General features: G+C 54.3%; 53 protein-coding genes (1 of these 53 running past the window's edge). 12 read left to right on the forward strand and 41 right to left on the reverse strand.

Going from position 1 to position 57,671, the window contains the following annotated elements; genetic code table 11:
• Window positions 1-194: 194 nt before the first annotated feature.
• From pssA to RKA07_RS10695, 4 genes are all read right to left on the reverse strand, one after another.
• Window positions 195-1,046: a CDP-diacylglycerol--serine O-phosphatidyltransferase gene (gene pssA, locus RKA07_RS10680; RefSeq protein ID WP_310966311.1), complete on the reverse strand. Its 852-nt coding sequence runs from the start codon at window positions 1,044-1,046 to the stop codon at window positions 195-197.
• 89 nt (window positions 1,047-1,135) lie between these two features.
• Window positions 1,136-2,152 (reverse strand): ketol-acid reductoisomerase, encoded by a 1,017-nt coding sequence (gene ilvC, locus RKA07_RS10685; RefSeq protein WP_310966312.1) that lies wholly within the window; start codon window positions 2,150-2,152, stop codon window positions 1,136-1,138.
• A gap of 67 nt (window positions 2,153-2,219) precedes the next feature.
• A complete protein-coding gene (ilvN, locus tag RKA07_RS10690) occupies window positions 2,220-2,711 on the reverse strand; it encodes an acetolactate synthase small subunit (protein WP_200204794.1) in 492 nt (163 codons plus the stop codon).
• 2 nt (window positions 2,712-2,713) lie between these two features.
• The gene (locus RKA07_RS10695) at window positions 2,714-4,432 is read right to left on the reverse strand and encodes an acetolactate synthase 3 large subunit (RefSeq protein ID WP_200371737.1); all 1,719 of its coding nucleotides are present in this window, start codon (window positions 4,430-4,432) and stop codon (window positions 2,714-2,716) included.
• 461 nt (window positions 4,433-4,893) lie between these two features.
• Here RKA07_RS10695 and RKA07_RS10700 point away from each other — a divergent pair, with 461 nt between their 5' ends.
• Complete coding sequence (locus tag RKA07_RS10700; protein WP_310966313.1) at window positions 4,894-5,358, forward strand: DUF4124 domain-containing protein; 465 nt, start codon at window positions 4,894-4,896, stop codon at window positions 5,356-5,358.
• 74 nt (window positions 5,359-5,432) lie between these two features.
• Here RKA07_RS10700 and clpB read toward each other — a convergent pair whose 3' ends face one another.
• The 3 genes from clpB to rluD form a co-directional block, all read right to left on the reverse strand.
• On the reverse strand, window positions 5,433-8,009 hold the full coding sequence (clpB, locus tag RKA07_RS10705; RefSeq protein WP_200204797.1) for an ATP-dependent chaperone ClpB: 2,577 nt from the start codon (window positions 8,007-8,009) through the stop codon (window positions 5,433-5,435).
• 134 nt (window positions 8,010-8,143) lie between these two features.
• Window positions 8,144-8,911 carry a peptidoglycan editing factor PgeF gene (gene pgeF / locus RKA07_RS10710; protein ID WP_200204798.1) on the reverse strand — a complete coding sequence of 256 codons (768 nt, stop codon included), beginning with the start codon at window positions 8,909-8,911 and terminating at the stop codon, window positions 8,144-8,146.
• Window positions 8,901-9,878, reverse strand: coding sequence for a 23S rRNA pseudouridine(1911/1915/1917) synthase RluD (gene rluD / locus RKA07_RS10715; protein ID WP_200204799.1), 978 nt, complete (start codon window positions 9,876-9,878; stop codon window positions 8,901-8,903). The genes pgeF and rluD overlap by 11 nt, the downstream gene beginning before the upstream one ends.
• A gap of 165 nt (window positions 9,879-10,043) precedes the next feature.
• Here rluD and RKA07_RS10720 point away from each other — a divergent pair, with 165 nt between their 5' ends.
• Window positions 10,044-10,877 carry an outer membrane protein assembly factor BamD gene (locus tag RKA07_RS10720; protein WP_310966314.1) on the forward strand — a complete coding sequence of 278 codons (834 nt, stop codon included), beginning with the start codon at window positions 10,044-10,046 and terminating at the stop codon, window positions 10,875-10,877.
• 12 nt (window positions 10,878-10,889) lie between these two features.
• Here the strand turns inward: RKA07_RS10720 and RKA07_RS10725 are convergent, their stop codons facing one another.
• Complete coding sequence (locus RKA07_RS10725) at window positions 10,890-12,554, reverse strand: NAD+ synthase (RefSeq protein WP_310966315.1); 1,665 nt, start codon at window positions 12,552-12,554, stop codon at window positions 10,890-10,892.
• A 93-nt stretch (window positions 12,555-12,647) separates the two neighbouring features.
• Here RKA07_RS10725 and RKA07_RS10730 point away from each other — a divergent pair, with 93 nt between their 5' ends.
• From RKA07_RS10730 to RKA07_RS17970, 3 genes are all read left to right on the forward strand, one after another.
• Complete coding sequence (locus tag RKA07_RS10730; RefSeq protein WP_310966316.1) at window positions 12,648-14,288, forward strand: sensor histidine kinase; 1,641 nt, start codon at window positions 12,648-12,650, stop codon at window positions 14,286-14,288.
• Between the two features lie 20 nt (window positions 14,289-14,308).
• Window positions 14,309-15,691 (forward strand): sigma-54-dependent transcriptional regulator, encoded by a 1,383-nt coding sequence (locus RKA07_RS10735; RefSeq protein ID WP_310966317.1) that lies wholly within the window; start codon window positions 14,309-14,311, stop codon window positions 15,689-15,691.
• A gap of 85 nt (window positions 15,692-15,776) precedes the next feature.
• Entirely contained in the window at window positions 15,777-16,334 is a 558-nt protein-coding gene (locus RKA07_RS17970) for a GspH/FimT family pseudopilin (protein WP_227715014.1), read from the forward strand.
• A gap of 3 nt (window positions 16,335-16,337) precedes the next feature.
• Here the strand turns inward: RKA07_RS17970 and RKA07_RS10740 are convergent, their stop codons facing one another.
• From RKA07_RS10740 to murJ, 13 genes are all read right to left on the reverse strand, one after another.
• A complete protein-coding gene (locus tag RKA07_RS10740; protein ID WP_310966368.1) occupies window positions 16,338-16,757 on the reverse strand; it encodes a type IV pilin protein in 420 nt (139 codons plus the stop codon).
• A gap of 2 nt (window positions 16,758-16,759) precedes the next feature.
• Window positions 16,760-17,155 carry a hypothetical protein gene (locus RKA07_RS10745; RefSeq protein WP_310966318.1) on the reverse strand — a complete coding sequence of 132 codons (396 nt, stop codon included), beginning with the start codon at window positions 17,153-17,155 and terminating at the stop codon, window positions 16,760-16,762.
• Window positions 17,148-20,510: a pilus assembly protein gene (locus RKA07_RS10750; protein ID WP_310966319.1), complete on the reverse strand. Its 3,363-nt coding sequence runs from the start codon at window positions 20,508-20,510 to the stop codon at window positions 17,148-17,150. Before RKA07_RS10750 ends, RKA07_RS10745 begins: the two co-directional genes overlap by 8 nt.
• Complete coding sequence (locus RKA07_RS10755; protein ID WP_310966320.1) at window positions 20,507-21,076, reverse strand: pilus assembly PilX family protein; 570 nt, start codon at window positions 21,074-21,076, stop codon at window positions 20,507-20,509. Before RKA07_RS10755 ends, RKA07_RS10750 begins: the two co-directional genes overlap by 4 nt.
• A 15-nt stretch (window positions 21,077-21,091) precedes the next feature.
• Window positions 21,092-22,165: a PilW family protein gene (locus RKA07_RS10760; protein WP_200371746.1), complete on the reverse strand. Its 1,074-nt coding sequence runs from the start codon at window positions 22,163-22,165 to the stop codon at window positions 21,092-21,094.
• Window positions 22,166-22,570: a type IV pilus modification protein PilV gene (gene pilV / locus RKA07_RS10765; RefSeq protein ID WP_200371747.1), complete on the reverse strand. Its 405-nt coding sequence runs from the start codon at window positions 22,568-22,570 to the stop codon at window positions 22,166-22,168. It abuts the gene before it with no gap.
• A gap of 13 nt (window positions 22,571-22,583) precedes the next feature.
• Window positions 22,584-23,069 carry a GspH/FimT family pseudopilin gene (locus RKA07_RS17975; RefSeq protein WP_353962142.1) on the reverse strand — a complete coding sequence of 162 codons (486 nt, stop codon included), beginning with the start codon at window positions 23,067-23,069 and terminating at the stop codon, window positions 22,584-22,586.
• A gap of 101 nt (window positions 23,070-23,170) precedes the next feature.
• On the reverse strand, window positions 23,171-24,121 hold the full coding sequence (ispH, locus tag RKA07_RS10770; protein ID WP_310966321.1) for a 4-hydroxy-3-methylbut-2-enyl diphosphate reductase: 951 nt from the start codon (window positions 24,119-24,121) through the stop codon (window positions 23,171-23,173).
• 2 nt (window positions 24,122-24,123) lie between these two features.
• Window positions 24,124-24,576, reverse strand: coding sequence for an FKBP-type peptidyl-prolyl cis-trans isomerase (gene fkpB / locus RKA07_RS10775; protein WP_200204812.1), 453 nt, complete (start codon window positions 24,574-24,576; stop codon window positions 24,124-24,126).
• A 5-nt stretch (window positions 24,577-24,581) separates the two neighbouring features.
• Window positions 24,582-25,106 carry a signal peptidase II gene (gene lspA, locus RKA07_RS10780; protein ID WP_200204813.1) on the reverse strand — a complete coding sequence of 175 codons (525 nt, stop codon included), beginning with the start codon at window positions 25,104-25,106 and terminating at the stop codon, window positions 24,582-24,584.
• A complete protein-coding gene (ileS, locus tag RKA07_RS10785) occupies window positions 25,106-27,925 on the reverse strand; it encodes an isoleucine--tRNA ligase (RefSeq protein ID WP_200204814.1) in 2,820 nt (939 codons plus the stop codon). The genes lspA and ileS overlap by 1 nt, the downstream gene beginning before the upstream one ends.
• Before the next feature lie 49 nt (window positions 27,926-27,974).
• Window positions 27,975-28,952 (reverse strand): bifunctional riboflavin kinase/FAD synthetase, encoded by a 978-nt coding sequence (gene ribF / locus RKA07_RS10790; RefSeq protein WP_310966322.1) that lies wholly within the window; start codon window positions 28,950-28,952, stop codon window positions 27,975-27,977.
• Window positions 28,953-29,035: 83 nt separating this feature from the next.
• Window positions 29,036-30,616, reverse strand: a complete 1,581-nt coding sequence (gene murJ, locus RKA07_RS10795; RefSeq protein ID WP_310966369.1) for a murein biosynthesis integral membrane protein MurJ — start codon at window positions 30,614-30,616, stop codon at window positions 29,036-29,038.
• A gap of 310 nt (window positions 30,617-30,926) precedes the next feature.
• Here murJ and rpsT point away from each other — a divergent pair, with 310 nt between their 5' ends.
• Complete coding sequence (rpsT, locus tag RKA07_RS10800) at window positions 30,927-31,196, forward strand: 30S ribosomal protein S20 (RefSeq protein WP_200204816.1); 270 nt, start codon at window positions 30,927-30,929, stop codon at window positions 31,194-31,196.
• An 83-nt stretch (window positions 31,197-31,279) separates the two neighbouring features.
• Here rpsT and proB read toward each other — a convergent pair whose 3' ends face one another.
• From proB to rplU, 4 genes are all read right to left on the reverse strand, one after another.
• On the reverse strand, window positions 31,280-32,404 hold the full coding sequence (gene proB, locus RKA07_RS10805; RefSeq protein WP_200204817.1) for a glutamate 5-kinase: 1,125 nt from the start codon (window positions 32,402-32,404) through the stop codon (window positions 31,280-31,282).
• A gap of 58 nt (window positions 32,405-32,462) precedes the next feature.
• Window positions 32,463-33,656 carry an Obg family GTPase CgtA gene (gene cgtA / locus RKA07_RS10810; RefSeq protein ID WP_310966323.1) on the reverse strand — a complete coding sequence of 398 codons (1,194 nt, stop codon included), beginning with the start codon at window positions 33,654-33,656 and terminating at the stop codon, window positions 32,463-32,465.
• A gap of 89 nt (window positions 33,657-33,745) precedes the next feature.
• Window positions 33,746-34,009 (reverse strand): 50S ribosomal protein L27, encoded by a 264-nt coding sequence (rpmA, locus tag RKA07_RS10815; protein WP_200204819.1) that lies wholly within the window; start codon window positions 34,007-34,009, stop codon window positions 33,746-33,748.
• 35 nt (window positions 34,010-34,044) lie between these two features.
• Entirely contained in the window at window positions 34,045-34,356 is a 312-nt protein-coding gene (gene rplU, locus RKA07_RS10820; protein WP_071265462.1) for a 50S ribosomal protein L21, read from the reverse strand.
• Between the two features lie 250 nt (window positions 34,357-34,606).
• On the opposite strand from rplU, the gene ispB reads away from it, so the two are divergent.
• Window positions 34,607-35,575, forward strand: a complete 969-nt coding sequence (ispB, locus tag RKA07_RS10825; protein WP_310966324.1) for an octaprenyl diphosphate synthase — start codon at window positions 34,607-34,609, stop codon at window positions 35,573-35,575.
• A 7-nt stretch (window positions 35,576-35,582) separates the two neighbouring features.
• Here the strand turns inward: ispB and RKA07_RS10830 are convergent, their stop codons facing one another.
• Entirely contained in the window at window positions 35,583-36,566 is a 984-nt protein-coding gene (locus RKA07_RS10830) for a glutathione S-transferase family protein (RefSeq protein WP_310966325.1), read from the reverse strand.
• 118 nt (window positions 36,567-36,684) lie between these two features.
• On the opposite strand from RKA07_RS10830, the gene RKA07_RS10835 reads away from it, so the two are divergent.
• Entirely contained in the window at window positions 36,685-37,596 is a 912-nt protein-coding gene (locus RKA07_RS10835; RefSeq protein ID WP_310966326.1) for a LysR substrate-binding domain-containing protein, read from the forward strand.
• Between the two features lie 125 nt (window positions 37,597-37,721).
• Window positions 37,722-39,251, forward strand: a complete 1,530-nt coding sequence (locus RKA07_RS10840) for a WS/DGAT/MGAT family O-acyltransferase (protein WP_200204823.1) — start codon at window positions 37,722-37,724, stop codon at window positions 39,249-39,251.
• A 23-nt stretch (window positions 39,252-39,274) separates the two neighbouring features.
• Here RKA07_RS10840 and RKA07_RS10845 read toward each other — a convergent pair whose 3' ends face one another.
• On the reverse strand, window positions 39,275-39,967 hold the full coding sequence (locus tag RKA07_RS10845) for a DUF2057 family protein (protein WP_200204824.1): 693 nt from the start codon (window positions 39,965-39,967) through the stop codon (window positions 39,275-39,277).
• A gap of 249 nt (window positions 39,968-40,216) precedes the next feature.
• Between RKA07_RS10845 and RKA07_RS10850 the strand changes: the two genes are divergently transcribed.
• A complete protein-coding gene (locus tag RKA07_RS10850; protein ID WP_200371757.1) occupies window positions 40,217-40,420 on the forward strand; it encodes a DUF6316 family protein in 204 nt (67 codons plus the stop codon).
• A 45-nt stretch (window positions 40,421-40,465) separates the two neighbouring features.
• Here the strand turns inward: RKA07_RS10850 and RKA07_RS10855 are convergent, their stop codons facing one another.
• The 8 genes from RKA07_RS10855 to glyA form a co-directional block, all read right to left on the reverse strand.
• A complete protein-coding gene (locus RKA07_RS10855; RefSeq protein ID WP_310966327.1) occupies window positions 40,466-40,993 on the reverse strand; it encodes a phosphatidylglycerophosphatase A family protein in 528 nt (175 codons plus the stop codon).
• A complete protein-coding gene (thiL, locus tag RKA07_RS10860; RefSeq protein ID WP_310966328.1) occupies window positions 40,990-41,946 on the reverse strand; it encodes a thiamine-phosphate kinase in 957 nt (318 codons plus the stop codon). The genes RKA07_RS10855 and thiL overlap by 4 nt, the downstream gene beginning before the upstream one ends.
• Before the next feature lie 3 nt (window positions 41,947-41,949).
• Entirely contained in the window at window positions 41,950-42,426 is a 477-nt protein-coding gene (gene nusB / locus RKA07_RS10865; RefSeq protein ID WP_200204827.1) for a transcription antitermination factor NusB, read from the reverse strand.
• Entirely contained in the window at window positions 42,426-42,902 is a 477-nt protein-coding gene (ribH, locus tag RKA07_RS10870; RefSeq protein ID WP_200204828.1) for a 6,7-dimethyl-8-ribityllumazine synthase, read from the reverse strand. Before ribH ends, nusB begins: the two co-directional genes overlap by 1 nt.
• 47 nt (window positions 42,903-42,949) lie before the next feature.
• On the reverse strand, window positions 42,950-44,065 hold the full coding sequence (gene ribBA / locus RKA07_RS10875; RefSeq protein ID WP_200204829.1) for a bifunctional 3,4-dihydroxy-2-butanone-4-phosphate synthase/GTP cyclohydrolase II: 1,116 nt from the start codon (window positions 44,063-44,065) through the stop codon (window positions 42,950-42,952).
• Window positions 44,066-44,141: 76 nt separating this feature from the next.
• On the reverse strand, window positions 44,142-45,257 hold the full coding sequence (gene ribD, locus RKA07_RS10880; protein WP_310966329.1) for a bifunctional diaminohydroxyphosphoribosylaminopyrimidine deaminase/5-amino-6-(5-phosphoribosylamino)uracil reductase RibD: 1,116 nt from the start codon (window positions 45,255-45,257) through the stop codon (window positions 44,142-44,144).
• On the reverse strand, window positions 45,254-45,772 hold the full coding sequence (gene nrdR / locus RKA07_RS10885; protein WP_200204831.1) for a transcriptional regulator NrdR: 519 nt from the start codon (window positions 45,770-45,772) through the stop codon (window positions 45,254-45,256). The genes ribD and nrdR overlap by 4 nt, the downstream gene beginning before the upstream one ends.
• A 71-nt stretch (window positions 45,773-45,843) precedes the next feature.
• A complete protein-coding gene (gene glyA / locus RKA07_RS10890; RefSeq protein ID WP_310966330.1) occupies window positions 45,844-47,097 on the reverse strand; it encodes a serine hydroxymethyltransferase in 1,254 nt (417 codons plus the stop codon).
• A 304-nt stretch (window positions 47,098-47,401) separates the two neighbouring features.
• On the opposite strand from glyA, the gene ettA reads away from it, so the two are divergent.
• Together ettA and radA are read left to right on the forward strand one after the other, a co-directional pair.
• A complete protein-coding gene (gene ettA, locus RKA07_RS10895) occupies window positions 47,402-49,063 on the forward strand; it encodes an energy-dependent translational throttle protein EttA (protein WP_200371759.1) in 1,662 nt (553 codons plus the stop codon).
• Window positions 49,063-50,439, forward strand: a complete 1,377-nt coding sequence (gene radA, locus RKA07_RS10900) for a DNA repair protein RadA (RefSeq protein WP_310966331.1) — start codon at window positions 49,063-49,065, stop codon at window positions 50,437-50,439. Before ettA ends, radA begins: the two co-directional genes overlap by 1 nt.
• Window positions 50,440-50,601: 162 nt before the next feature.
• On the opposite strand, the gene RKA07_RS10905 is transcribed toward radA, so the two are convergent.
• The 6 genes from RKA07_RS10905 to gltB form a co-directional block, all read right to left on the reverse strand.
• Window positions 50,602-50,970, reverse strand: coding sequence for a PilZ domain-containing protein (locus RKA07_RS10905; RefSeq protein ID WP_310966332.1), 369 nt, complete (start codon window positions 50,968-50,970; stop codon window positions 50,602-50,604).
• A gap of 114 nt (window positions 50,971-51,084) precedes the next feature.
• Window positions 51,085-51,288 (reverse strand): hypothetical protein, encoded by a 204-nt coding sequence (locus tag RKA07_RS10910; protein ID WP_310966334.1) that lies wholly within the window; start codon window positions 51,286-51,288, stop codon window positions 51,085-51,087.
• Window positions 51,251-51,763 (reverse strand): MFS transporter, encoded by a 513-nt coding sequence (locus RKA07_RS10915; protein ID WP_310966335.1) that lies wholly within the window; start codon window positions 51,761-51,763, stop codon window positions 51,251-51,253. The genes RKA07_RS10910 and RKA07_RS10915 overlap by 38 nt, the downstream gene beginning before the upstream one ends.
• A gap of 15 nt (window positions 51,764-51,778) precedes the next feature.
• Entirely contained in the window at window positions 51,779-52,843 is a 1,065-nt protein-coding gene (hemE, locus tag RKA07_RS10920) for a uroporphyrinogen decarboxylase (RefSeq protein WP_200204838.1), read from the reverse strand.
• Window positions 52,844-52,971: 128 nt separating this feature from the next.
• A complete protein-coding gene (locus tag RKA07_RS10925) occupies window positions 52,972-54,390 on the reverse strand; it encodes an FAD-dependent oxidoreductase (protein WP_200204839.1) in 1,419 nt (472 codons plus the stop codon).
• 90 nt (window positions 54,391-54,480) lie between these two features.
• Window positions 54,481-57,671, reverse strand: the 3' portion of a protein-coding gene (gltB, locus tag RKA07_RS10930; RefSeq protein ID WP_310966336.1) for a glutamate synthase large subunit. Its footprint extends 1,258 nt past the window's final position; only the last 3,191 of its 4,449 coding nucleotides appear in the window; the start codon falls outside the window, past its right edge; its stop codon occupies window positions 54,481-54,483.

Genomic DNA, 57,671 nt, shown 5'->3' on the forward strand with positions numbered 1-57,671 from the left:
CAGTTGCCCTTCTCAGATCACCCCGTCTCAGCGGTGTGTCCCTCGAAGGAGATGCGCATTCTACAGACACACGCAGATCTGTCAACGGCCATTTTCAATTTATTTCAGAGAACCTCGGTTTCCACCTATGAATTAGCCAGAACAAGGCAGAAACCGATCAAAATCCGTACAGAACCACTAATAGCCTAAGCGCTTTACTTGCCAACCTTGGCTGACCGACGAGTCTTCCCCCGGAACAATGCGCGAACCGGCCCAGAAAGCGCATAAACCAGGAACCCGGTAAACAACACAGTAGCCGGATCCAGCGCGACCACCACAAGAATCAGCACCACAAGAAGTATGGCTGCAAACGGCACCCGACCACGAAGGTCCAGATCCTTGAAGCTGTGATACAGCACATTACTGACCATCAACACACCAGAGCCACCAACAACCACTATTGTCAGGAAGGTGAGCCATGCTGCAGGCTCGAATGAATGGAAGCACCAAACGAGACCAGCAACACACGCAGCAGCTGCAGGGCTGGGCAATCCAACAAAATACTTTTTGTCTACGGAACCGATCTGGGTATTAAACCGGGCCAGACGCAACGCTGTGCCGGCAACGTAAATAAAGGTTATGGCCCAGCCGATTTTATCCAATCCGTTCAGGGACCAGAAAAAAGCAACGAATCCGGGCGCAACACCGAAGGCAACCATATCCGCGAGGCTGTCATATTCCTCGCCAAACTTGCTTTGGGTGTTGGTCATTCGCGCAACGCGACCGTCCAACCCGTCCAATATCATGGAAACAAAGATTGCAATGGCAGCATTATCAAAAACGCCACCTGCCGCTGATACAATGGCATAGAAGCCAGAGAACAATGACGCGGTAGTTAGTGCGTTAGGGAGTAGATATATCCCTTTTTTTCGCACTGGCGCTCCCCCAATCAACTCTTCCTCCACAACCTCACCAGGCTCGATGTCGCACTCGCCCGCGGGGCCGGTAGTAATCTCCGGTTCTGCGGCCAAAGAACTCACTTCTTTATCTTTTCTTTCGTTAGTCATTCCCACTACTCCGGAAAGCATTTGGGCGAAGTATATACGAAAAACGCGGCCACCCGGGCCGCGTTTCATTAAACCAAGCGAAGCTCCACTCAGTTTTTGTCTTTATCTACGATCTTGTTGGCAGAGATCCAGGGCATCATTCCGCGAAGCTTTTCACCTGTCACTTCAATCTGATGCTCGGCATTCTGACGACGACGCGCAGTCATTGAAGGGTAGTTAAGAGCCCCCTCAGAGATGAACATCTTCGCGTACTCACCACTCTGGATACGCTTGAGCGCGTTGCGCATCGCTTCGCGTGACTGCTCGTTGATAATCTCCGGGCCAGTCACATACTCACCATACTCTGCGTTATTAGAGATGGAGTAGTTCATATTGGCGATACCGCCCTCGTACATCAGGTCTACAATCAGCTTCAGCTCGTGCAGACACTCAAAGTACGCCATTTCCGGAGCATAACCTGCTTCGGTCAAGGTCTCGAAGCCCGCCTTAACCAGCTCAACTGCACCACCACAAAGAACAGCCTGCTCACCGAACAGATCGGTTTCTGTCTCGTCCTTGAACGTGGTTTCGATGATACCGGTACGACCACCACCAATGCCGCTTGCATAAGAAAGAGCCACGTTCTTGGCGTTGCCAGACGCGTCCTGGAAGATAGCGATCAGGTCAGGAATACCACCGCCGTTAGCGAATTCGGTGCGAACAGTGTGACCTGGCGCCTTAGGGGCAACCATGATTACATCCAGGTCGTTGCGCGGAACAATCTGGTTGTAGTGAACAGCAAAACCGTGGGCAAATGCCAAAGTAGCGCCCTGCTTCAGGTTTGGCTCGATTTCGGCAGCGTACAACTGGGACTGAAACTCATCTGGCGTCAGAATCATTACAACGTCAGCCGCAGCAACTGCAGACGGTACGTCACTAGTCTTCAGGCCATAGGCTTCTGCCTTGGCGATGGACGAGGATCCTGGACGCAGACCTACAGTTACATCAACACCGGACTCTTTCAGGTTGCACGCATGTGCGTGACCCTGTGAGCCAAAACCGATGATGGCAACTTTCTTGCCCTGGATGATAGAAAGATCGCAATCCTTATCGTAATAAACCTGCATGACTAACCTCTATGATTTGTGATGGCCTTTTCAAGCGGCCAAAGCTTTCGTTAAACACTAAACCGTCTTAAAGACTTAAAACCTTTTCGCCTCTGGCGATTCCGGAAATCCCCGAGCGTACCACTTCCAGCACGCCAGATGCTCCAATCGCCTGAACAAAGCCATCCAGCTTATCGCTTGGCCCTGCCAGCTGAACTGTATAGACCGAACTGGTCACATCAACGATCTGCCCCCTGAAAATATCCACAGTACGCTTGATTTCAGCGCGCTGAGAACCGGTTGCTTTCAGCTTGATCAGCATTAGCTCTCGCTCGATGTGTGGGCCCTCAGTAAGGTCCACCAACTTAACCACCTCAACGAGTTTGTTGAGCTGTTTGGTAATCTGCTCAATCACTCGATCCGGGCCAGTTGTTGTTACCGTCAGGCGAGACAGAGTCTCGTCCTCCGTTGGCGCAACAGTCAGGGTCTCAATGTTGTAGTTACGCTGCGAAAACAAACCAACTACTCGGGACAGAGCCCCCGGTTCGTTTTCCAGCAAGACAGAAATGATTCGACGCATGATCACACCCTCTCCGTTTTGCTGAGCCACATATCTTTCATGCAGCCGCGAGCTACTTGCATCGGGTATACATGCTCAAAGCGGTCAACCTGAATATCCACGAAAACCAGCCTGTCCTTCATAGCCAGAGCTTCCTTGAGCTTGGGCTCCAGATCTTCTTTCTTATCGATCCTGATACCCACATGACCGTAAGCTTCAGCCAACTTGATGAAATCAGGCAGGGACTCCATGTAGGAATGAGAGTGCCTGGACTCGTAGTTCATGTCCTGCCACTGCTTCACCATACCCAGAGCCTGATTATTCAAGTTGATAATCTTCACCGGCAACTTGTACTGGTTACAGGTGGAGAGCTCCTGAATATTCATCTGGATACTGCCCTCACCTGTAATACAGAGCACTTCGTCATCCGGATGGGTCAGCTTGATGCCCATAGCGGCTGGCAAGCCAAAGCCCATGGTGCCGAGTCCACCGGAGTTGATCCAGCGATTCGGCTTATCAAACTTGTAGTACTGAGCCGCGAACATCTGGTGCTGCCCCACATCAGAGGTAACAAATGCATCCCCATTCGTGAGGCGGTGCAGCATTTCGACGACTTCTTGCGGCTTGATTACATCCGGGCTGGTTTCATAGCGCATACCATGGAAAGCGCGCCATTCATCAATCTGCTTCCACCAGGATGCGATAGCCTCTGCATCCGGCTTTTCCTTGCTCTCTTTTACCAGTGCGAGCATTTCCTTGAGAACCGCATCCACCGGCCCTACGATCGGCACGTCGGCGTCGATGGTCTTGGAGATTGATGCCGGATCAATATCAATATGAATAATCCGTGCACCAGGGCAGAACTTCTCTGTTGCGTTGGTGACGCGATCATCAAACCGCGCACCAACCGCCAGAATAAGGTCCGAGTGGTGCATCGCCATATTCGCTTCGTAAGTTCCGTGCATGCCAAGCCAGCCAAGGTGCTGCTTGTCGCTGGCCGGATAACAACCAATCCCCATCAGGGTATTAGTAATCGGATAACCCAACTTGCGCACCAACTCTGTTAGCTGGCCGGATGCCTTGCCCAGAATGACACCGCCACCGGCATATATAACAGGGCGTCGCGCCGCCAGCATCATATCGACCGCTTTTTTGATCTGGCCTGCATGGCCACGGATAGCCGGATTGTATGAGCGCAGCTTTACTTTTTTCGGATAAGCGTACTCGAAGCGCTCATTAGGCGCGGTCATATCCTTGGGAATATCCACAACAACAGGACCAGGGCGACCGGTAGAGGCGATGTAATACGCTTTGCGGATAATTTCCGGAATCTCTGACGGATGACGCACACTGAGGTTGTGCTTAACGACAGGCCTGGAAACACCCATCATATCGGTTTCCTGAAAGGCATCTTCGCCAATCAGAGTGGATGCAACCTGCCCGCACAGAACCACCATGGGGATGGAGTCCATGAATGCAGTTGCAATACCGGTAATGGTGTTGGTGGCTCCAGGGCCAGAGGTCACAAGCACAGTTCCTGGCATGCCAGTCGCGCGTGCATAGCCATCAGCCATGTGCACCGCCGCCTGTTCGTGCCTTACCAGAATGTGTTTGACCTCGTCCTGCCTGAACAGCGCATCATAAATATGAAGGGCTGCACCACCCGGATAGCCATATATGTACTCGATCCCCTGATCCTGCAGGGAGCGGATCAGCATATCGGCGCCAGACAATAACTCCACGATTTTATACCCTCTTCTACGAGTGAATGAGCCGGGCACACGCCCGGTTGCCTGGGTTCACGGTTACCCTGCTTCTTTTGAAAGCGGAACCGGCTGCTCCACACTTTGTTAAGAGGTTGTCTCCTGGCCAGCCGCCCTCCTGAGGGTTGCGGAGAACGGCCAATCGACGGGTTGCACGTAAGCAACAACCATTCCGCGACAGATGCGCGGCACGCTCAGTGTGGTAAATAACGGGGGATACTTGCACGGGATTGCCTGCCGTTAGCCCCAGTCTTCAGGCAATCCGTAATTCTGACAGCGCTAAACTCCCTGTCAATAGCCACTGTTGCATTCTGTACCCATTGTGTTGGATGCTCTGCGTTAAATAATTGAAACTCAGGTGCGGAGTTTTGAACCAAGCGGAAGAAAATTCCTCGCTCAGGTGGCATGATAGGCGCACGTAAAACACAACGAGTAGAGCCATGAACAGAAAAACCCTGATGCTGACATTATTAATCGCCGTAGCACCCGGCATGGCAATGAGCGCCTCTGTGTACAAATGGACGGACGACAATGGTGTTACCCATTATGGCGACCGTCAGCCGGTTGGAGCCAGCTCCGAGACTGTCAACGTTCGCTCTGGCACATCTTCTGGATCTGACAGCAGCCGCACTAGCCCCCAGCAACGCCTGAACGAGTTACAAGAGCAACAGCAGAAAAAGGCCGAGCGGGAAAATGAGACTGCGGTTGAAGCGGCGCGCCGCAAGCAGCGTGAGGCGAATTGCGAGACAGCACGGGCAAACCTGGAAATCATCGAGAGCAACGCGCGTATCCGGATCGAGGAAAATGGCGAGCAACGCTACCTTGCACCTGAAGAAATCGCTGAACAAAAAATGAAGTTCGAAGAAGTTGTCGCTGAGAACTGTGGCCCAGAGCCCCAAAAATAGGCCTTAAACCCAAACGCCAAGACAGCAAAAAGTGGGCAGGGCCGAAGCCATGCCCACTTTTCCCTAGTTTTTAATCATGCTTTTTCGAACACCAGCACACTGCCGTCCGCAGAGGCACGAATGGTGTCACCAGAGACAAAGTCTCCCCGCAACAATCTTTGCGCCAACGGGTTTTCAATCATCCGCTGAACGGCTCTCTTCAGCGGCCGGGCTCCGTATACGGGATCGTAGCCGACTTCGCCCAGAAGATTCATCGCAGCATCATCCAGCTCCAACTTCACTCCCTGTTCCTGCAGGCGCCTGTTGAGTATCTCAACCTGAATTTTGGCGATTCCATGAATCTGGTCTCCAGCCAGCGGATGGAACACAACCACTTCATCTACACGGTTAATAAACTCAGGCCGGAAGTGAGCTCCTACCTCCACCATAACCGCAGCCTTCATGGCTTCGTAATTTTCAGCCCCCGCTTTTTGCTGAATGATGTCTGAGCCCAGGTTTGAGGTCATCACGATAACCGTGTTGCTGAAGTCCACCGTTCTACCCTGGCCATCTGTAAGACGACCGTCATCAAGAACCTGAAGCAGTATGTTGAAGACATCCGGGTGCGCTTTTTCAACTTCGTCCAGTAACAGCACGGAATAGGGCCGCCGACGAACGGCCTCGGTAAGGTAGCCGCCCTCTTCATAACCCACATACCCTGGGGGCGCACCGATCAGCCGGGCAACGGAATGCTTCTCCATAAACTCCGACATATCGATTCGCACCATAGCGTCATCGGTATCAAAGAGGAACGAAGCAAGCGCCTTGCACAGTTCGGTTTTACCGACTCCTGTTGGCCCAAGGAACAGGAAGGAACCATTAGGGCGCTGCGGATCTGCCAAGCCGGCCCGGGAACGGCGTACGGCATTCGATACCGCCTCTACCGCCTCACTCTGACCAATCACACGTTTGTGCAGGGCCTCTTCCATACGCATCAACTTATCGCGCTCGCCTTCCAGCATTCTGGATACAGGAATACCTGTCCATTTCGAAACAACCTCTGCGATCTCCTCGTCGGTGACACGATTTCGCAGCAACTTCATTTCCATCATTTCTGCCTGGCTTGCCATATCGAGCTGACGTTCCAGCTCCGGGATGCGGCCATACTGCAACTCGGACATTTTGCCCAAGTCACCTGCCCGACGGGCGGTCTCCAGATCAATACGCGCCTGTTCAAGCTGGCTCTTTATTTTCTGGGAGCCGTGCAAGGCAGCCTTTTCCGTATTCCAGATTTCCTCAAGATCAGCGTACTCGCGTTCCACACCCCCGATAACACTGGAAAGCTCTTCAAGGCGCTTCTTTGACGCGGCATCGGTCTCCTTTTTCAGAGCCTCTCGCTCGATTTTTAGCTGGATGAGCCTGCGCTCCAGGCGATCCAGGGGCTCCGGTTTGGAGTCCATCTCCATCCGGATCTGGCTCGCCGCTTCATCGATCAGATCAATCGCCTTGTCCGGCAACTGGCGGTCTGTAATGTAGCGCTGAGACAACTTGGCCGCGGCGATAATCGCTCCATCCGTCACCTCAACACCGTGGTGTACTTCGTAGCGCTCTTTCAGACCCCGGAGAATCGCGATGGTGTCTTCTTCATTCGGCTCATTCACCAGCACTTTCTGAAAACGGCGCTCCAGAGCGGCGTCTTTTTCAATGTTCTCACGGTATTCGTTCAACGTGGTGGCACCCACGCAATGCAACTCGCCCCGGGCCAGCGCCGGCTTGAGCATGTTACCCGCGTCCATGGAGCCTTCGGCTTTACCTGCACCCACCACCGTATGGATTTCATCGATGAACAGAATGATCTGACCTTCCTGTTTGGCGAGTTCATTGAGCACCGCTTTCAAACGCTCCTCAAACTCGCCACGAAACTTGGCGCCAGCTATAAGCGAGCCCATATCCAGAGACAACACTCGCTTATTTTTCAGACCTTCGGGTACTTCGCCGTTTACAATCCGTTGGGCCAAGCCTTCGGCAATGGCGGTTTTACCAACGCCCGGCTCGCCGATAAGTACCGGGTTGTTTTTACGGCGGCGCTGCAGCACCTGAATAGTGCGGCGTATTTCGTCATCACGACCAATTACCGGGTCAAGTTTCCCGGCTTCGGCCCGCTCGGTCAGATCAATCGTATATTTGGAGAGCGCCTGACGGCTTTCCTCTGCACCTGCATCATCCACAGTTTCACCACCTCGAACGGTATTAATAGCGTTTTCCAGGGCAGCTTTATCTACACCCTGTTCACGCAACACACGACCAAGCGTGCCACGGTCTTCCAGAGCGGCCAAAAGCATCAACTCACTGGATATAAATTGATCTTTTCGCTTCTGCGCCAATTTATCGGCAATATTGAACAGTCGCCCCATGTCGTTCGACATAGCGACATCGCCTGCGCTGCCACTCACTTCAGGCAGGTTTTCTATTTCTTGCGCGACAGCCTTGCGCACACGACCAGGTTCAGCGCCAGCCTGCTTAAGAAGCGGGGTGATGGAGCTGCCTTGCTGATCCAGCATGGCCTGCATGAGGTGGAGAGGCTCAATAAAGTTATGATCCTTGCCAACCGCCAGTGATTGCGCGTCAGCCAGTGCGGTTTGTAACAGACTGGTGAGTTTATCGATTCTCATGAATTCGTTTCCCCGATTTGTCCAGCGAATGCGATCAGTTATTGCACATTCGATTAGCATTGGGAACTAATGTAGGGGCTATCAGGGGAAGTTCAAGGTCACCACGGACAAAACCGTCAGAAAATTGACAGAGCTCAGGTTTTCCAGATGGCGGTGGCCATGCGACCGGTCTTGCCATCGCGGCGATAGGAATAAAAACGCTGTTTATCGGTAACCGTACAAAAGCCGCCGCCGAAAATCTTTGTAACGCCCATATTCTGCAGGCGCTGCCGGGCAAGCAGATAGATATCGGCCATATAATGCCCCTCTCGAGCACCCTCAGAACTGAATGCACTTTCGGCTTCTGGATCATGCGCCATAAACGCCGCTTTCACTTCCGGGCCTACTTCAAATGTCCCTGGGCCTATGGCTGGTCCCAACCAGGCCATCAAGGTGTTGCCGGGCAACCCCATAGCGGAGACCAGATTTTCCAGAACGCCACCACACAAGCTGCGCCAGCCTGCGTGGGCAGCTGCCACGGTAGTCCCATTCAGGTCACAGAGCATAACCGGCAAACAATCTGCCGTAAGGATAGTGCAGGCGTTATTAGCCGCCTGAGTCCAGCTTGCATCCGCATCAGGAATACTCACACCCTCTGCTGGAGGAAGGCGGACAACGTCAGTACCGTGGACCTGGTTGAGCCACACGAAAGCATCTGCCGGAAGGCTACAGGCACGGGCCAGCCTCAGGCGATTTTCCGCCACGCGTGCAGGTTCATCGCCCACATGACTCCCAAGGTTCATACTAGCCCAAGGCGGCATGCTAACGCCGCCCAACCGGATAGTACACACTGCATGGATGTTCGAGGGAGCAGGCCAATCCGGACGGATCAGCGGCACTTCTGAAACCCAGTCAGAACTCATCGCTCTCCAAATCCTTAACATGCTTGCGCAACGCTGCTAACAAACCCAGGAAGTCTTCCGGCAAAGGCACCTCCCAGCTCAGGATCTCACCGGTTTCCGGGTGTTCCAGCGTGAGCTGTCGCGCATGCAACGCTTGCCGGTGAAATGCCGAGAGTACCTGGCGCAACTCTTCTGTTGTGCCTTTCGGTAATCGAAGGCGGCCGCCATAGAGGGGATCACCCACCAACGGGTGCTTAACATGAGCCATGTGGACTCGAATCTGGTGGGTACGACCGCTTTCAAGCTTGCAGCGCACATGAGTATGAGCCGCAAAGCGCTCAATCAGGCGATAATGGGTTACCGCGGGCTTGCCACTTTTGACAACACCCATTTTCTTTCGTTCATGGGGATGACGGCCAATGGGCGCATCCACCGTGGCACCACCTGTGAGGGTACCAACAACTACCGCCTCGTACTCCCGACCCATGCTGCGGGTTTGCAGCTGATCAACCAGCGATGTGTGGGCAATCAGGCTTCGGGCAACCACCATAATCCCTGAAGTATCCTTATCGAGACGATGGACAATGCCAGCTCTTGGCAGGTTTTCCACCTCCGGTGCATAGTTCAACAACGCATTGACCAAGGTGCCATCTGCGTGGCCAGCTGCAGGATGAACAACTAAGCCCGCCGGCTTGTTGATCACAAGCAGATGCTCATCTTCATAGACAATATCCAGGCTGATGGCTTCGGCCTGCCAGGTCACCTGAGCTTCAGGCTCTGCGTCCAGCTCTATCCGGTCGCTGAGCATCACCTTGTCTTTCGGCCTGCGAACTTCCCCGTTTACTGTTAACGCACCGCTGCGAATCCAGGATTGCAGCCGCGAGCGCGAGTGTTCGGGCATAAGTTCTGCCACCGCCTGGTCCAGGCGCCGATCGCTCAAAGCGGGTGGCACAGCAAAACTGGCAACTATTCGGTTTTCAGATGACATTAAGCCCCCAGGGCCGGTTTGTGTTAGGTTTTGGTCAGTATATTTGAAACAGTCGGGCTGTGCTTTCCACATTCATCCACATGTAATCATGTGAGGCTGCACATAAGGCGAGTTCCCCGCTACAATAGCGCCCTTGAATTTATCGACATTATACGGGATTCCGGCATGAGATCAGGTGTTCGTTTATTGCTACTTTCAACACTGGTTGTGCTGATCAGTGCCTGCGCCTCTAAAGGGCCAGAGGAAGTGCTTCCGGAAAAAACCTATTATGATAATGCGCGCCAGGCAATGAACTCCGGCAACTTCAATGAAGCCGAACGAAATCTTGACTCCCTGGAGACCTACTACCCTTTCGGCCGGTACGCGGAACAGGCTCAGCTTGACCTCATATATGCCCGCTACCAAAACCTGGATCTTGAAGGCTCCAGAGCTGCTGCAGACCGCTTCCTACGTCTGAACCCTCAAAGTGATCACGCGGATTACGCACTCTACATGCGCGGGTTCGCCTCGTATAACCTGGATATCGGCCTGGCCGCTCGCTACTTTGCAATTGACGTTGCTGCCCGGGATGCCGGGGAGCAGCTCCAGTCTTTCCGTGACTTCAGTGAACTGTTGAACCGTTATCCGGAAAGCGAATACGCAGCAGACGCTCGCCAGCGCATGATCGCCGTTCGCAACCGCATGGCGGAACTGGAACTTCACGCGGCGCGCTATTACATCAAGCGGGAAGCCTATGTGGCAGCCAACAACCGGGCACGCTACATCGCAGAGAACTACCCTACATCACCCGCGGTTGAAGAAGCTCTGGTTATCCTCGCAGAAACCTTTGATTTTCTTAAATTCAAAAAAGGCTCTCAGGACGCTATCGCTCTGCTGCGCCAGAACTTCCCCGAAAGCGACGCCTTCAACAGCGAAGGCGAGTTTGAAGCGAACTTGCTAAAACGCGAAAACCGCTCACTCTCCAGCGTAGTTACCTTCGGGATCCTGGGCGACGAATAACAGCCTGCCCGGTCAATTACCGCTTTTCCATCCACTGGTGATGGGATAGCGGCGATCTTTGCCAAACCCGCGCTCGGTAATGCGAATGCCAATAGGTGCCTGGCGGCGCTTGTATTCGTTGAGGTCCACCAAACGGACAACACGGGTAACATCCGCCGGATCAAAGCCCTCCGCAATAATCGCATCCGCACTGAAATCCCGCTCTACATACAAGTTCAGGATCTTATCCAGCACATCGTAACCTGGAAGATTGTCTTCATCTTTCTGGTCCGGGGCCAACTCCGCAGAAGGTGGCCGCGTAATGACTCGCTCGGGAATCACCGGAGAGACGGAGTTGCGATACCAGGCAAGACGGAAGACCAGTGTCTTGGGAACATCCTTGAGCACATCAAAACCGCCCGCCATATCGCCATAAAGGGTTGAGTAGCCTACCGCCAACTCACTCTTGTTACCGGTGGTCAGCACCAGGGATCCAAATTTATTGGAAAGCGACATGAGCATGACGCCGCGAATACGGGCTTGCAGATTTTGCTCGGTGGTATCGACCGCTGTACCCTCAAACGGCTCCGCCAAAGCAGTCATAAAGGATTCATACATAGGCTCGATCGAGTAAACATCATACTGAACGCCCATGGCCACCGCCTGAGCCTCCGCATCCTCCAGACTGATATCCGATGTATATCTGAAAGGCATCATGACAGCGCGAACACGCTTCGGCCCCAGTGCATCCACCGCCACAGCCAGAGCAACAGCAGAATCTATACCGCCAGAGAGGCCAAGCACCACAGACTTGAAACCATTCTTGTTCACATAGTCTCGAACACCTGCTACCAGTGCGCTATACACGTTTTCTTCAAGGGTGGGCTCTATGGGCAGGGGCTGGGAGACCGGCTGACAGTGATGCTCACACAGGAAATCCACCGAAAACAGGCCCTCGGTGAATTGAGGGGCCTCTACCGCCAGGGAACCGGAATGGTCGTAGACCATCGAACCACCGTCGAACACCAGCTCGTCTTGGGCGCCCACCAGGTTGGCGTAAACAATGCTCACCTGATTCTCTCGGGACTTGCGCTCAAGCAACGCCTTTCTGCGCGCCTGCTTGTCGATATCATAGGGCGATGCATTCAGGTTGATGATCAGACGTGCACCGGCAGCCGCAGAGTCTTCAACAGGCCCGTCGGCCCAAATGTCCTCACAAACAGTCAGGCCAATTGGCACGCCGCAGATATTGACTACGACGGCACCATTACCTTCAGCAAAGTACCGTTTCTCATCAAATACCTGATAATTTGGCGGGAACCGCTTGAAGTAACGCCCTGTTATTTCGCCGCCCTCAATCACTACCGCGGCGTTGAAAAGCCTGCCATCCTTCCGAAACGGAAGACCAACAACAATGGCTGCCCCCAGATCTGCACCTTGCAGGCGCTCCAAAGCCTCATTTACCCGAAGATCCATACTGGGCCGAAGCAACAAGTCTTCCGGCGGATACCCGGTAATACAGAGCTCCGGGAAGACAACAATGTCGGCTTCTTGTTCGGCGTAGGCACGCTTTGCTGCCTCAATGATCCGACTGGTGTTTCCTGGAATGTCCCCCACAAGAAAATCCAACTGCGCCATCACTACCCGCAGGTTACGGGGGGATGAAGGTGAAAACGGGGTATTCCCGGAAACAGACATACTTTGGCTCCTGTAACTCATTGCCACGAAAAGGCTATTATACCCTCCCAAAGACCCGGATTTCTTCCGCTCGACAACGGATTTCCAAAAACCATGGCTACAGACTCGGTATCAGCAGTCAAGACCGGCAAACGATCCCCGGGGATCCAACAGACCAAGCTATTCCGCATCTACAATCATTATCGGGTTGTAATCAGCCTGATGCTGGTGGCACTGCTGTTTGTTGAACCGGTTAATTTTGACACCCGCTTTCGGTTCCTTGACTACTACCAGTTTGGAGTGATGGGTTATTTTGCTTTAAACGGCTTTCTTGCATTCATCATGCTCGCAGGCTTTCAGCCGCGGCAGCAGCACATCACGATATCTATTCTTCTGGATATCCTGATCATGCACGGGCTGTTATTTGCCAGCACGGGCATCACCAGCGGCTTGGCTAATCTTGTGATCATCTCGGTTGCAGCGGGTAATATTCTTACACCCAGCAGAATGGGCACCTTCTACGCAGCTCTTGCCGCAATTTGCTCACTCGGTATTTCAGGCTGGGCGATTCTGACTGTTGATGGGAACGGCGATGACATAGTCCGCGCCGGCTCCTTCGGCATTCTGTACTTTGCGGCCGCATTCGTTCTACAAAACATTTCTCGGAGAATGATGCGCAGCGAAGCGCTCGCCACCAGCCGCGCCAAGAGCATTGTAGAGTTGGAGCAGATCAACCAACAGATTATTCAGCGCATGCGTACCGGCATTCTTGTGCTCGATCGATATGGGCAGGTGAGGCTCGCAAACGCTGCTGCAGAGGAGTTACTTTTCGGAATCCCAACAGATCTAGCCCGACACACCACGCGCTCCCGAACCCTTCCCCAGGCGCTGAAATCGGGGCTGGACGCTTGGCTAAAGCACCCTGAAATGCGCACAAAACCGTTTCAACCGGCGCCTACCTCGCCACTTTTACAGGTAAGCTTCACCCAGCTTGATCAGGAACCCGGGGAACAGATTCTTGTATTTATTGAAGATATGAGCAAAGTGACCCAGCAGGCACAGCAAATGAAACTGGCCTCTCTGGGGCGCCTGACTGCAGGCATTGCTCACGAAATTCGCAACCCGCTTGGCGCCATAAGCCACGCGGCCCAACTAATGGAAGAGTCGCCTCACCTTGATGCAAGCGACCTGCAAATGCTGGACATAATCCAGCGACACTCTCGGCGGGTCAATGGCATTATAGAAAACGTTCTCAGCCTTTCCCGTCGCAGGCCAGCAAATGCAGACCTGGTTGATGTGGCCACATGGCTGGAAGAGTATCGGGCCGACTTCCTACAAACCCAGGAGGAAACCAACCCACCTACCAACGTGGTTTTGAGCATCGAGCCACACATCCCCGATGCCCGATTTGATAAAAGCCAGATTGAGCAGGTACTGGTAAACTTGTGTGACAACGGCTTGCGATACAGCCAGCAGCATTCAGGCGAACGGACGATCGAACTGCGGGCGGGTGCCACAGCTGATGGGGAGCGCACCTATGTGGATGTGAGGGACTTTGGCCCCGGCATTGCGCCTGAATTCAGCCATTCGGTTTTCGAGCCGTTTTACACAACGGACAAGGGCGGTACTGGCCTCGGACTTTATCTGGCCAGAGAACTGTGCGAGGCTAACCAGGCCCACTTGTCCTTGATCGAAGACGAGCAGCCAGGCTGCTGTTTTCGTATCACCTTTGCCCACCCGGGGCGAATGATCTGACATGGAACTCTAACGACAAGATGACCACTCATACTGCGCTGATTGTTGATGATGAACCGGATATCCGAGATCTTCTTGAGATTACCCTTACCCGCATGGGTATAGAAACCCTGACCGCTCCCGATATTACCAGCGCACTCAAATTGCTGGAAAACGATAGCCCACAGCTTTGCCTGACAGACATGAACCTGCCAGATGGTAACGGTATAGAACTGGTGCAATGGATCCAGAAACATAAGCCAGCCACACCGGTAGCCGTCATCACGGCCTATGGCAGCATGGATACAGCCATCGAGTCGCTCAAGGCTGGTGCATTCGATTTCGTTTCCAAGCCGGTTGAGTTGTCGAGACTCAGAGAACTGGTAAACAGCGCACTTAAACTTACCAAAACCGAGCCAGACGCTGACGATGTTTCGGATGAGCCGGGGCTTCTGCTTGGCAACTCCTCGCAGATAAAGAAACTCAGGAACCAGACTCGCAAACTCGCCAGAAGCCAGGCACCGGTGTTTATCAACGGTGAATCCGGCAGCGGTAAAGAGCTCGTGGCCCGCATGATTCACCTGCAAGGCCCGCGCTGCGATGGGCCTTTTATAGCGGTTAACTGTGGGGCCATTCCTTCCGAGCTGATGGAAAGTGAATTTTTTGGGCATAAAAAAGGCAGTTTTACAGGCGCCGTTGATAACAAGGACGGGCTCTTTCGCTCTGCAAACGGTGGCACGCTGTTTCTGGATGAAGTGGCCGACTTACCCTTGGCGATGCAAGTAAAACTGCTGCGCGCCATTCAGGAAAAAGCCGTGCGACCGGTAGGCGATACCAAAGAACTGCCCGTCGACATACGATTACTGAGCGCGACCCACCAAAACCTGGCGGAACTGGTTCAGGAAGGAACCTTTCGACAGGATCTGTTTTACCGAATCAACGTGATTGAGCTGGCAGTGCCTCCATTGCGGGACCGCAAAGATGATATTGAATTACTGGCAAACCACATTCTTGAGCGCATCGCGCGGGAATACGAATGTGATGCAGCCACCCTCACCCAGGACGCCATAGATCGGCTTAAAGAGCATGACTTCCCCGGCAACGTGCGGGAGCTGGAAAATATACTTGAGCGCGCCTTTACTCTCTGCGATGCGGACCAGATAAGTGCTTCGGACCTGCATCTTGGCAGCGGCGCGGGCGCAGACGGATCTGAAAACAGTATCCGCACGGCTATCTCCGAGGCTTGTCCGACATTAGTGCCGGATGGGGATATAGATCTGGAAGGCTATCTTGAATCTATTGAGCGGCAGGCTATTGAGAAGGCATTGGAGGCTACCCGTTGGAATAAGACAGCGGCGGCGAAGAAACTGGGAATCAGTTTTCGGGCGTTGAGGTATAGGTTGAAGAAGTTGGGGATGGAGTGAGTTTCAGGCTATTCTAAGCACTTAAAGACGGCGATACGCAGGATGCGATCGCTATATAACCCTTAAGACATGGACGTTGAAAAAAATGATTATACGGAATTCTCGCGGGTTTTCGCTTTTGGAGTTAGTGATTGTGGTGGCAATCGCAGCAGTTCTTGTAAACATAGCACTCCCCTCATTAACATCTCTTATAAATAGCCAAGAGCGTAGAGGTGCATTACACGACTTGATGGGTGTGTTTGCTTTTGCCCGCCAACACGCTGTGATGAATGGAGCCATTGTCACGGTCTGTCCGCTTGATGCAACCAATTCTTGCGGCAGGGATTGGAATAGTGATATTCATGCTTTTCTGGATCCTGACAACACCAGAACACTCAACTCAAACGAAAACCTTCTCAGGACCATCTCACCTAATGGCAGTGGACGCTTAGTGACCCGTTCGCTAAGCCGAAGCTTCTTTCAATTCAGACCGACCGGGTTCGCCCACAGCGATTTGGGCAACATCACTTGGTGCCCGGAATCCGGAGACAGCAGGCTGGCAGGTCAAGTTATTATCAGTAGGGGTGGTCGAGTAAGAATCGCCAAGGATACCAATAACGATGGTATCCCTGAGGATTCAAGAGGCCGCCCACTACGCTGCTAGTTTTTACCAACAGTCAGCTAGCGCCGCCGATTTGGCTCCAGTCTGCGTTAGACCCATGGTACCGCAACGATCGTTAGACTGAGCCCCTGTCGGAACAGCCCGTAACGCAAAGGTGTTTTGCGTTACGGCTACGGTAAAGCTCAGGTTGTAGAAGGCCGTTCCATTGCGGGGAGACCGAGTAAATGGAGGAACCGGCTGGTTTCCTCCTACAAGATAAGAAAAGTCGCCGGCATACTGTCGCTCCATCCACTGCGCAAGTTCCATCAGGTCTGCCTGTGCTACGGCTCTACGAGCCTGTCTGACATTTTCCGTGTACGACGGGTAAGCAATTGCGGCGATGATGCCAATGATTGCGACAACAATCATCAGTTCGATCAGCGTAAATCCTGCCGCACGACGAGAGCGGATTGAATATAAGTGCATGTTCAAAGCGTATCCACTCCTTTCAGCACCAGTCGCCCATTCTCGTCTTCACGCTCAGAAACCACGTTCATCAGACGCTGCCCCTCACGCAAAACAGCCGTTGCTCCACCTGCTGAAATCTCTTGGCCGTTGATAACGACTGAGCCGCCTAGAAAGTACTCTCGATCATCTATCACCATCCTCCCCTGTTTGGGATAGATCGCATCGAGCACTGCACCTTGCTCTAGCCTTTCGACATCAGAATCGTTATATCCGCGAACACCCTTACCTTCCCCGTCTTGTGCCATAGAGCCTAAGCTCCAAGCACCCAGTGACATAGCCATTATGGTCAAAAACAATATTCTCATGCTGCTACCCTCTGTTCCTTTGTCGGCGACGCTTTTACCTGCCTCACTCATTAATCAGCTCGTTCCAACCCCGGCGCCCGGCGTTAACTACGGCTCCGCTAAGTGGAGGGATTTCTACCACGTCTACAGGGTCCTTACTGTTACTGCCTGGAGTGAAGCGGAAATTACCCAATATGGTTGATTGGTTAGGGAGACCACTGCTCTGATAACCCGCAACTTTAGCTCCAAATTTGAGGAAGGCACGTTTTTCAGGCGTCAGTCCATCAAGACCAAGCGACATCAGCCAACCACTACCGCCGCCCAAGCAAGGGTTTTGGTCTGGAATCATCGTATTCAAGTACAAAAACTCACCTCGGACCTGGGGACTAACCACAGCCCTTTCCCCACTAACTGGCAAGTCAACATACCACCCTTTGGCCGTTGTAAAATCCATCTTGCCACCGGTCGAATATCGCACTTTGGCTGTAGTTGAACCAGATACGGTCAGCGTTCCCTCTGTGATACTACGGGATTCCAGAGTGGCGCGAGTTAACCCGGAGGTGCCTTTATCCCATACACCATATACGGATTGAGCCTTATTGGACGTAACGTCATTAGACTCAAGATACTGGCCAGTTCCGAAATAAACCATCAGGTTAGGCATATTCCCTGCCCTCGGCATAGTTTTGTTCGCCGCCACAGCTGGAGCCGCGGTAATCGCCTGATTTGCTTGTGTAGTGAACAAAGGCTGTGCCGCGGAACCCGCATTATATGATGAAGCCCAAGCGCCAGTAGTGCTCAGGTTAGCAACCCACAAATTACCGTCCAAATCGCCGGCATAAACACGATCTACAAGGTAATCACCTGTTGTATCCAGGGCCGTCAGTGGCGATAGACCGTCCCCACCAGATTCAAACTCAACATAGCGAACATCATCAGTATCCCAGGTACCATCCATTCCACCTTCAATATCCAGCATGAAGAACCCGGTACTAGCTGTAGCTGAGTTATACCCGTTAGACACAAAAGCCGTCCAACGTGTATCTGCCCCCCACTTAGTCAAGCCGATCACGGGTGCCTGGGTTACATAACCCATCTTCGCATTGTCGGTGCCAGCAAACTCCCAGAGTATGATTTTCTCAGCATTTGCTTCTGTGAATTCTGTGGGGTCAGTAACATCCAACGCAAAAATACCTTTTGCGCCGGCTCGGCCCCCACCAACAATGATGCTTCTCCAGTCCTCGTCCGAGGTTAATGCTCCGTCAGCCTTCTTACCTTTGGTAAAGATATCCTGCTGTCGTATTTCCAGGTCCACGTAGTATCGATGCTGATATCCCGGATCAGTCAGGAAATGCAAACCCGCATTAGTGTCTGTTGAGTTGTAGACAAAGCCGGGGATGTACGCGAGTACCTCGTCGCCGCCAGTCTCAGTTCCATTGAAACCATGGAGCATGCCATCGTTCGAACCGGTGTATACAACTGGAGCGCGAGACTTTGCACTTGCCGCAAAATCAGAGAAGCGATTGGTCGCAGAACCGAAAGGCGCGGCATCTGGCCATATTGCTCGTGGCTCGCCAACAAATTCTGGTGAGGAGTTAACGATTGACCCCAGGCGACTTCCACGCTTACGCCAGCCCGCTGTACCATCCAGAGAAACGTCACCGCGGATGTACTCAAGCCTCTGCTCTGCAACCGTGTCGCTTACAGAACCATACCTGAGATCGTTTTTCTGGGCATTTGACAAATTCGCCCCCCAGCGGAAGCCTTTGGCCCCATTACCGTAGGTAATAATTACACGGTCATCTGTTGATAAAACGCGATTGTCCAGAATCGTTCTTGCAGACCAGCCATTGCCGTTTTTAACTGCATCATTGATATCTGGAACGACCGGAGCGTTAGTACCGCCCAGCTTTGCCGCTTTGAGATCGCCCGTCCAGCCATTGGGGTCAAACTGGGAAGCAAAGATCAATGCCCCTTGCTGGAAAGACGAAACGTCAAATTCAACCGCCGTTGACGAGCCAGCTTCTGCAATTATGGCATCAACGGTTCCAGCGAGTTCCTTAGCAAACTTCTCAGGGTTCGAGGCACTAAAAAAGCCACCTCTTCCATTAACAGCCGCATGGAGCATGTCATTTACTTTATCCTGGTTCGGGGTGCCGCCCCACCAGTCGACATTCGTCCGGCTCTCAATAGCTTTAAAAGCGTCGACAGGATCAACTGAACCCTCTACACCCAAGCCTACGGTATAGGTCACCATATGCTGCCAGAATGCGGGATTCTTATTGGAGGTTGGAACGTAGTTGTTTATATCCGTCCTTAAGTCTCGCTTCCAGTAATACATCGCTACGTCAGCAAGAGTTCCCTCCCCTTTTCCTTCTCCATCTTTGAACGGATCACCAGCTACATACTTGAACGAATCGCCTCTGTTATTAGTGATTTCAGAGCCATCGTTATCATCAGCCTGATAGACAGAAGAACTTGGATTGCTTCCATTGTAATAGCCATCGGACATTAAAATCGTATAGGCTAAACGGCACTCCCTGACTGGGTTTGTACTGCTTGCAGACTTACTCGGGTCATCCGCCCAAGCGCGTTTACTATCCTCGTAATACACACCTGCACCCTCCAAAGCCCTCCGTAGCGGTGTACCGCCGCTAGTGGGTGCATCATATAGCCAGTCCAGGAACTCCTTTCTTCTAGTGGATGAATACTCCCTTACACCCTCCTGCACGGCGCGAACGCTAGCGACGTCATCAACTGAACTAGAGCCATTGTTGATACGCCCCCATCCTAGACGGAAATTGGTGGGCAAGTCGAAAAAGGCAGAGGCAATACCGGCCCTTGCCATGTACATTCTAGTGGAATAATACGTATACCAGTTTGCAAACTTCTGCTTTATCTCTGCTGACTGGTCCTTAACAACAACCTTGGTGTAGCAGGATTTGGACTTAGAGGATGCGGAGCAACCAGCTTGATTTTTTAACTCATAATAGAAGGCAGGTTCGCTAAAGGTTCCCCGCCACGTTGGAAAGCTGTTATTCAAGTTGGCAGAGCCAGCGGTCGTCATATTATCTGAGTAACCATAATAATAGGCGCCATTAAAAGGACTATTTATCTTCCGCCCACTTCCATCCGGTTTCCACGGTGGCAGGTAGTTCAGACTTGGGTCAAACCAAATCGTGTTATAGTTGCTCGCGAAGTACCACGGACAGTTCCCGTGGTTGCTGCACCGGTCACTTTTGATTTCATCTGGCATATACTCCCATCCCATTGAACCGGAATCATCCAGGATAAACATAAGGTTAGGCGCCACAGCGCTCCCAATGAATAAGGGTTCCTGGGCTAAATCGGGCCGGGCTGAATATCCCGCTGTGGGTAGAACAAGTAAAGCAGCGGCTAGCATAGCTTTCAGGTTAAGCGTGTTCATGGATTGCCTCCTGCCAGCCCACCGGGCTGAAATACATAGAAACCCTCGAGTAAGCGCATGCTCGAACCCGATGGTCCAGCTGTTCTTACAAGGATACGTGCATAATCGAATTCTGCGGGACCAGCACTGCCGTACTGGCTGAAATCGCGCGGCAGCTGCCCTTGGGAATCCACAACAACTTTGCCTTTATATTCAAACATGAACTGCGGATCGACACCGTTTACCGCTGTTCCCTTAATTGCAGTTTGGGAATTCCCGGAACCGTCCAAACCCCAAGTAGCAGCACTAAAAGGTGATGGAACAGTAGTGCTGGCAAGGGTTCCATCATAAAAGCCGGTCGTTGAGCCAAAGCCAGACAGGTCAGAAAGCCCATCCAGAGTTGCTTCGGCTTCGCGCATGGCCGTTTCTGCGATTTCCAGAGCAAACATGCCGTCTCTCTGGGCTGTCGACATTCGTTCTTGCATGGTGCTGCCTTGCATCCCCGAAACCGCGAGGAGTGTCAGTACCAGCAAAATAACAAGGGACAACAACAGTGCCGCACCCTTTTGCTTAATCATCATTCGCATGTTTATGTTACCCCGTTAAAACGGATTTCTGAGCGCATTGGTAAATGTATAAACTCTATACATCCGCCGGTCCGCTGCAGTAGTCACTAAGCCCGCGTTGGCAACACAGTCCTGCCAACCTGGAAAACAATACGTCTGAGCGCTGTCCATAATATTGTCATTTGGCGACGCAACAAGAAGACTCACCTCCACTGCGATTACGTTATCCCAGTTAGTCCCAGCCGCAGCAGCGCTCCAGCTTTGAACACCTGTCGCCGCAGTACCTTCACCAAACCGTATCTGCATATCTTCAACGCCTGCGACTAACTCAACGCTTGCTCCATTTGCCTGCCTCATGAATAACGAGCGCCCACCTCCTGCAGCATTGCCTATGAAATAGGCTTCGCTGTAGGGTTCAAAAATCTCTGTACCCCGCCGATAGTCTGCACTCAGGCAGGAACCTGCTGCTGTGCAAGCCGGAGGAGAGTTGCTGCTCAAATCATTTCCGGGGTTACCACCCGCCCCTGCAATGGCGCCAGCAGTTATCTGTATGTTGCCGCCTGAGTTGCTTAGCGTAGATATCTGAAATATATCGCCAAGCTCGCAATTCGATATAAAGACCAAATCGTTAACTGCAAGGTTACCCGCATCTGTAAGCCTGATGTTGCTGGTCGCGGTTACATCCGCAGCCAGTTGCACGATTGCCCCAGGCCGCCTCACTCCTGTGGCGTTAAAAAAATCTGTGCCAGCAATCGCTGTACCAGGCCGCTCGGTTCCAGCTGCCGATACACCTAAGGTGGAAAACCCGTGCAATGCCGCATCGTATAAACCATCAGATCCATCAAGATTATTAGTAATGCCATTCAACGGAAAACAGCCAAAAAATCCAGCGTTGCGTATTGCTCGGGACAATATATCGGCAGCGATCCGCCCAGACTCAAGCGCTCTAGCAGAGGCTTCGTTGTGCCGAAACGACTGACTATTGGATGTAAAAACCTGAACTAATCCTACGGTTAACAGCGTGCCCAAGAGCAACGCAATCATCAGCTCGATCAGCGACAATCCTGCTTGCGCTCCGGAAGCGGCTGAAAGTCGATTGAGGCGTTTCATTTACAGTCTCGCATCCACAGTGAGTGTTTGGGTGGCCAGGCTGCCGTTCGTAGCAAAGGGATCACGCTCTGTCCATGTTATCTGCACTTGGGCAACGGTTGAGTTTCCGTTCATCGTGACCGTTACGTCAGCGCCCGAACCAAGGTCCGCCAACATTTGTGTTTTCAATTCCGTCAGTTGACCAGCTGTTAAAGTTACTCCACCGTTTGCCCGCAACCTTTCAGCAACAGTCTGGGCATACATTGTGGCTTCTGAGCGTAGCGTTGAGTTGACTGTTTGTTGCATGGAAACCAACTGAACACCAGCCACCCCAAGCAAACCAATTGCAAGCACAAGAACTGCAACTAAAATCTCGATCATGGTAAAACCACGCTGAGGCTTTCGATACAAAAAAGGTTTAATCATTGCAACGACCTCGTTATGGACAAGTTATCCGAGCGGACCTGATTTGACCGCCCGCCGTTAGAGTTATCCGGGTTCCATCCTCACCAGACGTACGGCAGATATCAAATTGCCCCCCCCCACTCAGTAGCAACCCTGTAGCGCTAAAACGTGGGTTGGCACCCGTCAGCGTGATCGCATACGCACCTGATGCCCCACCAAAATCACTAATTACAGCCCCACCACCTGCAGTGACCTGGTAACGTTCAGTAAACGTCGGATTGGGTACAACAGAAACCGCAGCACCTCTTCGCACAGCCTCAGAGCGAGCCATATTTAATGCTCCCACGAGGTCGTTATTGGTTGTTGTTAACTGGTTGTTCTGTATCAGCCGGGAGAAATTAGGTATGGCAATTGCTGCCACGACTCCGAGTACCGCCATGAGTATGAGAAGCTCTATTATCGTAAACCCACGCTGCGTCGTTGACCTGCGCATGAACCAACTCCCTGAATATTTTTTCATGTTTATAGAATACGAAAGCACAAAAAAACCGCCAGGCGTTCTCGACAAGTGGCGGTTTAGAAAGGACGAGCGGTAACCAGGAGCTCAGTTCGTGAAACCCATCACACGTTCACCGCATCAATCCGCAACTCCTTAGGCATAGAAAAAACAATATTCTCCTCCCTCCCCGCAATCTCCTCTGGCACATCACCCCCAAGATCCCGTAAGCGGGCAATCACATCATTTACGAGTACTTCGGGGGCAGAGGCTCCAGCAGTTACGCCAACGGACTTCTTGCCTTCCAGCCATTGCGGATCAATCTGGGAGGCTTCGTCGATTAAATAGGCAGGTGTACCCATGCGTTCCGCCAGTTCGCGCAAGCGGTTGGAATTCGAGCTGTTGGGGGAGCCAACCACCAACATCAGGTCGCAGTCGCCAGCCAATTGCTTTACAGCATCCTGGCGGTTCTGGGTGGCGTAGCAGATGTCGTCTTTGCGCGGGCCTTCGATCAGCGGGAATCTTTCACGCAGGGCGTCGATGACGCGGGCGGTATCGTCCATGGAAAGGGTGGTTTGGGTAACGTAGGAAACGTGGGCCGGGTCTTTTACTTCCAACGTCGATACGTCTTCTTCGTTCTCTACCAAGTAGATATCACCGCCGGTACTATGATCGTACTGGCCCATGGTGCCTTCCACTTCCGGGTGGCCGTGGTGGCCGATGAGCACGCACTCGCGGCCGTCGCGGCTGTAGCGCATTACTTCCATGTGTACTTTGGTGACCAGCGGGCAAGTTGCGTCGAACACTTTGAGGCCCCGGCGCGCTGCTTCGTTCTGCACGGCCTGGGATACGCCGTGGGCACTGAAGATGACCAGTTTGTCGTCTGGCACTTCGTCCAGTTCGTCCACAAAGATGGCACCGCGGTTGCGGAGGTTATTGACCACAAACTTGTTGTGTACCACCTCATGGCGAACGTAAATAGGCGCACCGAACACATCGAGGGCGCGATTTACGATCTCGATGGCGCGGTCTACGCCTGCACAAAAGCCACGGGGGTTTGCCAATCTTATCTGCATAGTCAATGCGCCTGCCCTGCCGGTTCTACGTCAATTACTTCCACATCGAAGGTCAGTGTACGCCCCGATAGCGGGTGATTGAAGTCCACCTCCACTTCGTCGCCCTCCACACGGCTGACAACACCAGGCAGTTCCTGCTGGCGCGCGTCGGCAAAGGAGATCATCACCCCCGGCTCCAGCACCATATCGGCGCTGAACTCGTGTCGCTTGAAGGTTTGTACGTTATTCGGATTGCGCTGACCAAACGCCTTTTCTGGCGGCACCTGGTAACTGGCCTTGTCGCCGGCTTTCATGCCCATCAGGTAGGCTTCAAAGTTCTCAGGCAGATTTTCATCTCCGATTTCCAGAGAAGCCGGATCTTTGTCGAAGGTGGTATCAATCACTTCGCCACTTTCGAACTTGAGCGCGAAGTGCAGGGTTACGCGGGTACCTTTATCTACAGGCAGTTCTTTCATGGGCTTTATTCACTCCCGTTCGCAGGCGTGCCGGAATCAGCGGGCTTGCGAAACATATCAAGAATCATCATGGCAGCACCTATGGTAATGGCGGTGTCAGCCAGATTAAATGCGGGAAAGTGCCAGTCCTGCCAATAGAAATGCAGGAAGTCGACCACGTAGCCGTGCACTACCCGATCGTACACGTTGCCAAGCGCACCGCCCAGTATCAAAACGATGGCGATGGCGGTCCAGGTTTCATGGCGCTGCAGGTTTCTCAACCAACCTACCAACACCACACTGACAACCAGCGCCAGAGTCACAAAGAACCAGCGCTGCCAGCCAGCGGCACCTGCGAGAAAGCTGAACGCCGCTCCGGTGTTGTGCAGCAACGTCAGGTTGAACATGGGAACAACCGGTACCGGGTTGCCATAAGTCAGCATGGCCGTGGCCATGGCCTTGGTGCCGAGATCAAGTGCGATCACCAACACTGCTAGCCAGAGCCACTTGAGCTTGGTTCCGGTTATCTGCTCGCTCATTGCCGCATCCATCAAGCAAACGAGCGGGTTTCGCCCGTTCCACTCACGTTAGTGATGCAGCGACCACACAGGTCTTTGTGCTCGTCATGGCTACCCACATCTTCCCGGTGGTGCCAGCAGCGCTCACACTTGGCATGGGAAGCCGGAGTTACCTTTACGCGCAGGCCTTCGTAGCTCGTCATCTCAGCACCCTCGGCTTCCGACACCGGCCTTACGGCGGCTTCAGAGGTAATCAGCACAAAGCGCAGCTCTTCGCCCAGGAACTCCAGGTCAGCAGCCAGATCGCCTTCACAATACAGAGTCACCTCAGCGCTCAGAGAGCCTTTGATTTCACCCCGAGCCCGCGCTTCTTCCATGCACTTGTTTACGGCTTCCTTGATACCGAAGATCCGGCGCCAGTAGTCACGACCCAACTCGGCATCTTCAGGTAACGCTGTGAGGCCTTCATACCAGGTTTCGTAGAACACGGTATCGCCGCGCTCACCTGGCAGGTGCTGCCAGATTTCATCGGCAGTGAAGCTCAGGATGGGGGCGATCCAGCGCACCAATGCTTCGGCAACGTGATACAGCGCCGTCTGGCAGGAGCGTCGGGCCAGGCTGTCTGCCTGAGTGGTGTACTGACGATCTTTAATGATATCCAGGTAAAACCCACCCAGTGTGGCTTCACAGAAACTGTACACCTTCTGGTAGATCCGCAGGAAGGCGTAGTTCTGGTAGTCCTCATGCAGTTCGTTCTGCAGTTGCAGGGCACGATCCACCATCCAGCGATCCAGAGCAATCATATCCTCCGGCGCAACCATGTGCTGTTTGGGATCAAAGCCGGTGAGGTTGCTCAGCAGGAAGCGCGAAGTGTTGCGAATACGGCGATATCCGTCGGCTGTTTGCCTCAGGATATCCTTGGACACCGTCATTTCGCCGCTGTAGTCAGTTGCTGAAACCCACAAGCGCAGAATGTCGGCACCCAACTCGTTCATAACTTCCTGAGGCGCGATCACGTTGCCCATTGACTTGGACATCTTCAGGCCTTTGCCATCCACCGTGAAACCGTGAGTCAGCACCTGCTTATAGGGTGCAACACCATTCATGGCGATAGAGGTCTTCAATGATGACTGGAACCAGCCCCGATGCTGATCCGAACCTTCCAGATACATATCGGCCGGGAACTGGCCCAACTCCGGGCGCACGCGCAGGACGGAGTCGTGGGTCACACCGGAATCGAACCACACATCCAGCGTGTCCGTCACTTTCTCGTAGTGATCCGCCTCATCACCCAGCAGATCGCGGGCATCGATCTCATACCAGGCATCAATGCCGCCGGTTTCGATAGCCTGAGCCACTTTTTCGATCAGGTTTTGGGTGTCCGGGTGCAACTCCTGTGTTTCCTTATGGATAAACAGGGTGATTGGCACGCCCCAGGTGCGCTGGCGTGAAATGCACCAGTCCGGAGACTGCTGGAACATACCCTCAATACGGTTTTGGCCCCAAGCCGGAACCCAGCGCACACCCTTGATGGCTTCCAGCGCATCTGCGCGGAGGTTTTCTTTCTCCATGCTGATAAACCACTGCGGCGTGGCGCGGTAGATCAGTGGTGTTTTGGTGCGCCAGCAGTGGGGGAAGCTGTGACGGAATTTTTCCTTCCGCACCAGCTTGCCTTCACGCGCTAGTGCGTCGCAGACGGGCTCATCGGCCTTATAAACATGAATACCTGCAAACTCGCCAGTCGCACTGGTGTAGGTACCGTCGGCCTGAACCATGCTCAGCGTGCCGATGCCATAGGCTTTGCCAACCACGAAGTCTTCCATGCCGTGATCAGGTGCCGTATGCACGGCTCCGGTACCGGCCTCTATCGAGACGTGGTCACCCAGAATCGCAGGCACCTGTTTGTCGTAGATCGGGTGATGTAGAGCCAGGTGTTCAAGGTTCGAACCGAGGCAGTGGCCCAGCACTTCGTATTTTTCGATTTCCCAGCGTGCCATGATGCCTTCGACCATGGCGGAAGCCAGAATCATCCGCTCGGGGCCGTTGCCTGCGTCAACCTGCACCAGTGCATAGTCCAGATCTGCATTGAGAGACACCGCTTGGTTAGCCGGAATAGTCCAGGGTGTGGTGGTCCAGATCACCACGGACACATCACCTTCGCCTTTGTCCGTTGCAAAAAGCGACAGGGCTTTGGCCTGGTCGACGGCGGTAAAGCGCACATCAATCTGGGTTGAGGTTTTGTCCTGGTACTCCACTTCCGCTTCTGCCAGCGCGGACTGACCCACCACACTCCAGTAAACCGGTTTGAAGCCTCGAACCACATGCCCCTTGGCGACGATCTTGCCCAGCGCACGCACAATGCCGGCTTCCACTTTCGGATCCATGGTGAGGTAGGGCTTATCCCACTCACCCATGATGCCAAGGCGGATAAAGTCGGCTTTCTGGCCGGCAATCTGCTTGGTGGCGTAATCGCGGCAGGCCTGGCGGAAGGTTTTGTGGTCGACCTTCACACCGGCTTTGCCGATTTCCTGTTCAACCTTGTGCTCAATCGGCAGACCGTGGCAATCCCAACCCGGCACATAGGGCGCATCAAAGCCCATGAAACCGCGGGATTTGACGATCATGTCTTTCAGTATCTTGTTGACCGCGTGACCAATATGAATGCTGCCGTTGGCGTAAGGAGGGCCATCATGAAGGATGAACTTGTCACGCCCTTCGCGCTGCTTGCGCAGATTGGCGTATACGTTCAGATCCTGCCACCGCTTGAGCATTTCAGGCTCGCGATTGGCCAGGTTACCACGCATGGGAAACGCGGTTTCCGGCAGATTCAGAGTGTGCTTATAGTCGCTCATGGTTTGTGTGCGTACTCTTCAGGTCAGTTTGTTTGGTCTGCTTATGTATTCAATTCGGATCGGTGATGCTTTTCCCGGGGTGTTCGGCCAACCAGGCTCTAGCGGCATCAAAATCTTTGGCTATCTGCGCTTTTAGCGCGTCGATGGACTCAAACTTCTCTTCATTCCGCAGTCCGTGGCGGAAAACAACATCCATTCGTTGGCCGTAAAGTGTGCCAGCAAAGTCTAACAGGTGCACTTCCAGCGCAGGCTGCTTGCCATCCACTGTTGGGCGCAGGCCGATATTGGCAACGCCGTCCTGCTTCTGTCCGTTTCCAAGCGTAACACCGACCACATACACACCGCGCAACGCAGGCATCTGGCGGAGCAGGATATTTGCCGTGGGCGAACCAATTTGCCGGCCCAACTGCCGCCCGTAAACCACCCTGCCCTGAATATGGTACGGGCGTCCCAGCAAAGCCTCGGCTTTTTCCAGCTGGTTCTCCAGTAGCAGGTTACGGATTCGGGTGCTGCTTATACGTTCGCCAGCAACGGTTACAGTGCGGGTGTTTTCCACTGAAAAACCGGCGGCTTTACCCACCTTCTCCAGGAGCGCGAAATCCCCGGCCCGATCACAGCCAAAGCGGAAGTCATCGCCGACAACAAGGTGGCGCACCGCGAGGCCATCAATAAGCACATCGTCGATGAAACCCATGCCGGAATAGCTGCGAAAGGTTCCATCAAACCTCAGGCAGAGTACGATATCTATACCCGCCGCACGCAGGGCTTCAAACTTTTGCCGAAACCCCATTAACCGGGGAGGCGCTTCCATTCCCTGAAAGAATTCCCTTGGCTGAGGCTCGAATATCATTACGACCGAAGGCAGGCTCAACGCCTTTGCCTTGTTTTTTACCTGGTCGATAATGGTTTGATGGCCCAGATGAACACCATCAAAGTTGCCAATTGTAGCAACACAGCCTTGTGCCAGCGGGGAATCCGCTTGCCTTGAAAGCATTTTCAGGTTGGTCAGGCCCCGGATCAGACGCATGCAATGCGAACCTTCATTTGCCAAGTGGCTTTCCGCGCTCAATCTATGCGCAAAGCGCTGGTGAGAAAACGCGCGATTATACCTTACCTCTGGCGAAAATGTCTTACCCGCACCCCGGTTAGCGCCAGAACAGTGAAGTAGGCACCGGCACTCGCCACGACTATTACGCCCATATACAGAGAACGCTCGATACCATCTGCCGACAGCCAGCGCATAACGGGGTAGTTCAGCCAAAGGATAACCGCGACCATGGCAGCATTAGCCAGGCTTATCTGCAGGAGATATTTGCCCCAGCCTGGCTGGCTTTTCCATACACCCTGGCGCTTGAGGCCCTGCCAAAGCAAAATCGCGTTAAGCCAGGCCGAAAGTGACGTAGCCAGCGCCAGGCCAGCGTGGGCCAGAGGAACAATAAGAGCCAGATTGAAGATCATATTGGCAACCATGGCAATAATGCCAATCTTCACCGGCGTGCGGGTGTCCAGACGCGCAAAAAAGCCCGGAGCAAGCACCTTTATCACCATAAAGGCCAGCAGTCCTGCGGAATAAGCTCTCAAACTCTGAGCCGACATAGCCACATCCCTGTCGGTCACCTCACCATAGTGGAATAACGTTGCAATGAGAGGCTCTGCCAGCAACGCAAGCGCAAGCGCGGCAGGCACCCCGATAATCAACACCGCACGAACGGCCCAGTCCAGAGTGGCGGAGAACTGGTCAGTCGAGGCAGCGGCGTGTTTGCGGGATAAGCTCGGCAAAATAACCGTAGCGATGGCAATACCAAATACACCCAAAGGCAACTCGGAAAGCCGGTCTGAATAATACAGCCAGGACACACTCCCGGTTTGCAGAAAAGACGCCAGAACCGTGTCGAGCAACAGGTTGATCTGGCTGACCGATACACCAAACAACGCCGGCACCATAAGTTTGAGAATCCGGCTGACGCCTTCATGCCTGTAATCAACCCGAGGCCGAGGCAAAAGCCCTAGGCGCATAAGGAACGGTAGCTGGAAAAACAGTTGCAAGGCACCGGCGATGAACACCCCCCAGGCCAAAGCCATAACTGGCTCGCTCATCAAGGGAGTAAGGTAAACAGCGGCACCAATCATCGCGAGATTTAGCAGCACTGGCGTAAAGGCAGGCACTGCGAAACGATCGTAGCTGTTGAGAATGCCGCCAGCAAATGCCGTCAGGGAAATCATCAGCAAATAAGGAAAGGTGATGCGCAGCATGTCGCTGGTCAGCGCGAACTTTACGTCATCACCAAGAAACCCCGGGGCAAATACCGCAGTCAGAAGCGGCGCGCCCAGCATGGCCACCAGCGTGATACCCAGCAGAACCAACCCCAGCGAGCCCGCAACCGCATCCACCAATCGTTTTACATCCGAGGCCGACTGATTCTCGCGATAGGATGACAACACCGGCACAAACGCCTGAGAAAACGCACCCTCGGCGAAAAGCCGGCGCAGAAAGTTAGGGATTTTGAAGGCTACAAAAAAAGCATCAGCCCCCGCGCCCGCACCAAAATAGCGCGCAATGACCATATCCCGAACCAGCCCCAGAACCCTGGAAAGCATGGTCATAACGCCGACCAGACCAGACGAGCGCAGCAGCCCGGGCGTTTTAACCGGCGGCTTGTTTTCAGGCGGGATTGAGGGTTGCGACGACATGCGGGTTCGTATCCGGGTTATGCATTGTTTTCGGTCGGGTGTCTCGGGAATTACCTGCTTCCCCGCCATACCCTTATCCGGCGAGCCGCGAGTTTAGCACAGGCCTTTTATACCGGGGGACTATCTGTCACCCTGACGGGGTTTGGTATTGACATTTCCGGGTTTGAGCGGCATAGTTCCGCGTCATTTATTTCGACGCGCTGGTTATGGGCGCGCCCGCGATTTCAGGGTCCCTCTGGATGGTATTTTGCCCAGAGTTTCCCGTACGAATCATTCAGTAACGAATTTAAGTACTTTCAGGAGTTTTACGGTGGCAAATTCCCCGCAAGCCAAAAAGCGCGCACGTCAGAACGAGAAGAACCGCAAGCACAATGCCAGCCTGCGTTCCATGACCCGCACTTACATGAAAAAAGTTCAGGCCAAGATCGAAGCTGGCAACTATGAAGAAGCTCAGGCTGCTTTCCAGGCCGCCCAACCGATCATGGATAGCATGATCAACAAAGGCATCTTTACCAAGAACAAAGTTGCCCGCCAGAAGAGCCGCATGGTCTCCAAGATCAAGGCCCTGAAGAGCGCCTGATAGCGTCTAACGCTTGAACGCTCTTACTGTGAATCAAAAAAACCGGCCCATGAGCCGGTTTTTTTGATTCAGATTCTATAGCTTCAGATAATGATCATGTTATCCCGATGAATCATCTCCTCTTCTGAGATATACCCCAGAATATCAGAGATGCTATTACTGGAACGGCCCGCTATCGCCACGGCCTCATCCGCATCGTAATTCACCAAGCCACGCGCAACTTCAGCGCCATCCTCTCCGACACAAGACACCATCTCGCCACGCCGGAACCGTCCAACAACGCCTTTCACTCCAACCGGCAACAAACTGCGACCACCTTGGCGAAGCACCTTTACTGCCCCATCATCCAGCGTTAGCTTTCCTCGAGTTTGCAGATGGCTTGCCAGCCACTGCTTGCGTGCCGCAATACGGCCCTGTTCCGGGAGCAACAAGGTGCCGTATACATCACCTTGCCGCAGGCGGGTAAGCACGGATTCAATACGACCACCGACAATCACTGTGAAAGCTCCGGAGCGTGCCGCCAGGCGCGCAGCGCGCAACTTGGTCAACATTCCTCCGCGGCCAAGCTCACCAGCACCGCCGCCTGCCATAGCATCCAGGGCGCGATCTCCGGCAAACCGCTCGGTTACCATAACGGCATCCGGGTTCTTGCGGGGGTCTTTGTCGAACAACCCCAGCTGATCGGTGAGGATAATCAGGCCGTCGGCCTCAACCACATTCGTAACCAACGCACCCAGAGTGTCGTTATCACCAAAACGAATTTCGTCGGTAACCACCGTATCGTTTTCATTTACAATGGGCACAACGCCAAAATCCAGCAAAGCCCTGAGTGTGCTGCGGCCATTCAAATAGCGCTTGCGATCGGAGAGGTCATCATGGGTCAACAGGATCTGGGCGGTGTGAATACCGTGGCGCTTGAACTGTGCCTCCCAGGTTTGCACCAATCCCATCTGGCCAACAGCCGCAGCCGCCTGCAGTTCATGCAGCTGTTCCGGGCGTTTTTTCCAGCCCAACCGACTCATCCCCTCCGCCACTGACCCGGAAGAAACCACGACCAACTCAACGCCCTCGCGGACCAATGCTGCCATCTGGTCTACCCAAAGACCTAATGCCTCCACATCCAGGCCCTGGCCGTCATTGGTCAGAAGGGCACTTCCAATTTTAACCACCAGGCGGCGAGCCTGCTGCAGCTGGGTGCGTTGCGTCATGATACTGGCTTGTCTCTCTCGGTCAAACGGGATAACTCAGACATCAAAAAGCCGAAATCTAATCCTTCACATACACCACTTCAACGTCGTAATCATCATCGTCAAAGTCATCATCATCGGCCGCCTCGCGGGCCGCGCGACGCGCACGCCGCTCTTCCTCTACGCCGGCCCGGGCCTCTTCATCCATCCTCCGGCGCCTTGCAGCTTCCTGCTCAGCAACCTCAGGATTCTCTGCCTCTTCCTCAGCACGCTCTTCAATCCAGCGCATAACTGCCTGAGTCAGCGGCTTGGTACCCTCACCACTTAACGCTGAAATACGGAACACCGGCCCCTGCCAGCCAAGCTCATCAACGATCGCCTGACAATGAGCCTCCCGATCTTCTTCCGGCACCATATCGACCTTGTTCAACACCAGCCAGCGATCCCGGCTCGCCAGGGTTTCACTGAACTTCTCAAGTTCGTGGGCAATCACGTTTACCGCATGTGCCGGCGATGAACCGTCGTAAGGCGCCACATCCACCAAGTGCAACAACAATCGAGTGCGCACCAGGTGTCTCAAAAAGCGCACGCCGAGGCCCGCGCCTTCAGCAGCACCCTCAATCAAACCGGGGATATCGGCAATAACAAAACTCTGATGCGCCTGCACACTCACTACGCCCAGATTCGGCACCAGGGTGGTAAACGGATAATCTGCCACCTTGGGCGTTGCAGCAGATACCGACCGTATAAACGTCGACTTACCCGCATTGGGCAACCCTAGAAGACCCACATCGGCCAAAACTTTCAGCTCCAGCCGCAGGTTCCTGAGCTCGCCTTCAGAACCTTTTGAGGTTTGGCGGGGCGCACGGTTTATGGATGACTTGAACCGAGTGTTGCCGAGGCCATGAAAACCACCCTGAGCCACCTTCAAGCGCTGACCTACGCGAGTCAGGTCGCCAAGCACCTCGTGGGTATCCACATCAACCACTGTGGTGCCAACAGGTACAGGCAGTATGAGATCCTCACCCTTGGTTCCGGTGCAATTACGCCCCGAACCCTGCTCACCGCCTGGCGCTTTGTGCTTGCGCTGAAACTGATAATCAACCAGCGTGTTAAGCGAATCGCTCGCCTCAAGATACACGGAGCCACCATCCCCGCCATCGCCCCCATCAGGGCCGCCCTTGGGAACGTACTTTTCACGCCGGAAACTGAGGCAGCCATTCCCGCCGTTACCGGCTTCAACGATGATTGTGGCTTCGTCTACGAATTTCATGAATCAACCCTTTGCGCATGGCGCATAAACTAAAAAGCCCCGCAGCCTCAAGGAAGACGCGGGGCTCAACAGAACCGGATCGCCGCTGCTTAGGCAGCAGCTGGAACGATACTTACGAACTTGCGGTTCTGTGGACCTTTCACTTCGAACACAACCTGGCCGTCTGCTTTCGCAAACAGCGTGTGGTCTTTGCCCAGGCCAACATTGGTGCCGGCGTGGAAACGGGTTCCGCGCTGACGAACGATAATGCTGCCTGCAGATACTGATTCGCCGCCGTAGCGCTTGACACCAAGTCGTTTCGACTCGGAATCGCGACCGTTACGGGTACTACCTGCTGCTTTTTTGTGAGCCATGACAAGCCTCCTGATTAAGGGGTGTTTTCCAGACCTTAGCCCTGGATACCCGTGATCTTGACTTCAGTGAACCACTGACGGTGGCCCTGACGCTTCATTGAGTGCTTACGACGACGGAATTTGATGATGTTAATCTTGTCGTGACGACCGTGGCTAACCACTTCCGCAGTCACTTTGGCACCATCAACTACCGGCGCGCCAACTTTGAAGTTGTCGCCATCAGCGATCAGCAGAACGCGGTCAAACTCGATGTTGCCGCCTGTTTCCACTTCCAGCTTTTCCAGCTTCAGCGTTTCGCCTTCTTTAACACGGTGCTGTTTACCACCGCTAACAATAACTGCGTACATTAACTTTACTCCGCGATTGACCCATCCCTGCTCTTATCCACCTGGTTCTAAGGGAAGCGCTTCGGCAACCCTATAGCAGGGAGCGCAGGTTGGGATGAGTTGGGCGCGTGATTGTACGAAAAGGCAGCCAGCAATACAAGCCAAGTTGACACTAACCGCCGCAATACCTAGCATTGCCGCAACCTGCCTGTATTAACAGTACACTAGACAGCTATCTAACCACGACATCAGCAAGGGATCCACAAGCCGCATGACAGCCCAGCGCATTTACGACACCGTGGCAGACGACTTCAGCCGCGTTAATGACCTGATCATCCAGCGGCTTTCCTCCGATGTCCCCCTGGTAGAAAAAATAGCCCAGCACATCATTGAAAGCGGCGGTAAGCGGTTGAGACCCTTACTGGTTTTACTTTCCAGCCGAGCTGCTGGTTACAGTAAAGACGAACACTTGAAGCTGGCTGTGGTGATTGAATTCCTGCACACCGCCACCCTGCTGCACGACGATGTTGTGGATACATCGGATATGCGCCGGGGCCGCAGCACAGCAAATGCCAACTGGGGAAACGCCCCCAGTGTATTAGTAGGTGATTTCCTCTACGCCCGCGCATTCGAGATGATGGTCGAGCTGAAGAGCCTGCCTATTATGGAGATTCTGTCGCACGCCACAGCCGTGATCGCCCAAGGCGAAGTCATGCAGCTGATGAACGTGAAAAACCCGGATCTCACCGAAGATCAGTACATGACTGTGATTCACAACAAAACCGCCATGCTGTTCGAAGCAGCATCACACTCCGGCGCCATACTCGCCAATGCGGGCGAGGCTCAGGAGCAGGCGCTGAAACACTACGGCAAACACCTGGGGCTGGCCTTCCAGCTAGTGGACGATGTTCTGGATTATCGCGGTGACGCCGAAACCATGGGCAAAAATGTGGGCGATGACCTGGCGGAAGGTAAAACCACCCTGCCACTGATTCACGCAATGGCGAACAGCAGCGAAGCAGACCGCCAGCTCATACGCCAGGCCATCCGCAAAGGTGGGCTGGATGATTTGCCAAAGGTTCTCGAACTGGTAGAAAGATCCGGCGCACTGGAGTACACCATGGAGAGAGCCAGGGCCGAAGCCACAAAAGCTTCTGACACCCTGGTTGTTCTTCCTGACTCACCCCACAAAGCCGCCCTGGAGTTATTGGCTCAGGTTGCTGTGGCGCGAGTCAGTTAAAGGGCACTTATAGACCGTCGCGACCGTGGGGTGCCGTGAAATCCAGCTGCGGCCCCACCGGCACAACCTGCGTGGGATTGATAGTGCGTTGGCTCACATAGTAGTGCTGCTTGATCTGGCGAATATCCACGGTACCGGCCACACCTTGCACCTGGTACAACTCCCTCAGATAACCTGAAAGCGCCGGAAAATCGCTGATGCGCTGACGATTACACTTGAAGTGGCTGTAATAGACCGCATCAAACCGAACCAGGGTTGTGAACAGGCGCCAGTCCGCTTCTGTTATCGTATTCCCCGTCAGATACCGCTGCTTCGACAGCTTCGCTTCCAGCCAGACCAGAGACTCGAACAGCTCGGCATAAGCTTTTTCATACTCATCCTGAGCCGTTGCAAACCCTGCCTTGTACACACCATTATTAACCGTGTTGTAAATCCGCTCGTTCACCGTATCAATGTCTGCCCGCAGCGCTTCCGGATAAAAGTCCAGATCAGCGTTCACACCTTCCAGCCCGTCAAACACCGAGTTGAACATACGGATAATCTCCGCCGACTCGTTGCTGGCGATGGTGTTCTGGTGCTTATCCCACAACGCAGGAACCGTGACCCGTCCCGAATAATCCGGCGCTGCTTTGGTATACACCTGATGCATAAAGCGGAAATCATGCAGATCATCCTTGTGCGCACTATCGCCAGGTCGGAATTCCCAGCCGTTCTCGACCATATCCGGGTGCACAACTGACACGGAAATGTGCTTTTCAAGACCTTTCAGCTTCCGGAAAATCAGCGTGCGATGGGCCCAGGGGCAAGCCAAAGACACATACAAATGATAGCGCCCGGACTCGGCTTTGAAACCACCTTCACCGTCAGGCCCCGGCGAACCATCTGCCGTTACCCAGTTCCGGAACCGCGCTGCTTCGCGCTCGAATTTTCCACCGGTTTTACTGGTGTCGTACCACTTGTCCTGCCATTTTCCGTCAACAAGAAGACCCATAATGAATACCCCTCAAAAAAACTGAATTTATGTGCCAACATATGCAGAGAAGAATAGCGGCTAGCCTGCTAACCTCACAAGCAACCAATTCTGGCCAACAACTTCAGATAATTCGAACATGCACACAGCCATTACTATAGACGCCCTGAGAGTCCTCGATGCCATCAGCCGCAAAGGCAGCTTCGCCGGTGCTGCCGGCGAACTATTCCGGGTGCCATCGGCGATCAGCTACACGGTGCAAAAGCTCGAGGAAGACCTGAACGTCACCCTGTTCGACAGAAGTGGTCATCGCGCCGTGCTCACGCCTGCAGGCCTTTATCTACTCGAGGAAGGCCGCATTCTGCTTGATGCCGCTGAGAACCTTGCGCACTCAACCCGGCAGGTCGCGCAAGGCTGGGAAACCAGGCTGCGGATCGGATTCAACTCATTGCTGCCAGCGGAGTGCCTATTCCCAGCTATAAGAGACTTCAGCGCCTTGGGCGTGCCAGTCGATGTCCAGATTGTGGAAGAAGTCTTTGCAGGCACCTGGGATGCACTCCAAAGCCGCAGGGTAGACCTCGTTGTAGGAGCCGATGACATCAGCAAACCTGCCGGAAACTTTACGTGTCAAAACCTTGGAGTAATGGATTTCATTTTCGTCGTCTCACCCGGCCATCCTCTGGCGAACGCGGAAGAACCTCTGAGCGAGGAAGATATCTTACGTTTTCCCGCTGCCGTTGCCGCTGACTCGTCTCGATCTCTTCCCGTTGGCCACGCAGGCATCTTCCACCGACAGCGCACCTTGACCGGCACCAACATGGACCACAAAATCGCCTTGCAGAAAGCAGGCCTCGCCGTGGGCTGGCTGCCCAGAACCCGAGTGAACACCTTGGTTGCCAACGGCGAACTCATCGAAAAGCAGGTGAGAGAGGCGAGACAATCCGTTTCGCTCCAGGCCGCCAGGCACGCGGAGGACAAGGGTAAGGCCCTGATGTGGTTTTGGGACCGACTGATCGACGATCCGGCAATAACAGACTGGCTCACCACCTGAGCGTACGCGCAAGGCATGGGGCGAAATGGCTCCGCAGCAGAACTCTGGCAGGCAAATGAGTCAACGGCATCAACAGACAGTTCATTTATACTGCAGCGAACCACACTAACGAACGGAGCTCATTGATGCGGCAGCTATCGGAACTGGATGCCTCCTTCCTGTACCTGGAATCAGCCAATGCACCGATGCACATCGGCAGCATTTACGTGTTTGACGCCAGCGAACGGGAAACACCCCTGGCGTTCAGCACCTTTATTGCCTATCTACGGAGCCGCCTTCACGTCGTCCCGGTGTTCCGCCAGCTACTAAAAGAAATCCCGTTGCGCATGGGTCGGCCCTACTGGATAGATGATCCGGATTTCAGTATTGAGCGACACCTGGCCTATGTCAGCCTCGGCGAAAACAGCCGTGAATCACATCTGATGACTCTTGCATCCAGGATACTCGAAGATCCTCTGAAGCGTGATCGCCCACTCTGGCACATTACCTTCGTGGACGGTTTCCGCTTGGGTGACGATAAAGAAGGCAAGGCCGGCTTCGCTCTCATTGTAAAACTGCACCATGCAGCCATCGATGCCTTCAGCGGGGCTGAAATCATGGGCAAACTGATGGAATACACTCCTGAGCCACAACCCATCCGTACGCCACGCCCCTGGCAACCACGGCCGAAACCTTCAGAAGAGCGTGTTGTTATACAGGCAGGCGTCAACATGCTGCGAACCCCCTGGCGCGCGACGTCTCTCGCCGTTGGTGCGGCAGAGGCAACAGTGCGCGGCCTGATCCAGAAGCAACTGCGGAAAATACCTTTGCCATTCCCGCTGTTTTCAGCTCCCCACAGCCCATTCAACCGCCAGATCACAGCCAATCGCCAGATAATCTCAGCGAAGGTAGACTTATCTCGCCTGAAAGCAATCAAGGCATCCCTGGTGGATGTAACACTTAATGATGTGGTGCTGGGGCTTTGTGCAGAAACCCTGCGTCGATACCTGGATGATCAGGGTGCAAGCACTAGTGAGTCGTTGATTGCCATGACGCCCATCTCCGTGCGTTCAAGTACATTGAACAAAGCCACCGGCAGCCAAATGTCTGCCATGCTTCTGGATCTGGCAACCGATGAGCGTAACCCGGCCCAACGTATTCGCCGGATTCACTGGAACGCTGTCGCCTCCGAGCCATACCGGGAGGCCATTGCTGCAGATCGACTTACTGAATTATTGCCCTCAACGATGCTGGCGTTGTCAGCACGACTGTATTCGGAACTACAGATTGCTCAGCGCTACCAACCGGTATTCAACCTGCCCATTACCAATGTGCCCGGGCCACAGGTTCCCCTTTACTTACAAGGTGCGAGACTGGTTCAACAGTACAATGCCGCTCCACTGTTCGACAGTTTGGGGCTGGTTATTGTGGCCGTAAGCTATCAAGGTAGCCTCACCCTCAACTTCACCATCTGCCCGGATGTAGTCGCTCATGGAGAGTCTCTCCGAAGTCATGTCTGTGACAGCCTTGACGCCATAGAAATCGCCGCCAACAAGCTTGCCCCCGAGGAAATGTACACCCCGCTCGAAGAATCCCGGAGCCAGACACTGGCAGACGATGCCATGAATCTGCTTGAAGGCGCGCTGCAGAAACTGACCGCGCGCTTCAGGCGATAGCGAGCAATATTAACGCTGGGTTCTTACTCAAAGGCCCAGCGCAGAAATGCCTTTTTGTCTTCATCGCTCGCGGTTTCCCAGACCGACTTGAGACGGCTAAGTGCATCCACGCCATCATCAGCGACAGCATTCCCATCTGAAAGCATTGGAGCCCGATCTGCGCGGGGGCTATCGGCGGGTGACCAGTTTGTGGAGTAAGCAAGCGCTGCGCCTTCAGCACCTACAATCGCTGCGGAAAACTCAGGCATCTCTTTTTCGGCCTGCTTGCGGGATTCCGGCTTGGAGAACTCAAACTGGTATATGGCATCAGGGCTTGCTTCAAAGCGCACGACTTGCGGCTTGCTTTCAATCACGTGGACCTTTGACTCACCGTTATCCACAACACCGGATTTGGCCCAAATGGTTTTGTAGGTGAACACTACCTCGTTTTCACCCGGCAGCAGTGCATAATCCAATGCCAGGTCGTCCATCAAATAACTCTTCATCTCGCGCCCGTTAACCTGGCTAACGTGAATAACACCCGGCGCCTTCAAGACTGCTGCATTCTCTGCACCTGCGGGCTCACCCTCCCAGGTTTCGAGCTTGGTTACTGCCATTGAGCAACCAACCAGAGTTGTCAGCAACAACGATGCAAACACAAACCGGCACATCTGCGACCACCGGTTCAGACAGCGCATCTCCAACCTTGCAACACGTAAAATGTGAACCATACTCATGTTATCTCCTTGAGGGTAAGAGGAAGCCCGGTGCGAGGGTGCGACCTGCTATGGCGCATTTTGAACATCAAGACTACCAAGCGCAACCAAATGCGCAAACATGCGCAGCAGGCAGACCGGCCATGGCAACTTCAATTTAATTGTTAATAATTGTTGAATTTGCCCCAAATTGGTTTAATTTTAAACAGAACATCATCAATCACACTGCGCCCGACACACAAAATCAGAAGTCAGGCACCGGAGCCGGCCATGAACACCCAGGTCAGATCAGGAGAAGACAGGCACATCCCCTTTCGCAGCAGTCGGTACTTTTGCGTCGGAAATAAATGGTACTTCACGACCAGGGAGGGCTTTGACAGCGGCCCCTTCGCATCAAGGGAGCGCGCTGAAATCGGGCTGAAGCGCTTTCTTCATGTGGTCAAGCTGCTTCCGGAAGAGTCGCAGGTGCATTAGGGTCTGTTGCGGGCCTGCCACCCAAGCCGGGCCCAAATGCCTCTTCTATTGGATGAATGGCATCAGCCAGGTGTCGATTGCGAGCAGGCAAAGAAGTGCCATGACTGCAGCGACGACATCGTCCACCATGATACCCAACCCTCCTGGCAACCGTTCATCCAGCCAGTTGATTGGCCACGGTTTCAAAACATCGAACAACCTGAAAACCAGAAACGCCAGTAATACACCGTAAACGTGCTCCGGAAACAGCCCCAGAGCTATCCACATCCCTACAAACTCATCCCACACGATACCGCCATGGTCGTGCACTTTCAGATCCGCAGCAGTTTTGCCACATATCCAGATACCGGCCACAAATGCCAGTGCAACAACAAGCCAGTAAGCAGCCGGTGACATCCATGCAAAGCAGTACCACAGTGGAATGGCGGCGAGGCTTCCCCAGGTTCCCGGCGCCCTTGGGGCTGCACCGCTGCCAAAGCCGAAAGCTAAAAGGTGCACGGGATCTTTCAGAAAACCCGGCGGCAAAATAGCCTGCGGTATATCTGGATCCGGCCACTGATCTTCCTGGTTCATGCTCTTCTCCTGAAATGGTCAAAACCTGTCGCTTCTGAGCCCGAAGCTACATCAATACCGTCGAGGCGCAAGCCTGGGGCAGGCTCAATCGCACCAACTACCGTGAAATGCTGCTTCAGCGCCTCAGGCGCAGTTGCCCAAGTTGCCTCCGGGATGGTCGCGCATAGCTCGTAATCATCGCCGGAGTTCAGCGCATAATCCACGGCTGCGTCGCCCTTCAGGCGAGCAAGCGCCAGCGACACTGGCACCTGGGCCCGCACTATATTTGCGCCTACACCGGACGATTCGAGAATATGATTGAGATCCGCAAGCAACCCATCAGAGACATCAATGGCAGCCGTAGCGAGACCTCTCAGGGCTATGCCTAATTTCAGCCTCGGTTGCGGATGATGGTATTGCTCCAACACGCACTGTTCGTCTTCCGAAGGACTGAGGGCATCAAGATAATCCAGGGCTGCCCCTGCATCGCCCAGTGTGCCAGACACTACAACCAGGTCGCCAACACTGGCTCCGGCACGCCGGATGGCCAGCCCCTGCTCCACCAAACCATGTACTTGCAGGCTCAATGCGAGTGGGCCGCGAGTTGTATCCCCTCCGGCAAGCACCAAACCGAAGGATTCGGCCGCACGACCGAGCCCGCGGGCGAAGCCCCGCAACCAGGGTTCGTCGACTTCAGGGAGTGTCAGTGCAAGGGTAAAGCAGGCAGGCTCGGCACCCATGGCGGCCAGGTCACTCGTAGCAACTGCAAGCGCCCTCCAACCAAGAAAATCCGGGCGATAGCCAATGGGAAAGTGCACACCTTCAACCAAGGTGTCGATAGAAAAAACCAGATCAGAGCCGGGAGGAATACTTTGAATTGCACAGTCGTCGCCCGGCCCCAGCAGAACAGAGCGAGAACCGTGCAGACGCGCTAACGGCATGAAATACTGCCGGATCAGCTCAAATTCACCCATCGGTTAGCGTGAGCGGGTCTCGGCAAGACGCAAACGACGGCCCAGCTTATCAAGCACACTGTTAACAAACTTGTGCCCTTCCGTGCCCCCGAATCGCTTCGCCAGCTCGATACCCTCATTGATAACGACCTTGTAGGGCACATCAACCCTGTGGCGAAGCTCATAGGCACCCACCCGCACAATGGCAAGCTCCACAGGATCCACCTCAAGTAGCGGGCGATCAAGGAACGGTTCAATCAGCTTGTCCAACTCGGCCTGTTCACGGTGAACGCCTCGCAGAACATCACGGAAATACAAGGAATCAACCTTGGTCATGTCGTTATCGACCATGAACTCCGCTTCAATATCCGTAATCGGACTCTTGGTAAAGTGGCGCTGGTAAAGCCCCTGCATTGCCAGAATCCGGGCACGGCGACGATCGCCAGCTTTTGGCTGGCCTGACGGCGCCGGGCGGGGTGTCGTACTGTCAATATCGCTCATTACTCACCCAGCTTGTTGAACAGGCTAACCATTTCCAGCGCTGTGATAGCCGCCTCGGCGCCCTTGTTACCAGCCTTGGTACCGGAACGCTCAATGGCCTGCTCGATTGAATCTACAGTCAGCACACCAAAGGTAACCGGCACGTCTGTTTCAAGACTCACTGCCCCAATGCCACTGGACGCTTCACCAGCCACATACTCAAAGTGCGGCGTACCGCCACGTATAACGGCGCCCAGTGCAATAATGGCACTGTAGCCACCAGTTTCTGCCACACGCTTGACGGCCAGTGGCATTTCATAGGCACCTGGCACCCGCACAATGGTGATGTCGCTGTCGGGAATGCCGTGGCGGCGCAAGGTGTCGATAGCACCCTCTACCAGGCTTTCCACAACAAAACTGTTAAAACGACCAACCACCAGCGCATAACGCCCAGTGCACTGGGTAAAATCACCTTCAATTACTTTGATATCCGCCATTGGTGGCTCCTTCTCGGGTTGCAGCCACTATGCTGCAACCAGGTTTATCATTCCGGGGTGTAGGGTATGTACTCAACCACTTCCAGATCAAATCCAGAAATCGCCGAGTATTTTACGGGCGGGCTAAGCAAGCGCATTTTGCTTACACCCAGATCCCGCAGAATCTGAGAGCCTGTACCCACGGTGAAATACACACCGGAGCTGCCCTTGCCAGCGGGGCCTTGCCCCTGGTCAAAGAATTCCTGGATTCGGTCTTCAAGGTTGTAGCTGTCCTCTGCACTGTTGAGCAGGACTACAACGCCGCTGCCTTCAGCGGCCACTTTCTCAAGCGCATGGTGCAACGGCCAGCTGCGGGAATCCTTGCGGCGCGCACCCAGCAAATCCCTGAGCGTGTCGGTAATATGAACTCGTACGTGCACAGGCTCATCTGCCGGAATCTCTCCGTAAATCATAGCCAAGTGCGTGGAGCCCTGAATAATATCCCGGTAAGTGCGCAGCTTGAACACACCGTACTCGGTATCGAGCAAGTTCTCTTCAATGCACTCGACCGTGCGCTCGTGCGTCGTGCGGTAGTGAATCAGGTCAGCAATGGTGCCAATCTTGAGGTTATGCTCTTCGGCAAAACGTTCAAGGTCTTCCCGACGCGCCATGGAGCCATCATCGTTCATGATTTCACAAATGACACCTGCGGGCTCACTACCTGCAAGGGCGGCCAGATCACAGGAGGCTTCCGTGTGACCTGCGCGACTAAGCACTCCGCCAGGATCAGACATCAGCGGAAAGATATGCCCGGGCTGAACCAGATCTGACGCCTTGGCATTGCGAGCCACTGCCGCTTGAACCGTACGTGCACGGTCCGCCGCTGAAATACCGGTGGTTACGCCGGTGGCCGCTTCAATAGACAAGGTAAACTTGGTGCCGAAACCTGACGCATTCTGCTGAACCATCAATGGCAAGCCCAGCTGCTCACAACGATCCCGTGTCATAGGCATGCAGATAAGACCGCGACCAAAACGTGCCATGAAGTTGATGTCTTCGGCGGTACAGTGTTCGGCTGCCATCACCAGATCACCTTCGTTTTCCCGATCTTCATCGTCCATCAGGATAACCATCTTGCCCTGGCGGATGTCTTCTATGATTTCTTCAACGCTGTTCAGTGCCATACTGTTTTGCACCCTTTCAATGCGCCCGTTGCCACTTGTCAGAAGCAGCCCTGGTGTGCACTGTGAATTTAATCGCTTAGCGGCGAACCAGGATCAGACGCTGGTCGTCTCCAACCTGTCGCCGGTCTTGTACGGTCCATTCGATTTTGTCTGCCATCGTCTCCAGTGGAAGATGAGCCGTCGGTCGACCGTTGCTTCCCAGAAAAACTGGCGCCTGGTACAACCAGAGTTCATCTACCAACTGTTCGTTGATAAATGTGCCTGCCAACGTTGGCCCGGCTTCAACCAGCAATTCATTAATACCCATTTCCCCCAGCGAATCCAAAAGCTCGGAGACATCAATACCATTATCCTTCCATGCGACGCCCTTCAGGCGAATTCCCAGTGCGGCAAGATCCTGCGCCGGTGCGGTTGTCAGCGTCGAAGATGCGCAAAAAACCTGAACTTTTCCGCCCCGCAAAATGGTTGCGGAGGGAGGCGTTCTGGCGTCCCTGTCTGCAATCACACGCAATGGTTGCCGCGAGGGCTCGGTAGCAGCGCCAATATCCCCGAGTTCTTCACGGCGAACGGTCAAAGAAGGGTCGTCCGCGAGCACGGTACCAACACCGGTTAGAATTGCATCGCTCTCGGCACGGAGCCGCTGTACATCACGACGGGCTTCGCTACCGGTAATCCATTGACTCTCTCCGGACGCCATGGCGGTGCGGCCATCGAGGCTGGAAGCCATTTTAAGCCTGACCCAAGGGCGCCCCGTATTCATGCGCTTCATAAAGCCACGATTCAGGCGCGCCGCTTCTTCTGCCAGCAGCCCTACATGAACCCTGATACCGGCTTCGCGGAGCATGTCGAGCCCCCTTCCGGAGACCGACGGATTCGGATCTTGCGTGGCCGCAAACACACGGGATATGCCCGCATCAATCAGCGCTCGGGCGCAGGGCGGTGTGCGCCCAAAATGACTGCATGGCTCCAGAGTGACATAGGCTGTAGCGCCACGGGCATCCGTGCCAGCCTGGCTCAATGCCCGTGTTTCCGCATGGGCTTCGCCGTCCCGTTCATGCCAGCTCTCGCCCAAAATCCTGTCGCCACGGGCTATCACGCAGCCAACCCGAGGGTTGGGGTGCGTTGAATAGCGGCCCCGCCACGCAAGCTGCACGGCTCGGGCCATCATGGACCGGTCCCGAAGCTCCGTCATTTCTTTCTTTCCGGGGGCTGCTTGCCCACCAGGACTTTTGCAACATCAACCGCAGTTTCGCCGTTAGTTGCCGAAAGCCGCTCGATTTCTTCTTTAAATTCGTTGATATCCTGGAAGCTGCGATAAACAGAGGCAAACCTTACGTATGCCACTTTGTCGAGTTGACGCAGCTCTGTCATCACTTCCTCACCCAACTGCATGGACTTCACCTCACGCTCGCCGGTCGCTCTCAGGCGATAGCGAATGCGATTCAGTGCAGCATCAATTTGCTCAATGCTCACCGGGCGTTTTTCCAACGCTTTCATTATTCCGGAGCGCAGCTTTTCTTCATCGAAAGGCTGACGAATACCATCCTGCTTGACCACCCGTGGCATGACCAACTCGGCGGACTCAAACGTGGTGAAGCGCTCATGGCAGGAAAGACACTCTCTGCGGCGGCGCACCTGATCACCCTCGGTCACAAGACGCGAGTCAATAACTTTGGTATCTGCTTCACCACAGAAAGGACAATGCATAACGGTACTCCGGAGAGGGAACCGGGAGGTGCGATGTTTACGCACCCTACCCGGCAGGTCTTACCAGACGTTTAGCTGTATACCGGGAAGCGCGCGCACAGGGCTTCAACCTGTCCACGAACACGGCTGCTAACAGCTTCGTCTTCCAGATTATCAAGGATATCGCAGATCCATCCTGCAAGCTCACGGCATTCCGCCACACCAAAACCACGGGTAGTGATCGCGGGCGTACCCATGCGCAGGCCAGAGGTCACAAACGGCGAGCGTGGATCGTTGGGAACCGCGTTCTTGTTGACGGTAATGTGCGCACGACCCAGGGCGGCGTCTGCATCTTTACCGGTGATGTCCTGCTTGATCAGGCTCACCAGGAACAGATGGTTCATGGTACCGCCGGAAACCACATCGTAGCCGCGATCTACGAACACCTGTGCCATGGCGGAAGCGTTCTTCACTACTTGCTTCTGGTAGGTTTTGAACTCTTCGCTCATGGCTTCTTTGAAGCAGATCGCCTTGGCGGCAATTACATGCATCAGAGGGCCACCCTGGCCGCCCGGGAAAACAGCCGAGTTCAGCTTCTTGTGCAGAGCTTCGTCGTCGCAGGCCAGAATCAGGCCGCCACGGGGTCCACGCAAAGTTTTGTGAGTTGTGGTAGTTACCACGTGTGCGTGGGGCATCGGATCGGGATACACGCCCGCCGCAACCAGACCGGCCACATGGGCCATATCCACGAACAGGTAAGCACCAACCTTGTCGGCAATGGCGCGGAAGCGGGCGAAATCCAGTTCCTGCGAATAGGCGGAGAAGCCGGCAATGATCATCTTCGGCTTGTGCTCAACGGCCATAGCTTCCAGCTCGTCGTAATCAATCAAGCCAGTATCTGTGTTGATACCATACTGCACAGCATTGTAGATCTTGCCGGAAAAGTTAACGCTGGCGCCGTGGGTAAGATGGCCGCCATGCGCAAGACTCATACCCAGAACCGTATCACCCGGTTCAACCAGCGCCATGAAAACGGCAGAGTTGGCTTGGGAACCAGAATGTGGCTGCACGTTGGCATAAGCGGCGCCGAACAGTTCCTTGGCGCGATCGATCGCCAACTGCTCAGCAATATCAACAAACTCGCAGCCACCGTAGTAGCGCTTGCCGGGATAACCCTCGGCGTATTTGTTGGTCAGATCACTACCCTGTGCTTCCATAACCCTGGGGCTGGTGTAGTTCTCTGATGCAATCAGCTCAATATGAGCCTCCTGACGCTTGCTTTCCGCCTGCATGGCGTTCCAGAGTTCGTCGTCGAAACCGGCGATCTTCATATCACGATTAAACATCGGTGCGCTGCCCCTGTGTGCTTGACTGGCCCGGAGGGTCTTGGGAATGCCTCCGGAATCCCTTAAAATTCGGGCCGCTATTCTAGCCCATTACCGGGTTGGAAATCATCCTTTATGCTGTGCGCAGATACCGTCATGCATATATCGGCGGTTTTCCTGAAATTGCTATAGCCCCCTTGTTTCGATACCTTACAAACCCAACTATTTATTCCTGTTTACAAGGTTCCATGGAGCTATAGCGAAAAACAGCGAAAAGCGCCTCCGAAACCTGCCACATCCTGTTTGAAAAGAGGGTAATGCCTTTATGGCTCAGTACGTTTACAGCATGAATCGCGTTGGCAAGGTGGTTCCGCCCAAGCGCGAAATCCTCAAGGATATTTCCCTGAGCTTCTTCCCGGGCGCCAAGATTGGCGTACTCGGCCTGAACGGTTCTGGTAAATCCACCCTCCTACGCATTATGGCGGGTGTGGACCAGGATTACATCGGTGAAGCCCGCCCCCAGCCCGGCATCAAGGTGGGCTACCTGCCTCAGGAGCCGGAACTGGACGATACCAAAACCGTGAAAGAGATTGTCGACGAGGCAGTTTCTGAAGTTCATGACGCACTTGCCGAACTGGACAAGGTTTATGCAGCCTATGCTGAGCCGGATGCGGATTTCGACGCTCTGGCCAAGAAGCAGGGCCAACTGGAAGCGCTGATTCAGGCCACCGACGGCCATGACATAGAACGCAAAATGGAAGTTGCGGCAGACGCCCTGCGCCTACCCGCCTGGGACCAGCCGGTAAAGAACCTTTCGGGTGGTGAACGCCGCCGTGTGGCTCTATGCCGCTTGCTCCTCTCCGGCCCGGACATGCTGCTGCTCGACGAGCCCACCAACCACCTGGACGCAGAGTCCGTAGCCTGGCTGGAGCGCTTCCTGCACGACTATGAAGGCACTGTGGTTGCCATCACTCACGACCGCTACTTCCTTGATAACGTAGCTGGCTGGATTCTGGAACTCGACCGGGGCCAGGGCATCCCGTTTGAAGGCAACTACAGCCAGTGGCTTGAGAACAAGCAGCAGCGTTTGAGCACTGAAGCCAAACAGGAAGCCTCACATCAGAAAGCCATGAAGCAGGAACTGGAATGGGTGCGCAGCAACGCAAAAGGCCGCCAGTCCAAGAGCAAGGCCCGCCTTGCCCGCTTCGAGGAAATGAGCTCTCAGGAGTTCCAGAAGCGTAACGAAACCAACGAAATCTACATTCCACCCGGCCCCCGCTTGGGCGATAAGGTCATCGAAGTGGAAGGTATCAGCAAAGCCTTTGGTGACCGCTTGCTCTACGAAGATGTGTCCTTCACTGTGCCGCCAGGCGCTATTGTGGGCATTATCGGTGGTAACGGTGCGGGTAAATCCACCCTGTTCCGCATGATCGCCGGCCAGGACGAGCCGACCTCGGGCAGTATTACCGTGGGCGAAACGGTAAAGCTGGCCTATGTAGACCAAAGCCGCGATCTGGATGGCTCGAAAACCGTGTGGGAGCTGCTCAGTGACGGGCAGGACATGATTAAAGTAGGCAACTATGAAACCCCTTCGAGAGCCTATGCCGGCCGCTTTAACTTCAAGGGCTCGGATCAGCAGAAGCGCGTGGGCGATTTGTCGGGTGGTGAGCGTAACCGCTTGCACCTGGCCAAGCTGCTGAAGGAAGGCGGCAACGTATTGCTGCTGGACGAACCTACCAACGACCTGGATGTAGAAACCCTGCGTGCCCTGGAAGAAGCCCTGCTGAGTTTCCCTGGCTCAGCCATGGTTATTTCTCACGACCGCTGGTTCCTTGACCGTGTAGCCACGCACATTCTGGCGTTTGAGGATGATGGTGAGGTGGTGTACTTCGAGGGTAACTTCGCCGAATACGACGAAGACCACAAGAAGCGTAAAGGGGATTCCGCCATGGTGCCCCAGCGCATGAAGTACAAGAAGCTGGCCTGATGGCAAAAGCCAAAACCGCTTATGTCTGTACCGAGTGCGGTGCAGACTATTCCAAATGGCAGGGTCAGTGTACGTCCTGCCAAACCTGGAACACTGTCAGTGAAGTTCGTGGCGTTAGCAGTAATGCCAAAGGCGCTCGCGGGGTTCGCTTTGAAGGTTTCGCCGGCAGCCTGTCGGCCGTCCAGAGCCTGGATGACGTTAGCCTTGCCGAGCAGGAACGCATCAGTACTGGCATGCAGGAGTTCGACCGGGTTTTAGGCGGCGGGCTTGTAGAAGGCTCTGCTGTGCTAATGGGCGGTCACCCTGGCGCCGGCAAGAGCACCTTGCTGCTTCAGGCAGTGTGTCATCTGGCCGCCAGCGTTCCCGCATTATACGTAACTGGTGAAGAGTCACTGCAGCAAGTAGCCATGCGCGCCAAGCGCCTTGGTTTGCCCACCAAAGATTTGAAAATGCTCTCTGAGACCAGTGTCGAGCGACTGATTCAGGTGGCTGAAGCTGAGAAACCACGAATTCTGGTGGTGGACAGTATTCAGGTGATGCATGTTGCAGATATTGAATCTGCTCCCGGCTCTGTTTCCCAGGTTCGTGAAAGCGCTGCATTTCTGACCCGTTTTGCCAAGCAAACGGGCACGATTCTGTTCCTTGTGGGTCATGTTACCAAGGATGGCAGCCTGGCTGGACCCAAGGTTCTGGAGCATATGATTGACTGCTCTATCCTGCTGGAAGGTTCCAGTGACAGCCGTTACCGGACGCTGCGAGGCATCAAGAATCGTTTTGGCGCCGTGAATGAGCTGGGCGTGTTTGCCATGCTTGAGCAGGGCCTGAAGGAAGTTAAAAACCCCAGTGCGATTTTCCTGAACCGTGGTGAAGAGGCCGCCCCCGGCAGTGTGGTTATGGTGGTTTGGGAAGGCACGCGGCCGATGCTGGTGGAGATTCAGGCGTTGGTTGATATGGCTCAGGGTGGATACCCGAGGCGTGTGGCGGTTGGTCTGGATCAGAATCGCCTTGCGATGCTTCTTGCTGTTTTGCACCGGCATGGCGGCTTGCATGTATCGGATCAGGATGTGTTTGTGAACGTGGTGGGTGGCGTGAAGGTGAATGAGACCAGTGCGGATTTGGCGTTGCTCGCTGCCATTGTGTCTTCGTTTCGTGATCGGGCTTTGCCGCAGGATTTGGTGATTTTTGGGGAGGTTGGGTTGTCGGGGGAGATTCGGCCGGTGCCCAGTGGTCAGGAGCGGATTAATGAGGCCGCGAAGCATGGGTTTACTCGTGCCTTGGTACCCAAAGCCAATGCGCCCCGCAAGACTATTTCGGGTATGAAGGTGATTCCAGTGACCAAGCTTAGTGAGGCTATTACAGCTCTTGAGGAGCTTTGATCTCGATCTTCGGAGTTTACGGCAGGGTTAGGCTTTACCGTCCAAAAACCGCTACGAGCACATCCATGTGCGCTTGTCTTCGGCCGTCCCTGGCCTACGACATTTTTGGACGGTAAAGCCTAACCCCGCCTGCAGACACAGATGCACCACCTCCAGATCAATCTAGTCGATCAAGTGAGCTAACTCCCTCTCAAGAAGAACCTGATCCCCCAGATTTAATTCAACAAGACGCCTCAGATGAGTCGCGCTTTCCAAATCTATGTACTGACATTTGAAGCCCAGCCTGTGGGACTCGATGTGTTTTAGCTCAACCGCCATAACAATCCCCACCTTCTCCCCGTCGAGATGAATAACCACCTCGCAAGGTTGGTTCAAGGGCACATCCCAGCTTTTCGGGCGTTTGACCAACACGCCTTTCAGAGAGATATCCAGCACTTCGGTTGTCCACAGGCTATCAAGGGCATGGAGCTCACACGGGGCATCAAAGCTTATGCGGTGGAACTTCCGTTTTTCGGATGCTTTGGCAGGCAAGGGATTGCTCCTTTTTATTGTCGGTACGTCTGATACGACTATAGCCGGAACGGGGTCACGCATCCATACAGGCTTTAATGGCAGCGGCAATCGGAGCTCAAGCAGGAGAATGGATTAACAATCCTCTCCGTTTTCCTCTTGGCATCGTGGGTCGAGGTCTGTTGCCATGGGAGCGGCATCTGGCAGGGGGACGATTTTTTCTTTTTGTTCTTCGGGTGCGGCCGGTTTCTTGTATACGCGCATGAGTACATACATGGCGTAGATCAATGCCACTGCCGACTCAAGCACGAAGAAGCTGAAGGGGCCAGAAACTGCCATGAGTCCTGCTGCGAGTAGTGGCAAAGGGTACGCCTGAAGCGAGCAGGCTCAGCAATACGGCCCAGGAGCCGCCAACCAATATAAGCGCAACCGACATAACCAGTCGCCGGTCAAGCCTGTCTGCCAACGCGCCAATGGATAGTTGGAAGACCAAGCCGCCCAGAACTACCACGCTCATGAACATGGCGGATTCAGCCACGCTCAGGCCGATTCTACGGGCGAAGACCACGCCCAAAGCGTAGAAGGAGCCAATCATTACCCCCGACACCACTGCCCCGACCATGCCAACCGGTGATGCTGCATAAAGAGTTTTCAGATTGAGTGCGCGGCTTTCGCTGAGATTTGGCTCTCCCAGGCTGGTCATGGCAACGGGTATTAGAGACAACTCGATCAGGGCGGCCGTACCGCCCAACAGGGGACGTACCGAGACAAGAATCTCGCTTACGCTTCGCACCATTGTCCGGTAGTCACCCATTGGCTCAGCTCTTTTTTAGCTGTGGTATTCCGGGCTCAATTCAACAACGGCTTCAATGAAGGCTTTGGCGTTCTCGGGCTTCACTTCAGGAGTGATACCGTGCCCAAGGTTGAAGACGTGCCCGGGGCCTGAACCATAACGACGCAGGATGTCACCCACTTCCTCGCGGATCCGTGCCGGTGAAGCGTACAGCATAGTCGGGTCCATGTTGCCCTGCAGAGCAACACGGTCGCCTATACGGGCACGGGCGTCGCCGATATCCGTGGTCCAGTCCAGCCCAACAGCATCGGCTCCTGTATCTGCGATGGACTCCAGCCACTGACCACCATTTTTGGTGAACAGAATCACTGGAACGCGGCGACCATCGTGTTCACGGATCAGGTTATCCACGATCTTCTGCATGTAATTCAGCGAGAACTCTTTATAGGCCCAAGTGCTCAAGAGTCCGCCCCAGGTATCAAATATCTGAACAGCCTGGGCGCCTGCCTTAATCTGGCCATTGAGGTAATCAATTACGATATCGGCAAGCATGTCCAGCAGGCGGTGCATAACCTCAGGCTCGCTGTACATCAGTTTTTTGGCTTCGCGGAAGTCTTTGGAGGATCCGCCTTCAACCATGTAGGTTGCCAGTGTCCAGGGGCTTCCGGAGAATCCAATCAAAGGAACGCGGCCATTGAGCGCGCCACGGATGGTGGAGACTGCATTCATTACGTAGTCGAGGTCGGTTTCTGCCTTGATAGCTGGCAGGGCATCCAAGTCTGCTTTGGAGCGTATGGGGTGCTTGAACTTGGGGCCTTCACCCGTTTCAAAATACAACCCCAGGCCGAGAGCATCCGGAATGGTGAGAATATCCGAAAACAGAATCGCGGCGTCCAACGGAAAACGCTCAAGGGGCTGAAGTGTTACTTCACATGCCAGCGGCGTGTTCTTGCACAAGCTGAGGAAATCGCCAGCTTTCTCCCGGGTAGCACGATACTCGGGTAGATAGCGTCCGGCCTGGCGCATCATCCATACCGGGGTACGATCAACAGGCTGGCGCATCAAGGCGCGCAGAAAGCGGTCATTCTTCAACTCGGTCATAGGGATCCCAACGTTGTCTCTTTCAGATGGTCTTTGTAGAACGGATGCAATGATACCCCGTTTATCATAATAAAAAAGGCCGGCTTACCCTTAGTCAGCCGGCCTGTGGAGTCATGATACAGCCTTAATCAAATATCAAGATAATCCATGATGCCCTCGGCTGCCTGGCGACCTTCCCAGATTGCCGTAACCACCAGATCAGAACCCCGAACCATGTCGCCACCAGCGAATATCTTGGGATTGCTGGTCTGGAAACCAAACTCTGCCTTTTCCGGGGCGGTGACCCGGCCCGATTCGTCGATGTTAATTGCATGGTCAGCAAACCAGTCGGCCGGGCTGGGCCGGAAGCCGAAAGCCACGAGCACGGCATCGGCTGGAATGACTTCTTCGCTACCGGGAATCACTTCCGGGCGGCGACGGCCGTTTTCATCCGGTTCACCGAGCTGCGTCGATACTACTTTTACACCTTCAACCTGACCCTCACCAACAATGGCAATGGGCTGGCGATTGAACAGGAATTTTACCCCCTCTTCTTTGGCGTTGGACACCTCTCGGCGTGAGCCCGGCATATTTGCCTGGTCGCGACGATAAGCACAGGCCACACTCTCCGCCTGTTGGCGGATGGAGGTTCTGTTGCAGTCCATCGCGGTATCACCGCCACCGAGTACCACCACCCTCTTGCCTTTCATATCAATGAAGTCAGCAGCATCTCTTTCGAAACCTAGACGACGATTCACATTGGAGACAAGGAAAGGCAAAGCATCGTAAACACCCGGAAGGTCTTCCCCCGGGAATCCGCCCTTCATGTAGTTATAGGTACCCATACCCATAAACACGGCATCGTAATCATCAAGGAGTTCCTGCATCTGCACATCCTTACCCACCTCGGTGGACAAGCGGAACTCTACACCCATTTCTTCAAAAACCTGGCGCCGGCGGGCCATAACGGACTTTTCCAGTTTGAATTCGGGAATGCCAAATGTGAGCAGACCGCCGATTTCCGGGTAGATATCGAACACCACTGGCTTCACACCGTGGCGAACCAGCACATCGGCACAGCCAAGGCCTGCCGGGCCAGCGCCAATTACCGCCACCTTTTTATCCGTCCACTTGACCGCAGACATATCCGGCTTCCAGCCCAAAGCAAACGCCGTGTCGGTGATGTATTTTTCAACCGAACCAATGGTCACGGCACCGAAGCCGTCGTTGAGGGTGCAAGCACCTTCGCACAGGCGGTCTTGCGGGCAAACACGGCCGCAGACCTCGGGTAGTGAGTTAGTTTGATGACACAACTCAACCGCCTTCATGATGTTGCCTTCCGCAACCAGCTTCAGCCAATTGGGAATGTAGTTGTGAACCGGGCACTTCCACTCACAATAGGGATTGCCGCATTCCAGACACCGGTGGGACTGGGATGCTGCGCTATCTGCAGTGAACGGGTGGTAGATTTCACCAAACTCCTTTTTGCGTTTCTTCGCAGGGACTTTTTTCGGATCTGCCCGCCCTACTTCTACAAACTGAAAATCGTTACTAAGTCTTTCTTTCATGTTGGCGCTCTCATCAACTCAATTTCGACAGGGGCTGCACCACTCGGCAACCCTGAACCCTCGCAAGTAACCAGCTTAAAAACACAGCGCTTATTCAGGGCGCGCACGGGTACTTGCCAACAAGCTGCGCAAACTTGCAGCCTTGGGTTTCACCAGCCAGAAGCGGCCAATGTAGTCGTCGAAATCTTCAAGAATATGCTCGGCCCAAACACTGCCGGTTTCCGATATGTGCTCACGAATCACGCTGCGCAGATGGTTGCGATAAGCTTCCATTTCTTCACGGGAAATACGCTGTATTTCCACCAACTCGTGGTTGTATTTGTCTACAAACGTGTTGTCCATATCCAGCACATAGGCGAAGCCGCCCGTCATACCGGCACCAAAGTTGGGGCCTGTAGAACCCAACACGGTAACCAGTCCGCCGGTCATATACTCACAGCAATGATCGCCGGCGCCCTCAACAACTGCATGGGCGCCAGAGTTGCGTACTGCGAATCGCTCACCGGCGGTGCCAGCCGCAAACAGTTTGCCGCCGGTGGCTCCGTAGAGGCAGGTGTTACCGATGATCGCGGTCTTCTGGGACCCGAAAACACTGCCGCGGGGTGGCTTGACGACCAGTTTGCCGCCAGTCATGCCTTTGCCCACATAGTCGTTAGCATCGCCCTCAAGAATCAGATTAAGCCCGCCAACGTTCCAGACACCAAAGCTCTGGCCCGCAGTGCCCACAAGACCCAAGGTTATTGGCGCGTCTGCCATTCCCTGGTTGCCGTGCTTTGCCGCAATCTCACCGGCAAGTCGCGCACCAATCGAGCGGTCGCAGTTAGTGACGCGATAATTCCAGGCACCACCGGTTTTGCCTTCAATGGCCGGAGCAATGGCTTTCAGCATCTCTTCCGCCAGCAAGCCCTGGTCGAATGGCACATTGCGCTCGATCTGGCAGGTTTGCGGCTTGTCCGCAGGAATGTGATCGTTAGACAGCAACCTAGAGAGGTCTAGCTGTTTCTGGCGCTCGGTATCGCCAGGCAAACGAACGAGAAGATCCGTTCGGCCTACAAGCTCTTCCAGCGTACGCACGCCCAACTTGGCCATCCACTCACGGGTTTCTTCCGCGACAAAGCGGAAGAAGTTCATGGCCATTTCCACGGTGCCTTTGAAGTGCTCTTCCCGCAGGTGCTCGTTCTGGGTGGCAACACCGGTAGCACAGTTATTCAGGTGGCAGATGCGCAGGTACTTACAGCCCAAAGCCACCATGGGGGTGGTACCAAAGCCAAAGCTCTCGGCACCAAGAATAGCGGCCTTTACCACATCCAGGCCGGTTTTGATGCCGCCATCTGTTTGCAGCCGAATCTTTCCACGCAAGTCGTTGGCGCGCAGCGCTTGCTGGGTTTCGGTCAACCCCAGCTCCCACGGTGAGCCGGCATAGCGAATCGATGCCAGAGGGCTGGCCGCCGTGCCTCCGTCATAGCCGGATACGGTAATCAGGTCGGCGTAGGCCTTGGCTACACCTGCTGCAATGGTGCCAACACCCGGTTCTGAGACGAGTTTTACAGAGACCAGAGCTTGTGGATTAACCTGTTTGAGGTCAAAGATCAGCTGCGCCAGATCTTCAATGGAGTAGATATCGTGATGCGGCGGTGGCGATATCAAGGTAACGCCGGGCACAGAGTAGCGCAGTCGTGCGATCAACTGGTTGACCTTGCCACCGGGTAGCTGTCCACCCTCGCCTGGCTTGGCTCCCTGAGCAACCTTGATCTGCATAACATCGGCGCTGCGCAGATACTCTGCGGTTACACCAAAGCGGCCGGAGGCCACCTGCTTGATCTTGGAGCGCTTTATGGTGCCGTGGCGAACCGGGTCTTCACCGCCCTCACCGGAATTGGAACGGCCGCCAAGCGTGTTCATAGCCACGGCTAAAGCTTCATGAGCTTCTGGCGACAAGGCGCCAAGGGACATGGCAGCCGAGTCGAACCGGGGAAAGATTTGCTCCACTGGCTCAACAGCTGAAAGCTCGATGGCTTCTATACCTTCACGAAACCCGAACAAATCCCTGATCGTCGCGACCGGGCGCTCATTGACCAGCGCCGCGTATTCTTTGTAATGCCCGTAGCTGCCACTGGTTACCGCTTCCTGCAACTTGGTCACCACATCCGGGTTAAAGGCATGATACTCCTGCCCATGGATGTATTTCACCAAACCGCCCGGGGTGATGGGCTTGCGCGGCTTCCAAGCTGTCGCGGCCAACTGCTCCTGGTCTTGCTGCAAATCGAAAAAGCCTGCTCCCTGAATTCGGCACGGAACGCCTTTGAAGCACAGATCTGCAACGTCATCAGCCAGACCAATAGCCTCAAAAAGCTGGGCGCCCCGATAAGAGGCAATGGTGGAGATGCCCATTTTGGACAAGATCTTCAGCAGGCCCTTGTTGATCCCTTTGCGATAGTTGTTCTTCGCCTCGATAGGATCCATCAACAACTCTCCGGTGCGGATCAAATCATTCAGTACCTGATATGCGAGGTAGGGATAAACCGCGGTAGCTCCAAAGCCCAGCAGCACAGCAAAATGATGGGGGTCCCGCGCCCAGCCAGTTTCCACGATGATATTGGAATCACAACGCAGACTCTTTCCGGACAGGTGGTGGTGAACCGCGCCTGTCGCCATCAATGAACTCACCGGCAGCTCACCCTGCCTCAAATCCTTGTCTGAAAGAATAAGTAGTACCTTGCCGCTGCGAACAGCTTGCTCAGCCTCATCACAAATGCGGCGAATTGCCTGCTCAAGCCCCTGCTCCGGCAGGTAGTTCAAGGAAATCCGTGCCACGGCGAACCCCGGGCGCTCATTGTTGGCGATGCGAAGAAACTTGGCTGGAGACAAAACCGGTGTCGTCAGGATAATTCTGTCTGCATGCTCTGCGGTCTCCTCAAAGACATTACGCTCGGCACCCAGACAGGTTTCCAGCGACATCACAATGGCTTCGCGGAGGGGATCAATCGGCGGGTTGGTTACCTGTGCAAACTTCTGGCGAAAATAATCTGCCACGTGCCGAACCTTGCTGGACAATACCGCCATGGGCGTGTCGTCTCCCATGGACCCGACGGCTTCCTGGCCATTTTCCGCAAGTGGGCGAAGGATCTGGTCGCGCTCCTCATAAGACACCATAAACATTTTCTGGTGCACCAGAAGATCATCGGCATCCATCAACCGGAATTCCGGTGTCTCCTGGTTCAGTGTTGCCTCTACTCGCAGTGCATTTTCACGCAGCCAACGCCTGTAGGGCTGAGCCGTTT

It is taken from the genome of Marinobacter xiaoshiensis (assembly GCF_031631795.1).
In the GTDB taxonomy this organism is placed as follows: Bacteria; Pseudomonadota; Gammaproteobacteria; order Pseudomonadales; family Oleiphilaceae; genus Marinobacter; species Marinobacter xiaoshiensis.

Coding starts and splice junctions, on each gene's coding strand:
- ettA (WP_200371759.1), top strand. CDS start 47,402: ATGGCTCAGTACGTTTACAGCATGAATCGCGTTGGCAAGGTGGTTCCG.
- RKA07_RS10910 (WP_310966334.1), bottom strand. CDS start 51,288: ATGGCAGTTTCTGGCCCCTTCAGCTTCTTCGTGCTTGAGTCGGCAGTG.
- murJ (WP_310966369.1), bottom strand. CDS start 30,616: ATGTCGTCGCAACCCTCAATCCCGCCTGAAAACAAGCCGCCGGTTAAA.
- rluD (WP_200204799.1), bottom strand. CDS start 9,878: ATGTCATCTGAAAACCGAATAGTTGCCAGTTTTGCTGTGCCACCCGCT.
- ribF (WP_310966322.1), bottom strand. CDS start 28,952: ATGCGTCTGATCCGGGGCCTGACCAACCTGAAAATGCTTTCAAGGCAA.
- RKA07_RS10855 (WP_310966327.1), bottom strand. CDS start 40,993: ATGAACCAGGAAGATCAGTGGCCGGATCCAGATATACCGCAGGCTATT.
- ilvC (WP_310966312.1), bottom strand. CDS start 2,152: ATGCAGGTTTATTACGATAAGGATTGCGATCTTTCTATCATCCAGGGC.
- lspA (WP_200204813.1), bottom strand. CDS start 25,106: ATGGATGCGGCAATGAGCGAGCAGATAACCGGAACCAAGCTCAAGTGG.
- proB (WP_200204817.1), bottom strand. CDS start 32,404: ATGACGCAACGCACCCAGCTGCAGCAGGCTCGCCGCCTGGTGGTTAAA.
- RKA07_RS10835 (WP_310966326.1), top strand. CDS start 36,685: ATGCACACAGCCATTACTATAGACGCCCTGAGAGTCCTCGATGCCATC.
- pssA (WP_310966311.1), bottom strand. CDS start 1,046: ATGACTAACGAAAGAAAAGATAAAGAAGTGAGTTCTTTGGCCGCAGAA.
- RKA07_RS10915 (WP_310966335.1), bottom strand. CDS start 51,763: ATGGGTGACTACCGGACAATGGTGCGAAGCGTAAGCGAGATTCTTGTC.
- fkpB (WP_200204812.1), bottom strand. CDS start 24,576: ATGAAAGAACTGCCTGTAGATAAAGGTACCCGCGTAACCCTGCACTTC.
- RKA07_RS10700 (WP_310966313.1), top strand. CDS start 4,894: ATGAACAGAAAAACCCTGATGCTGACATTATTAATCGCCGTAGCACCC.
- RKA07_RS10925 (WP_200204839.1), bottom strand. CDS start 54,390: ATGAAAGAAAGACTTAGTAACGATTTTCAGTTTGTAGAAGTAGGGCGG.
- RKA07_RS10850 (WP_200371757.1), top strand. CDS start 40,217: ATGAACACCCAGGTCAGATCAGGAGAAGACAGGCACATCCCCTTTCGC.
- pgeF (WP_200204798.1), bottom strand. CDS start 8,911: ATGAGTTCTGACTGGGTTTCAGAAGTGCCGCTGATCCGTCCGGATTGG.
- RKA07_RS10755 (WP_310966320.1), bottom strand. CDS start 21,076: ATGCGAATGATGATTAAGCAAAAGGGTGCGGCACTGTTGTTGTCCCTT.
- RKA07_RS10745 (WP_310966318.1), bottom strand. CDS start 17,155: ATGAGTGAGGCAGGTAAAAGCGTCGCCGACAAAGGAACAGAGGGTAGC.
- RKA07_RS10840 (WP_200204823.1), top strand. CDS start 37,722: ATGCGGCAGCTATCGGAACTGGATGCCTCCTTCCTGTACCTGGAATCA.
- rpmA (WP_200204819.1), bottom strand. CDS start 34,009: ATGGCTCACAAAAAAGCAGCAGGTAGTACCCGTAACGGTCGCGATTCC.
- RKA07_RS10735 (WP_310966317.1), top strand. CDS start 14,309: ATGACCACTCATACTGCGCTGATTGTTGATGATGAACCGGATATCCGA.
- radA (WP_310966331.1), top strand. CDS start 49,063: ATGGCAAAAGCCAAAACCGCTTATGTCTGTACCGAGTGCGGTGCAGAC.
- RKA07_RS10740 (WP_310966368.1), bottom strand. CDS start 16,757: ATGCACTTATATTCAATCCGCTCTCGTCGTGCGGCAGGATTTACGCTG.
- hemE (WP_200204838.1), bottom strand. CDS start 52,843: ATGACCGAGTTGAAGAATGACCGCTTTCTGCGCGCCTTGATGCGCCAG.
- RKA07_RS10730 (WP_310966316.1), top strand. CDS start 12,648: ATGGCTACAGACTCGGTATCAGCAGTCAAGACCGGCAAACGATCCCCG.
- nrdR (WP_200204831.1), bottom strand. CDS start 45,772: ATGCATTGTCCTTTCTGTGGTGAAGCAGATACCAAAGTTATTGACTCG.
- cgtA (WP_310966323.1), bottom strand. CDS start 33,656: ATGAAATTCGTAGACGAAGCCACAATCATCGTTGAAGCCGGTAACGGC.
- RKA07_RS10830 (WP_310966325.1), bottom strand. CDS start 36,566: ATGGGTCTTCTTGTTGACGGAAAATGGCAGGACAAGTGGTACGACACC.
- clpB (WP_200204797.1), bottom strand. CDS start 8,009: ATGAGAATCGATAAACTCACCAGTCTGTTACAAACCGCACTGGCTGAC.
- RKA07_RS17970 (WP_227715014.1), top strand. CDS start 15,777: ATGATTATACGGAATTCTCGCGGGTTTTCGCTTTTGGAGTTAGTGATT.
- ribH (WP_200204828.1), bottom strand. CDS start 42,902: ATGGCGGATATCAAAGTAATTGAAGGTGATTTTACCCAGTGCACTGGG.
- ribD (WP_310966329.1), bottom strand. CDS start 45,257: ATGACGGAGCTTCGGGACCGGTCCATGATGGCCCGAGCCGTGCAGCTT.
- RKA07_RS10725 (WP_310966315.1), bottom strand. CDS start 12,554: ATGTCTGTTTCCGGGAATACCCCGTTTTCACCTTCATCCCCCCGTAAC.
- glyA (WP_310966330.1), bottom strand. CDS start 47,097: ATGTTTAATCGTGATATGAAGATCGCCGGTTTCGACGACGAACTCTGG.
- ileS (WP_200204814.1), bottom strand. CDS start 27,925: ATGAGCGACTATAAGCACACTCTGAATCTGCCGGAAACCGCGTTTCCC.
- RKA07_RS10760 (WP_200371746.1), bottom strand. CDS start 22,165: ATGAAACGCCTCAATCGACTTTCAGCCGCTTCCGGAGCGCAAGCAGGA.
- pilV (WP_200371747.1), bottom strand. CDS start 22,570: ATGATTAAACCTTTTTTGTATCGAAAGCCTCAGCGTGGTTTTACCATG.
- ispB (WP_310966324.1), top strand. CDS start 34,607: ATGACAGCCCAGCGCATTTACGACACCGTGGCAGACGACTTCAGCCGC.
- RKA07_RS10845 (WP_200204824.1), bottom strand. CDS start 39,967: ATGAGTATGGTTCACATTTTACGTGTTGCAAGGTTGGAGATGCGCTGT.
- ilvN (WP_200204794.1), bottom strand. CDS start 2,711: ATGCGTCGAATCATTTCTGTCTTGCTGGAAAACGAACCGGGGGCTCTG.
- RKA07_RS10750 (WP_310966319.1), bottom strand. CDS start 20,510: ATGAACACGCTTAACCTGAAAGCTATGCTAGCCGCTGCTTTACTTGTT.
- nusB (WP_200204827.1), bottom strand. CDS start 42,426: ATGAGCGATATTGACAGTACGACACCCCGCCCGGCGCCGTCAGGCCAG.
- ribBA (WP_200204829.1), bottom strand. CDS start 44,065: ATGGCACTGAACAGCGTTGAAGAAATCATAGAAGACATCCGCCAGGGC.
- RKA07_RS17975 (WP_353962142.1), bottom strand. CDS start 23,069: ATGAAAAAATATTCAGGGAGTTGGTTCATGCGCAGGTCAACGACGCAG.
- RKA07_RS10720 (WP_310966314.1), top strand. CDS start 10,044: ATGAGATCAGGTGTTCGTTTATTGCTACTTTCAACACTGGTTGTGCTG.
- ispH (WP_310966321.1), bottom strand. CDS start 24,121: ATGCAGATAAGATTGGCAAACCCCCGTGGCTTTTGTGCAGGCGTAGAC.
- thiL (WP_310966328.1), bottom strand. CDS start 41,946: ATGGGTGAATTTGAGCTGATCCGGCAGTATTTCATGCCGTTAGCGCGT.
- rplU (WP_071265462.1), bottom strand. CDS start 34,356: ATGTACGCAGTTATTGTTAGCGGTGGTAAACAGCACCGTGTTAAAGAA.